Below are 56260 nucleotides of genomic sequence, written 5' to 3'. Positions count from 1 at the left end.
GATCACCGGCGGCGACCTGGAGCTGGTCGGCGTGTCGATCCCGGATATGGGCGCGACGATCGATGCCCTGGTGGAGGCGGGCGTGTCGGTGACGCCGACCAAGGAGGGCGTGCGCGTGGCCTCGGACGGCGGGCTGCAACCCCTGACCCTCTCGACCGCGCCGTACCCCGGGTTCGCGACCGACATGCAGGCCCAATTTATGGCAATGCTTTGTATGGCCGACGGCGCCAGCATGCTGACCGAGACGATCTTCGAGAACCGCTACATGCACGTACCCGAACTGGCACGAATGGGCGCGGACATTCAGGTCCATGGCCGTACCGCGATGGTCCGCGGCGTCGACAAGCTGGTCGGGGCGCAGGTTATGGCGACCGACCTGCGGGCTTCGATGAGCTTGATCTTGGCGGGGTTGGCGGCGGACGGCGAGACGTCTGTGGGCCGGGTGTATCATCTCGATCGCGGGTATGAGCGGCTTGAGGAGAAGCTGAGCGCGGTGGGCGCTGATATCGAGCGCGCTAGCGACGGGTGAGGCGGGGTAGCCCTCTCCCCTCCGGGGAGAGGGTTGGGTGAGGGGCAGCCAAGGCAATGCTGCGCCTGGAACTGCCCCTCACCCCGACCTTCTCCCCGGAGGGGAGAGGGAGTAGGATGCTAGGCATTTTGCGGTGGCATCCTTGTACCTCGCGGACGCTGCGGGGTTGGGTCTGAGCAGCGCTACCTGCCCAGTTCCCCCGCGAAGGTGGGGGCCCAGGATCAAGCAAGACTGTCCTTGGCGATCCGGTAGACACCTTACTTAGCGCCGCCGGCAAAGCCGCCGTCGGACGGGTTCGGCTAGCCAACCCGCCGGCCGTGCCGGGCGCTGCCCGCTTCGCTTTGCTCGCGGTCAACGGCGCGAGCGTTGCCGCGCCTACGCCCGTCAGTACATGTGCTGCCCGCCATTGATGCTCAACGTCGAGCCGGTGACGAATCCGCCCTCCTCCGAACACAGGAACGCCACCCCACGCGCGATCTCGGTCGCCTGACCCAGCCGCCCGACCGGGATCTTCGCCACGATCTTCTCCAGCACGTCGGCCGGCACTGCCGCCACCATGTCCGTATCGATATACCCTGGCGCGATCGCGTTGACCGTCACGCCGGCGCGCGCGCCTTCTTGGGCGAGGGCTTTTGTGAACCCGTGGATGCCGGACTTGGCCGCAGCATAGTTCACCTGGCCGTACTGCCCGGCCTGGCCGTTGATCGAGCCGATGTTGACGATCCGCCCCCATTTGCGCGTGCGCATGCCGGGGAACACCGCCTTGGCCATGTTGAAACAACCGCCAAGATTGGTGTCCATCACCTCTTTCCAATCCTGGTACGTCATCTTCAGGATCGTGCCGTCGCGGGTGATGCCGGCGTTGTTCACGACGATGTCGACGTCGCCCAGATCGGCGGCGACCTGCGCACAACCGGCCTGGCACGCGTCGTAATCGGCGACGTCCCACTTGTACGCCTTGATCCCGGTGCGCTCGGTGAACTCGCGCGCGCGGTCATCGTTGCCGGCATAGGTGGCAGCGACGGTCAGGCCCATGTCCTGCAATGCGAGACTGATCGCTTCGCCGATTCCGCGCGTACCACCGGTTACAATTGCGACGCGTGCCATCAGTCTCTCTCCTCAGTGTTTTGCCGAAGGCTAGCCAGCCCGCACCCATCCTTCAAGCTCGCGCGACAAAATGCTGCGCAACATTTCCACGCCGACGGGGCTGTCGTTGAGGCAGGGGAGATAGGCGAAGTGCGTGCCGCCGGCTTCCTCGAAGCTCTCGCGACCGCGGATCGACAGTTCTTCCAGCGTCTCCAGGCAATCGGCGGAGAAGCCCGGCGCGAAGATCGCCACTTTGGTCTTGCCCGCCTTGGCGAGCGCGACGAGCGTCTCGTCGGTTGCCGGCCCCAGCCACTTCTGCGGCCCGAACCGCGACTGGAACGCGATCGTCAGCTCGCGCCCCATCCGCTCGCCGAGCAACCGCGCGGTCTTCTGGCAGTGGCAGTGATACGGATCGCCCTGCTGCAACGTCCGCTTCGGCATGCCGTGGAAGCTGGCGACGATCGCATCGGGCGTGAAATCGAGCGCGGAGAGCCCCTCTTCGAGCGAGTCCTTCAGCGCGTCGATATAGAGCGTGTCGTCATAGTAAGGCGGCAACGTGCGGATCGCCGGCTGCCACCGAAGCCCGGCGAGATGCTTGAACGCCTTGTCGTTCGCGGTCGCGGTCGTTGCTGCGCAATATTGCGGGTAGAGCGGCGCGAGCAGGATGCGCTCGCAACCCGCCGCCTTCATCGCCGTCAGCCGGTCCGAGATCGACGGATTGCCGTAGCGCATCGCCCAGTCGACCAGCATTTCCGGCCCGAACGAATCCTTCAGCGCGGCTGCCTGCAACCGCGTGATCGCGGCAAGCGGCGAGCCATCCTCGCGCCAGACCTGCGAATAGGCATGCGCGGACTTTTTGGGGCGGGTGTTGAGGATGATGCCGCGGAGGATCGGCTGCCACGCGATCTGCGGGATCTCGACGACACGCGAATCGGACAGGAACTCGCCAAGATAGCGCTTCACCGATTTCGCATCGGGGCCATCGGGCGTGCCGAGGTTCATCAGCAACACGCCGATCTTGGGTTTCGGAATCGGGGGATGATCGGGGGGCAGGGTCATGGCGCTGGTCTTAAAGGCAAATTGCGGATGCGGAAGCCCGTTGACGCATAGAGCGCGTTGGCGATCGCGGGCGCGACCGCGGGGACGCCGAGTTCGCCGACGCCGCCGGGGGCCTCGTCGCTGCGGATGACCTCGACAGTGATGTCGGGCGTGTCGGCGAGGCGGGGCAGGCCGATCGTGTCAAACCCGCGCGCGTCCGCGAGGCCGCGCGTAAAACCGGTCGACGCGCCGAGTGCGGCGGCCATGCCGAAGATCAGCCCGCCCTCGATCTGCTGACGGACGATGTCGGGATTGATCTGCGCACCGCAATCGACCGCGGCGACGAGCCGGTCGACCACCGGGCGCTGGTCTGCGCCGATGTGCGCCTCCGCCATGACGGCGATGTAGCTGCCGCGGAAGGCGTGGGCGGCGATGCCCTGGCCACTGCCGGCGACGCCGCCGTCCCAGCCGCCGAGCGCCGCCGCGGTCGAGAGACAGCGTGCGAGTCGCGGTTCGCCGCCGAGCATGGCGATGCGGAACGACATCGGTTCGGACTGAGCAGTGCGCGCGAGTTCGTCGAGGAAGCATTCGGTGAAGAACGCGGTGTAGCCGTGTGCGCCGCCGCGGAGGTGGCCGGTCGGGATGCCGATCTCGGCGGGATGATGCTCGATCGCATAGGCTGGAATGCGATAGACGGGCGCCGCGCCCGCGACGGCGTAGCGGTCGCCTTTGACGCCGATCAGCGCCGCTTCGGTTGCGAGGCCCGGCATCATCCGGCGTGCCATCTCGGCGCCGGTCGAGGGGGCTGCGATGTTGGCCGACCAGCCCATGATGGCGCCGTTGGGGGCGAGCCGCGCGGCCATCGTCGCGACGGCGGGTGGGCGGTAGTGATCGTGGAGCGAATCCTCGCCGCGCGACCAGACGAGGCTGACCGGGCGTCTCAGCTTTACCGCCAGCACCGCCGCTTGTTCGGCGACGTCGTGTTCGAGGGCTGCGCCGAACGATCCGCCGATCAGCATCGGATGGATGACGACGGCGTCTTCGCTGAGGTCCGCCGCACGTGCCGCTGCCGATCGTGCGAGCCCCGGCGCTTGCGTTGCGAGCCAGAGTTCGAGGCGGCCGTTGGAGAAGGAGGCTGTCGCGCTGCGGGTCTCGATCGCTGCGTGCAGGCCGAGGCCGGCGCGGTAGGTCGCGGTGACGAGCCTGGCACCCTGGAACGTCGTGGCGACATCTCCCGCGGAGGCCATCTGCGTGCCGGGACGGGCTAGCGCGACGTCGAGTGCTGCGTCGATCGACCTGGTATCGGGGAGGGGCGCGTCGTTCTCGAATCGCGGGGCGAGGGCGTCGAGCGCCTTTTGTGCGGCCCACCCTGTTGTCGCGATGGCTGCGACCCAGCGCGGGTTCTCGACCACCGACAGCACTCCGCGGATGCGGTCGGCGGCGGCACGGTCGACCTTTGTCAGGCGACCGCCGACCGGGCCTTGGCGGATTGCGGCGTGGACCATGTCGGCGAGGCGGACGTCGCCCGCGAAATTGGCCAAGCCGTCGACTTTCGAGGGTGTGTCGAGGCGGGGGGCCGACTTGCCGACCAGCTTGCCGGCACCCTGGATGCCGAGCGGGAGGGGATCGGGGAGGGTGAACTTGGCGGCCTCCTCGGCGAGTTCGGCGAAGCGGATGCGCTTGGTTTGGTAGGTGCAGAAGCCGGCGTCGACGTTGACTTGGGTCCAGTCGGCATCCCAGCGTTTGGCCGCCGCCATGCAGAGCAGCGCGCGGGCGCCTGCGCCGGCCTCGCGACAGGCTTGCTCGAACATCCGGATTGAACTCGATCCGCCGGTCAGCATCGGTGGTCGCGGGGTGCCGGCTGGGAGGCGGTCGAACAGGCCTTCGAACAGGTCGTGCACGCCGATTGGGTTGGCGTAGAGCGGGTTGAGGGGGGCGGGCTCGACGCCGACGGTGCGCCAGTCCGCGCCGAGTTCGTCCGCGACGATCTGGGGGAGGGTGGTGTAGACGCCCTGACCGTGCTCGACTTGCGGGACGGCGACGGTGACATGGCCGTCGGTGCCGATCTTGAGCCACGCGCCGAACGGGGTTTCGCCGGGGTTGGCGACGAGGTTGGGGGCGTAGGTTCGTGGCCAGAGGCTCCAGGCGACGGCGAGCCCGATCCCTGCGCCGCCGCCGACGAGTATGCTGCGCCTGTTGATCATGAGGTGGCTCTAATCCTTCTCCCCCACGGGGAGAAGGTGGCGCGAAGCGGCGGATGAGGGGGAGTGGGTCTTCGGGCCTGCGCCGGGAGTCCCACTCCCCCTCTCCCTTCCGTCGCCAAGTGGCTCCTCCCTCCCTCTCCCCGGAGGGGCGAGGGATATTAGGCCAGCGCTCTATACTTGGCCTTGAGCGTGACCTTGTCGATCTTCTCCGTCCCCAGTCTTGGCAGCGGCTCTTCCGAAATCCAGATCCGCTGCGGTATCTTGAACGCGGCGATGTGCTGGTGGAGGAACGCGGTCAGGTCGTCGGAGGTCAGCGTTTCGCCGTCCTGTGGGACGACCACTGCGCCGGGGACCTCGCCGAACCGCTCGTCCGCCAGCCCGAACACGGCGGCTTCCGCGACCGCTGAGTGTTCGTACAGCGCCGCCTCGACTTCCTGGCACGAGATGTTCTCGCCGCCACGGATGATGATGTCCTTCTTGCGATCGACGATGAACAGATAGCCGTCCTCGTCGAGGTAGCCGATGTCGCCGGTGCGGAAATAGCCGTCCGACGTGAACGCGGCGGCGGTCGCGTCGGGGCGGTTCCAGTATTCCTTGAAGTTGCAGATCGAGCGGATGCAGACCTCTCCGCGCTGGCCCTGGTCGACCGAGTGGCCGGCATCGTCGAGGATGGCGAGGTCGACCAAAGGTGCGCCGGGCCGGCCGGCGGAATTGGGCTTGGCGAGGTAATTGCCGCGCCAGTTGCCGGTGCCGACCGCGTTGGTCTCGGTCAGGCCGTAGCCGATCAGCGGCGCGCTGCCGCCCATCTCCTCGTCGATGCGGCGGACGTGATCGACCGGGCGGGGTGCGCCCCCCGCGGCGAAATCGGTGACGGTCGAGAGGTCGTAGTTCGCGCGGTCCGGATGGTTGAGGATCTCGAAGCTCATCAGCGGCACGCCGACGAAATAGGTGACGCCCTCCGCCTCGATCAGCCGCATCGCCTCGCCTGCATCCCATTTCGGCATCAGCACGAGTTTCCGGCCCATTGCGAAGCTCTGGAGGAACACCGGCACCTCCCCGGTGATGTGGAACAGCGGGATCGTCAGCAGCGTGACCGGCTGGCCGACCGGCGGATTGCCTTGCGCGGTGGCGATCCCGACCATCATCATCGCCTGGCCGAGATAGTTGAAGATGCCTTGGACGACCGCACGGTGTTCGGAGAGCGCGCCCTTCGACTGGCCGGTCGATCCGCTCGTGAACAGGATCGTCGCATGATCCTCTGGCCCGAGCAGCGGCAGGTCGGCGGTGTGATCGTCCTTTGCCAACACGGCGCCGAGCGCAGCGTCGAGCGGTCGCGAATCGTCGATCTCGACGTCTGGCGCGCGCAAAGCCGAAATCTGCGCGAGGCGCTTCACGCGCGGTGGATCGGCGAACACGAGGGCGCAATCGACCTCGCCGATCGCGGTCTCGAGTTCCTCCGACTGCCACCAGCCGTTGAGCAACGTCGCGACGCCGCCGGCCATGATGATGCCCATGTAGAGGACGATCCACGAGGGCGAATTGCGCATCGCGATCCCGACCCGGTCGCCCTTGGCGATGCCGTAGCCGCCGACAAGGGCGCGGGCGGTGCGCTCGGCGGCGGCGTAGACCTCGCCGAAGGTCAGCCGTTCGGCGCCCGAGACGAGGAAGACGGCGTCGCGGTGTTCGCTCGCGTAGTGCGCGAAATAGTAGCTGAGCGCGGGCGGGGCGGCGGCGATCGTCGGCAGCGTGACGCCGAACCGCTCGACCGATCCGAGCGCGAGCATCCCGTCGGGCGCGGTCAGCGCGGCCATCGTCGAATCCATAGCTAGGTCTAGCTCGGTCCGCATATCGCTCTCCTACTTGGTCTTATCGTTATCGGCCTTTATGCAGGGGCGAACGCGTGGGGAAAAGCCTTTGATCCTGTCGACCATCACCGCCGCTGCGGGCGCCGTAGCGCCTGCCGTCGGCAGTCACATCCGCTTCGAGGATCTGGGGCTGCACCCCGACGTCTTCTCGATCGGGTTCTTCACGCTGCGTTGGTACAGCCTTGCCTATATCGGCGGGATCCTGCTCGGCTGGTGGTATCTGCTGAAGCTGCTCGCCCAGCCCGGCGCACCGATGGCGCGGCGGCATGCCGACGACCTCGTATTCTACGCGACGCTCGGCATCATCCTCGGCGGGCGGCTCGGTTATGTGATCTTCTACGCACCCGAGATGTTCCTGCATCCGCTGCGTATCTTCCGGCTGTGGGACGGCGGCATGTCGTTCCACGGCGGGGTGATCGGCACGTCGATCGGGCTGATCCTGTTTGCGCGGAAGCACCAGCTCAACTGGTTGCGCGTGCACGATTATATCGCGTGCTGCGTACCGTTCGGACTGTTCTTCGGGCGGCTGGCGAACTTCGTCAACGGCGAGCTGTGGGGCAAGCCGACCGACGTCGCGTGGGGGATCATCTTCGAGCGCACCGTGCCGTTCGGCATGGTCGAGCCGGCGCGGCATCCGAGCCAGCTGTACGAGGCGGGGCTGGAGGGCGTCCTCCTGTTCGCGCTGCTCTGGTTCGCGTTCTGGAAGACCAAGGCGCGGTACGATCCGGGCAAGCTCGTCGGGTTGTTCGTGCTGGGGTACGGGGTCGCGCGGTTTACCGTCGAGTTCTTCCGCGAGCCGGATTCGCAGCTGCGGGCGTTTGCCGAACATACCGGGCTGCATATGGGGCAGTGGCTGTGCGTGCCGATGATCGTCGGTGGCGCGTATCTGGTGGCGACGTCGGCGAAGCGGCGCGTGCGGGTGGAGTCGATCGCGGGGACGGCGAGCGTCGCGTAACTCCTCTCCGGCTTGCGGGAGGGGTTGGGGGAGGGCATGGCCGCAAACGTCATGGCCAACGATAATCCAGCCCCTCCCCTAACCCCTCCCGCAAGCGGAAGGGGGATAGACACTGCCCTCCCAGAACGCCTCGCCCGCGCGATTGCGCTCGCGGGTCCTATCCCCGTCGCGCAGTATATGGCGGCGGCGAACGCACGCTATTATGCGACGCGCGACCCGTTGGGGGCGGGGGGCGACTTCACCACCGCGCCCGAGATCAGCCAGATGTTCGGCGAGCTTGTCGGGCTGTGGTGTGCGGATCTTTGGGACCGCGCTGGTCGCCCCGACGTGGCGTGGGTCGAGCTCGGGCCGGGTCGCGGGACGCTGGCCGCCGATGCCGCGCGGGCGATGGCGAAGGCCGGGCTCCAATCGCCGGTACATTTCGTCGAGACCAGCCCGGCGTTGAGAAAAGCTCAAGCCGAGCGTGTGCCCGCTGCGACGTGGCACGACGCGGTCGATACGCTGCCGACCGATCGGCCGCTGATCGTCGTCGCCAACGAGTTCTTCGATGCGCTGCCGATCCGGCAGTTGGTGAAGCGCGAGCAGTGGCACGAACGCCTGGTCGCGGCACAGGACCTGCTGTTCCTGCCGATCGCAGGGAAGCCGCTCCCGGATGCGGTGATCCCAGAGCCGTTTCGCGATGCGCCCGCAGGCTCGATCCTGGAAACCTCGCCTGCTGCCGTGAGCATCGTCCGCGGCCTCGCCGAGCGGATCGCCACGCAGGGCGGCGCGCTGATCGCGATCGACTATGGTTATGAGGGGCCGGCACTCGGCGATACGTTGCAGGCGGTGCGCGGGCATGCCTTCGCCAATCCGTTCGAGGCGCCCGGCGAACACGACCTGACCGCGCATGTCGACTTCACCACGCTTGCAGCCGCCGCGCAGGCCGAGGGCGCGGTCGCGTGGGGGCCGGTGACGCAGCGCGACCTGCTCGGTGCGCTCGGGATCGATTCGCGGACGTCGGCGCTCGCCAAGGCTTCGCCTGCGCGGGCGGAAGCATTGGCGGCGGATCGGAGGAGGTTGATGGACGACATGGGTACGCTTTTCAAAGCGCTGGCGATCACCGCGCCGACTTGGCCGACCCCGGCGGCGTTTGCATGATCGCCTATCGTGATGCCGTGCCCGCTGATGGCGCCGAGCTCGCCGCGATGGCGAAGCGGTCTTTCACCGATACGTTCGGTACGCTGTATCGGCCCGAAGATCTTGCGGCGTTTCTGGAGCAAACGTTCGGGGAGAAGGGGTTGCCGGCGCAGCTGTCCGACCCTGCCTTCACGGTGCGCGTCGCGGTGGACGGGGCGGGTGAGATCGTCGGATTTGCGAAGATCGGCCCGGTGGCGTTTCCTGGCGATTGGCCTGCGACGGCGATCGAACTTCACCAGCTTTATGTGCGCGGAGACCAGCATGGTGCGGGCGTCGGCCCGGCGTTGATGGACTGGGCGATCGATGTCGCGCGGGCTGAGGGACGGACGGAGATTATCCTTAGCGTGTATGTGGATAACCACCGGGCGCATCGGTTCTACCAGCGTTACGGCTTTGTCGAGATCGGTCGGTATGTGTTCATGGTTGGCGAGCAGCCGGACGATGACCGGATCATGCGGCTTGTGCTGTGATCGGCGGCGCTGCCAGCATCGCGCGGAACGGTACTACCCCGGCGGAGGCCGGGGCCCAATTGCAAAGGTCGCAGTAACGATGCGCAGTCCCCTGTCAGCAATGTCCCCCAATTGGGCCCCGGCCTTCGCCGGGGTGGAGCTATCGGAGGGGCGGTCGCTATGACCATCGACCTCATCCGCGCGAAGGCGCTTGGCGACATTCCGCATGGCTTTCTCGGCCGGCGTGGCGGCGTCTCGACCAATGCGTATGCGAGCCTCAATGTCGGCATCGGGTCCGACGACGACACCGCCGCCATCGTTGAGAACCGCCGTCGCGCTACCGAGGCGGTCCTGCCCGGCGCGAAGCTCGTCGGTTTGTACCAGGTCCATTCCGCCGACGTAGTCACCGTGATCGAGCCATTCGACGATGCGATCCGCCCGCATGCCGATGCGCTGGTCACCGACCGTCCCGGCCTCGCGCTCGGCATCCTTACCGCGGACTGCGCGCCCGTGCTGATCGCTGACCGCGAGGCTGGCGTCGTCGCGGCCGCGCATGCCGGGTGGAAGGGCGCGCTCGGCGGCGTCACCGACTCCACGATCCTCGCCATGGAGGCGATCGGCGCGCACCGCGACCGGATCGTCGCCGCGGTCGGGCCGTGCATCGCGCGCGCCAGCTACGAGGTCGATGACGGCTTCATCCGGCGGTTCTGCGAGGCGGATCCGGAGAACGAGCGCTTCTTCGCGGACGGCCGCGCCGTCGAGAACAGGGGCGATCATTACCAGTTCGACCTGGAGGCCTATGTCGTCAGCCGGCTGGCGGTCGCCGGGATCGGCCGGATCGAGGCGCTCGGGCTCGACACGTACACCGATGACGATCGCTTCTTCAGCTATCGGCGCGCGACCCATCGCGGCGAGCCCTCCTATGGGCGTCAGATCAGCATCATCGGCCTGTAACGGCTCCCAAAGCCCTCGCCGGTCGTTTAGGCTCCGCACATCGGCCCGCATAAGACGGGCCACGCAGGAGCATATTGATGTCCGATACCCCCGAAAACGCCGGCGCAGTCCCCGCCGAAACCGAAGCGGACTTGACCGGCGTAGCGGCACGCGTCGCGCCGAAGCCCGAGGTCGAGAAGATCGGCGGGCGCAAGCTGAAGCCGTCGACCTTGATGATGGGGCACGGTTACGACCCCGCGCTGTCGGAAGGCTCGCTGAAGCCGCCGATCTTCCTCACGTCGACCTTCGTGTTCCCCAATGCGGCGGCGGGCAAGCGCCACTTCGAAGGCGTCACCGGCAAGCGTCCGGGCGGGGCCGAGGGGCTCGTCTATTCGCGCTTCAACGGGCCGAACCAGGAGATTCTCGAAGATCGCCTCGGCGTCTGGGAAGAGGCGGAGGACGCGCTCGCCTTCTCGTCGGGCATGTCGGCGATCGCCACGCTGTTCCTCGCGATGGTCAAGCCGGGCGACACGATCGTCCATTCGGGGCCGTTGTACGCGGCGACCGAGACGCTGATCGGCCGCGTGCTCGGCAAGTTCGGCGTGAAGTGGCTCGACTTCCCGGCGGGTGCGACTCGTGAAGAGATCGATGCGGTGATGACCGAGGCGGCGACCGGTAACGTCGCGCTGATCTATCTCGAAAGCCCGGCGAACCCGACCAACGCGCTGGTCGACGTCGAGGCCGTGGCTGCGAGTCGCGACGCGATCTTCAAGGGTGAGAAGCCACCGATCGCGATCGACAACACGTTCCTCGGGCCGCTGTGGTTCCAGCCGCTCAAGCATGGCGCGGATATCGTGGTGTACTCGCTGACCAAATATGTCGGCGGGCATTCGGATCTCGTCGCGGGCGGCGTGCTCGGCACGAAGGAGCACATCAACACGATCCGCACAATGCGGAACACGATCGGGACGATCACCGATCCGAATACCGCGTGGATGTTGTTGCGATCACTAGAGACTCTCGAACTGCGAATGAGCCGTGCGGGCGAGAACGCGGCCAAGGTCTGCGCTTTTCTCCGTCACCATCCGAAGGTGGAGCGGGTCGCTTATCTGGGCTTCCTTGAGGACGAGCCGGGTATGGAGCGGCAGGCGGACATCTATCGTCGCCATTGCACCGGGGGCGGTTCGACCTTCTCGCTGTATCTCAAGGGCGGTGAGCGGGAGAGCTTTGCGTTCCTCGATGCGCTCAAGATTGCCAAGCTGGCGGTGTCGCTCGGCGGGACGGAGACGTTGGCCAGCCATCCAGCTGGGATGACGCATCTGTCGGTGCCCGATGCGCGCAAGCAGGCGCTGGGGATCACGGACAACCTCGTGCGGATCTCTATCGGGGTGGAGGACCCGGACGATCTGATCGCCGATTTCGAGCAGGCGCTGGATACGATCTGAGCCGCTAGGATAATGCCCGCTTCTTGTTCTCCCGCGAAGGCGGGAGCCCAGACTGGGTCCCCGCCTTCGCGGGGAAACAAGATGGTAATGTGGCGGGTTTTGGGTGAAGTCTTCGCCCTGACCCGCTAGCATCCTACCGATGCCGATCTTTACCCCTATCCGACAGCACGAGTTCGTCACTGCCGTGCACATCCTCGCCGCCAAGCTCGTCGAGGATACCGAGTGGAAACCCGATTATATCATCGGCATCGGCCGCGGCGGGCTCGTGCCGGCGGTATTCCTCAGCCACGCGATTGGACTGCCGACACTGTCGGTCGATTATTCGAGCCAGGTGAAGGACTTTGCCGACGAACCGCTGGTGAAGCTTGCCGCGCGGACGCGGGGGGGTGAGCGACTGTTGTTTGTCGACGACATCAATGATTCGGGGCGGACGATCACGCATCTGCGGCGCGCGCTGGCGGCGGCGGGTGCTGTCGAGGGCGCGGTGCGGTTTGCGATGTTGATCGATAACGTAAGTTCGGCGGAGCGGATCGAGTATTGTGCGCGGACGATCGACCGGGCTGTGACGAAGGACTGGTTCGTGTTTCCGTGGGAAGCGGTGGCGCCTGATGCGGCGATTGCGCAGGATGCGGCCGAGGTCCCGGACCGGATCGCGTAACTTCTTGTTCTCCTGCGGATGCAGGAGCTCAGGGTTGCGGTGGCTGGGCTGGGTCACCCTGGATTCCTGCGTTCGCAGGAAAACGATAGACGAACAAAGGGCCGGCTCCCGTACGGGAAGCCGGCCCTCGCCCTCGATACGCTACGCGAGGGAACTGGGAAACTGGTTGGGTAGCTCGAACGGGCGCGACGTCGGCGAAGCCGTCGTCGGTCGGGTCAGGCTTAGCCTGCCCGCCGTCCGTGCCGGCGGTTGCTCGACCGCTTTCGCGGCGAGCACCGGCCCGTTGCCGGGCTTACCGCCGGCAGTACCCGGGGTTATCCGACTTATCGATCGCGTTGCCGGCAAGGCCACCACCGGCCGCGCCTAGGACCGCGCCGAGCGTTCGGTCACCACGACCGGCGATGGTGTGACCGAGCAGGCCGCCGGCGAGTGCGCCGATGATCGTGCCGCCGGTGTTGTCGCAGCCGCGACGGCTGCGCGCGTTGTAACGGCGGTCGTTGCCGCGATATTCGCGGTAGTCGCCGCGATAGCCACGATCGTAGCCATTGTCGCGATAGCCGCCACCCTGGTAGCCATCGTAGCCACGCTCGTAGCGCGAGCCCCAGCGCTGCGCATCGGCGGCGGCGGGAACGAGGGCGGTCGCACCCAATGCGAGGGCACTGGCGGCGAGAGTAAAAGTCTTGAACATCGTGCGTCTCCCGTTGGGGATTTCGGCGGCGGCGGGGGCCGTGCTTCCATCCTCGATGAGACGCTTATGAGTGATTCGCATTGAGCCGAGCCTGAATGCCTCCGTTATCCGCTGTTCATGCTTCCGCGGATCGCCGGACACCCTATGAGGGACGCGATGCGGCGTCTGATCACTGTCCTGTTCGTCGCCGTGAGCGTCTGCGCGATCGTGCCGACTTGGTCGGGCGAAGCGCGGCTCGACCTGCTCGGCAGCCGTGCGCAGTTGACCGCGACTCGCGTGATGCTCGACCGGACCAACCCGCGGCATGTGCGCTTTGGCGGGCTTACCTATCTTGGCGGGGTGGCGCTCGACAGTCGCGATCCGGCGTTCGGGGGATTCTCGTCGCTCGATGTCGGGCCGGCGTCGACCGGCAACCGTTTCACGCTGCTGAGCGATGGCGGCAACATCGTCCAGTTCGACATGGGCGCCGACTGGCTCCCGCACCGGGTCGCGTTCGAGAACCTGCCTGCGGGTCCCGGCATTGGCTGGGAGAAACGCGACCGCGACAGCGAATCGATGGCGATCGATCCCGTCACGGGAAAGATCTGGGTCGGCTTCGAGGATGACAATTCGATCTGGCGCTATGCCGCGGGGTTCGCGCGGTACGAGGCGCGGGTGATGCCTGAGGCGATGCGGAAATGGCCGTCGAACGGCGGACCCGAATCGATGGCGCGGCTGCCCGACGGGCGTTTCGTGGTGATCAGCGAGGAGGCGCATGCGCGTCGGCCGGACTGGACCGGGTCGGAAGGCGAACGGTTGCACACGCGGCAGGCGCTGATCTTCGCGGGTGATCCGACCGGGACGGGGGTGCCTGAGCGATTCGCGTACGAACCGTTCGGGCGCTACGATCCGTCGGACGTCACCGCGCTGCCGAACGGCGACCTGCTGGTGCTCGATCGTGGTTTCCGACTGCCGTTTACGTTCTTGGCGCGGATATCGCGAGTCGTGGCGCGCGACGTGGCGGCGGGGCGAATCGCACGCGGCCGCCTGATCGCGACGATCGACGCGCCGCTGATCCACGATAATTTCGAGGGGATCGACACGACGGTCGAGAACGGCGCGACGATCGTGTGGATCGTGTCGGACGACAACCAGATGTTTCTCCAGCGGACGCTGTTGCTGAAGTTCAGGCTGGACCACTAACCCCACAAACGCCGACGGCCCGCCCTGCGAGGTGCAGGGCGGGCCGCGGTGATCGCATTACGACGTCGCTGTTAGGCGGCGACGGCCGATGCTGCGATCTTCTTGACGACTTCGCGCTTGAGGCGACGAACGCGGAGCGACAGCTTGTCGTCCGAGACCTTCACCAGCCAGTTGTCGAGGCCACCGTTATGCTCGACGGTGCGCAGGCCGTGCGTCGAGACGCGCAGCTTGACGCCCTTCTCGAGCGAATCGGAAAGCAGCGTGACGTTCTGCAGGTTCGGCAGGAACGTGCGCTTGGTCTTGTTGTTGGCGTGGGAGACGTTGTTCCCGACCATCCGGCCCTTGCCGGTCAGTTCGCAGATGCGCGACATGTGATTACCTATTCAAGTGTCGGGAGGAACCCCGGAAAGGCGCGCGGATAGCTGGCACGCCGGCTTTCGTCAACCGATTCACGTCAAACGTGTCCTCGGTCGTCCGCAATGAGCATTGTGCAACCCACGGCGATCGACGACGTTGTTACGCTATCGAACTGTTCAATAAAAGGGGATGTCCCATGCGTACGCTCTTGTCTCTCGTCGCGATCGTCGTGCTGGTCGTGGTCGGCCTGATGTATTTCGGGATCATCAACATCGACCAGACCCGCCAGGGCGTCGTTCAGGCGCCGAAGTTCCAGGCCGACGTCGCCAAGGTGACGCTCGGCACCGAGAACAAGACCGTGGCGGTGCCGACGATCAACGTCGAGAAGCCGGGCAACAGCCAGGCACCGAACTGATCTTTACGCGGGGCGGGCGGCGGGGCAGGGCCTGAAGCTATGTTCCCCGTCCCCGAACCCATGCGCCGCGCGCTCGACGCGGCGCGCGATGCGGCGCTGGCTGGGGAAGTCCCGGTCGGCGCCGTTGTCGTTAAGGACGGCGTTATTATTGCGACGGGGGCGAATGCGCCGCGGGCGTTGTGCGATCCGACTGCGCATGCCGAGATCCAGGCGATTCGCGCTGCTGCTCTGGTTCTGGGCAGCGATCGGCTCGAGGGATGCGATCTCTGGGTGACGCTGGAGCCTTGTGCGATGTGTGCCGGGGCGATCGCGCATGCCCGGATCGCGCGGCTCTATTATGGGGCGGCGGATGCGAAGGGCGGGGCGGTCGAGCATGGACCGCGGTTCTTGGGCCAGCCGACGTGTCATCATCGGCCTGAGGTTTATGCGGGGATTGCGGAGACCGAGGCGGCGGGGATCCTGCGGGAGTTCTTTGCGAGTCGCCGGTAGAGCATTCTCCATGATCCTCCCCTGCAAGGGGAGGTGGCGCGAAGCGACGGAGGGGTGACACTCTATCGACGGCGCGTCACCCCTCCGTCAGCGCAATGCGCTGCCGCCTCCCCTTGCAGGTGAGGATCAGGTTCACCCCTCTAGACTTTTCGAGGCCTGCTCGAACAAATCCTTGGACAACCCCGGCGTCCGCACGATCCGCTCCAGTTCCGCGCGCATCAGCCCAGCGCGCGCCGCGTCGAACCGGCGCCAGCGACCCAGCGGCGGGAGGAGTTTCGCCGCGGTCTGCGGGTTCAGGCGGTCAAGTGCGATCAGCTGGTCCGCGAGGAACCGATAGCCGCTCCCGTCGGCGTTGTTGAACGCCCGCTGGTTCGCCCCGAACGCGCCGATCAGCGAGCGGGCGCGGTTGGGATTGTTCAACGTGAAGTCGGCGTGCTCGACGAGCGCGACGACGACTGCGCCGGTATCGTCGCGCGACGACTGAGCCTGCGCCTGGAACCACTTGTCGAGCACCAGCGGGTTGTCGCAATATTGGCTGTAGAAGATGTCGAGCACGGTCGTGCGGATGTCCGACCCGCTGCTGACCAGCGTCGTCAGCGCACCCATCCGGTCGGTCATGTTGTCCGCCGAATCGAACTGCGCGAACGCGAGGTCGGGCGCATCCGCCGCGCCGCTGGCCGCTATATAGCTGAGTGCGACGGTTCGCAGGCGACGCAGGCCCTTGCCCTCCGGCGTATAGGCGTAGGGCTGACCCTCACCCCGCGCGTAAGCCTGCCGCCACTGCGTCTCCAGACGCGTGCCGAGATCGCGCCGCAGCGCCTCCCGCGCGCGGAAGATCGTCTCAGGGTCGACGACGGCCATCTGGTCGCCGATGAAGCTCTCCGACGGCAGCAACACCGCCTCTGCGACGAATGCGAGGTCGAGATCGGTGTTGGCGAGCGTGTTCGCGACCGCGGCGATGACGCCCTCGTGATCCGCATGACCGCCGGCCGACGCGACCAGCGTGTCGAGCATCAGCTGCTGCATCGCTTCGTAGCGCGCGAACGGATCGTCGTCGTGTGCGCTGAGGAAGGCGAGATCGGCGGCGGTGCGGTCGCTCTCGACCACCACGGGCGCGGAGAAACCGCGATTGATCGACAGCACCGGGCGTTCGGCGAGGCCTTCAAATTCGATCGTGTCGAGCGTGTCGTCGAACAAGACGAGGAGCTCATCGGTTAGCGCCGCACCCGATTCGGCACCGAACAGCTTCACCCGCAGCGGCAGCACCATCGGCGACTTCACCGGCTGGCCCGGCGTCGCCGGCACTTGCTGCGCGAGACGTAGCGTGGCGCGATCGCCGTCATGCGAAAGGCTTGCCGAGACGCGCGGCGTACCCGCCTGCGAATACCAGAGGCGAAACTGGGCAAGGTCAACCTTGCCGCCTTCCTCCATCGAGGTGACGAAATCCTCGCAGGTGGCGGCGGTGCCGTCGTAGCGGTCGAAATACAGGTCGGTGCCGGCGCGGAAGCCGTTCGGGCCAAGGATCGCGGCCATCATCCGGATCAGCTCGGCGCCCTTGTTGTAGATCGTCGCTGTGTAGAAGTTCGAGATCTCCTGGTAGGATTCAGGGCGCACGGGGTGCGCGAGCGGGCCCGAATCCTCGGGGAATTGCGAGGCTCGCAGGCCACGGACGTCCTCGATCCGCTTGACCGCGCGCGAACCCTGGTCGGCGGAGAAGCCCTGGTCGCGGTAGACCGTGAAGCCTTCCTTCAGCGACAGCTGGAACCAGTCGCGGCAGGTGATCCGGTTGCCCGACCAGTTGTGGAAATATTCGTGCGCGACGACCGCGGCGATCGCGTCATAGTCGTAGTCGGTCGCGGTATCCGGGTCAGCCAGGATGTAGCGCGAGTTGAAGATGTTGAGGCCCTTGTTCTCCATCGCGCCGAAATTGAAGTCGTCGACCGCGACGATGTTGAACACGTCCAGGTCGTATTCGCGGCCATAGGTCGTCTCGTCCCACGCCATCGCGAGCTCGAGCGCCTTCAACGCGTGGTCGGTTTTCGGCAGGTCGGCCTCGCGCACCCAGATGCCGAGCGACACTTCGCGGCCCGACATGGTCGTGAAGCTGCTGCGGTTCACCGCGAGATCGCCGGCGACCAGTGCGAACAGGTAGGAGGGTTTCGGGAAAGGGTCGTGCCACGTCGCCCAGTGGCGGCCGTCATCCGAGTCGCCTTGTTCGACCGGGTCGCCGTTCGCGAGCAGCACCGGGAAGTGCTTCTTGTCGGCGGTCATCCGGACCGAATAGACGCTGAGCACGTCGGGGCGGTCGGGGAAGTAGGTGATGCGGCGGAAGCCTTCCGCCTCGCACTGGGTGCAGAGATTGCCGCCCGATGCGTAGAGCCCCATCAACTGCGTGTTGCGATCGGGGGCGATCTCGACCTGAGTCTCGACGACATGCGCGGCGCCGGTGAGCGGGATGACGAGCTGTTCGCCGTCGATCCGCCAGTCGTTGATCGCGACGCCGTCGACCGTGACCGAGAGCGGCTTCTGGCCCGCGCCGTCGAGCCGCAGCGGTGCGGCGTGATCGCCGTTGCGCGTGACCGACAGCGCTGCCGTTACGCGGGTGGTGGAGGGATCGAGGTCGAGGTCCAGTTTCGTCTCGGGGACCAGCCACTCGGGCGGGGTATAGTCCTCGCGGCGAATGACGAGCGGGTGGGCGAGACTGTTCTGGATATCGAGCATATGTTTGCGAATATAGGGCAGTAGCCGCCTATCGCCAGCCAAAGCTTGCGCGGGTGACGGTGGATGCTACGCCGCTGCAACACGTTCCCTTTGCAAGGATTTCCGGATGTATCGTCCTATCGGCGCGCTCGCGGTGCTCGCGCTTTCTACCTCTGCCCTTGCTCAGACTGCGCCCCAAGCTGCCCCCGCGCCGGCTCCGGTGACTACCCCCAACATCGCCGAGTTGAACGCCAAGCTCGCCGCGCCGCTGCCGGCGGATCAGGCGGCGATGAAGGCGCATGTGCTGTTTCTCGCGTCGGATGCGATGAAGGGTCGCGAGGCCGGCAGCCCCGAGTTCGACATCGCCGCGCAATATGTCGCCGCGCAATTCTACGCCGCGGGGCTTCGTCCCGGTGGCGATCAGGGCGGCTATCTCCAGACCGTGCCGCTCGTGTCGTACAAGGCGGCGAGCAAGGGCGATTTCGTCTGGACCGGTCGCGGGCCTGTGCCGCCGCTCGTGTTCGGTGAGGATTACGTGCCCGCCGCGAATGGGGCGAAGGCGGAGACCAGCGTGTCGGCGCCCGTCGTGTTCGTCGGCTACGGCATCGACGCGCCGCAATATGGTCAGGACGATTACAAGGGCGTCGACGTGCGCGGCAAGATCGTCGCCTATTTCGGCGGCTCGCCCGCGCGGTTCGGTGGCGAGGAGCGTGCGTTCTTCGGCTCGGGCGGGACCAAGGCGGCGATCGCGCAGGCCAAGGGCGCGGTCGGCGTGATCACGCTGGAGAGCCCGCGCTCGGCCAAGGTGCGGACCTTCGGCAAGATGGCGGAGTTTTACGCGACGCCGCGGATGACGTGGGCGAACCCCGACGGCACGGGGAAGGTCGATGCGCCGCGCGCGCCGTCGCTCGGGACGGTCAGCATGGTCGGCGCGACTAAGCTGTTCGCTGGCTCGAAGACGCCTTGGAGCAAGGTCGTCAAGCAGGCGAACGGCGACAACGCGAAGTTCAAGGCGGTGCCGCTGGTCGGTACGCTGACCGTCGCGACCAAGACGAGCTTCGTGCCCGCCGCGAGCAGCAACGTCGTCGGCGTGATCACGGGCAGCGATCCGGTGGTCGGCAAGGAGGTCGTCGTGCTCTCCGCGCATCTCGATCACATCGGCATCACCAAGCCCGTGAAGGGCGACGCGCTCAACAACGGCGCGCTCGACAACGCGATCGGCATCGCCAGCCTGATCGAGGAGGCCAAGCGCTTCACGGCCAGCGGGCAGGCGCCCAAGCGTACGATCATGTTCCTGGCGGTCACCGGCGAGGAGAAGGGCTTGGTCGGCAGCGATTACTTCACCAACCACCCGACCGTGCCGCTGACCTCGATCGTCGCGGACGTGAACCTCGACATGCCGATCCTGACCTACAAGTTCGAGGACATGGTCGTGTTCGGCGCCGAGCGCTCGACGATCGGCCCGATCGTGCAGAAGGCGGTGGCGGCGATCGGCGTCGGCCTGTCGCCCGATCCGATGCCGGAGGAGGGCATCTTCGTCCGCTCGGATCATTTCCGCTTCGTCCAGAAGGGGATTCCGTCGGTGTTCCTGTGGCCGGGTCAGAAGGGGCCGGGCAAGGCGGCGGTCGCGTATTTCATGGCGAACAATTATCACAAGCCGTCGGACGATCTGACGCAGCCGATCCTGTGGGATCAGGGCGTGCGGTTCGTCGATGCGAACTACCGGATCGCGCGCGAGATCGCCGATGGCGCGCAGCGGCCGGTGTGGAACGCGGGCGACTATTTCGGGACTTTGTACAAGGGGCCGATGGCCGGCGCGGCGGTGGCGCCATGAGCCGGTTGCTGGTCTTCGGTCTCGGCTACGCCGCGTCGCGGCTCGCCGAGCGGCTCGCGGCGGATGGCTGGCATGTCGTTGGCACGACGCGGGACGGGCGCAACGGTACGCTCCGGTTCGACGATACGGATGCGGTGACGGCGGAGATCGCGGCGGCGACGCACATCCTGTCGTCGGTGCCGCCCGAGCATGAGGCGGACCCGGTGCTCGGGCGCTACGGCTCGTTGTTGCTGCGGACGCGGGCCTGGCTCGGGTATCTGTCGTCGACGGGCGTTTACGGCGATGCGCAAGGCGCGTGGGTGGACGAGACGGCGCCGATCGGTGGCGGTCGCAGGAGCGCGCGGGCAGCGGCGGATGCGGACTGGCTAGCCATTGGTGCGCGGACGTTCCGCCTGCCGGGAATCTATGGTCCCGGCCGCTCGCCGCTCGATCGGGTGCGGCAGGGCAAGGCGCACCGGATCGAGCAACCCGGACAGGTATTCAGTCGCGCGCATGTCGACGATATCGTCTCGGGTGTGATCGCCGGGTTCGATGCGCCGGCGGGGGCGTATAATCTGGCGGACGACGTGCCCGCGTCGCAGAACGACGTCGTGGCGTTCGCGGCAGTGTTGCTCGGGATGCCTGCGCCGCCGTTCGTGACGCTCGAGGAGCTATCGGCGATGGGGCGCGGGTTTTATAACGAGAACCGGCGGGTTGCTAACGGCAAGGCCAAGCGCGTGCTTGGCTGGACGCCCGCCTGGCCCGACTACCGTGCCGGTCTGCGAGCGCTGAGTGCGATGATGAGGCCGATGCCCGACAGGATCGCGCCGGCGACGGCCAGGGTCGACCAGTGATAGCGCTCGAAGATCGTCGATAGCAGCATTGCGATCACCGGCACGATCACGCCCGAATAGGCCGCCTTTGCCGGGCCGATCGCGCGGATGACGTTGAAGTAGAGCGGGAAGGCGAGAGCGGAGGCGAACACGCCGAGATAGAGGATGCCCGCGACATAGCCGAAGCGCGGCTCGAACACCGGTGGCCCGGTGGTGATCCAGGCGAACGCCGCATCAAGGCTCGCGCCGATCAGCATCGCCATCGCGAGCGTCGGCGCCATCGGATAGCGCTTCGCGAACGCACTACCCTGGATGACGTTGGCGACCGACGCGGCCATCACGCCGCACAGCGTCAGGACGATGCCGATCGTCGCCGAGCGCGGCCCGTGCGGATCGACCCGCGCCTCGTTGACGAACAGCAGCGCGACCCCCGCCATCGCGACCGCGCACCCGAGCATCAGCTGGCGACCCAGGCGCTGCTTGAGGAAGATGCGGCCGAAGATCGCGTTGGGGACGAGCAGGAGCGCGAACACCACCGCGACGAGTCCCGAAGTAACGTAATGCTCGGCGCGGTAGACGAAGTTGAAGTTGAACGTGAACAGCGCGATGCCGATCACCGCCGCGAACGCGTAGCCGCGCGCGTCGAATTTGAAGCTTTCACGCTTGATGTTGGCGTAGATCGCCATCGCGATTCCGGCGACGAGGAAGCGGTAGCTGATCGACCAGCTCGGCGGCACCACCGCGATCTGGTCGCGGATGACGAGCCAGGTCGAGCCCCAGATCAGCGTGACGATGCCGAACGGGATCAGTACGGCCGCGCGGGTCGACTGTGGTGGGTCGGTGGGGCCGGGGGTCATAACTCCCGGATCGCATCGGCGAGCAGGGCGACCGCGTCCGCCGGGCTGTCCCATGCGGTGACGAGGCGGATCTCGCCGGCTGCCCAGTCGTAGAAGTCGAAGCCTTTTGCACGGAGGGCTGCGGCTTCTTCCGGCGTGGCGCGGAGGAAGACTTCGTTTGCCTCGACCGGGTGGACGACGCGGTCGCCGGCGGCGGTGGCGAGTCTGGCGGCGGCGTCGTTCGCAGCCCTGGCGTTGGCGAGCCAGAGGTCGTCGTCGAGCATCGCAAGTATCTGCGCGGCGAGATACCGGCCCTTCGACAGCAGCAGCCCGGCGCGTTTGCGGCGGTATTGCGTGACCGCGGCGAGGTCGGGCTTGAAGAAGATCAGAGCTTCCGCGCTCATCGCGCCGTTCTTGACGAAGCCGAAGCTCAGCGCGTCGACGCCCGCGCGCCACGTCATGTCGGCGGGCGAGCAGCCGACCCGCGCCATCGCGTTGGCGAACCGCGCGCCGTCCATGTGGAAGCCGAGCCCGCGCTCCTTCGCCAGCGCGCCGATCTCCGCGACCTCGTGCGGCTGGTAGACGCGGCCATATTCGGTGGCGTTGGTGATCGAGATCGCGTGCGGCTGAACGCGGTGGACGTCGTCGGGGATCGCGTCGAGGACGGTGCGGATGGTGTCGGGGGTGAGCTTGGCGCCGTCGCCGTCGGCGAGGAACAGCTTGGCGCCGTGCGTGTAGAATTCGGGCGCGCCGCCCTCGTCGTTCTGGATGTGCGCATCGCGGTGGCAAACGATGCCGCCGTGCGGGGGGCAGAGTGCTGCGAGCGCGAGGCAGTTGGCGGCGGTGCCGGTGGGGACCCAGAGGACGGCGACGTCGGTCTCGAACAGTTCCGACAGGCGGCCGTCGAGCTGCTGGCTCCACGCGTCGCCGGCATAGGCGGTGTCGAGCGTGTCGGCGGCGGCGATCGCGGCCATGACCTGCGGGTGGATCTTGGCGGCGTTGTCGGAGAAGAAGCGCATGGGGGAGACATGCTGCGATGCGGTGTTGGCGTCAACGGGGGTGCACTTGCTCGGGTGCAGATCCCCGCTTCTAGTCTTCCACCCCGGCGAAGGCCGGGGCCCAAGTGGGGGCGGTAGGTAACGACGGGCTGCGCATCGTTACTGCAACCTTTCCAATTGGGCCCCGGCCTTCGCCGGGGTGGTGCCCAATAGCCGGGGTGGTGCTGAGCGGGCGGGTGCAGCCGATCCGCGAACTATTGCCCTTCGTCAGGCCCCTGTTCTTCCTCCGGCGGCCGGCGATCGTCGCGGGGGGGCGGGCCTTCCTGGCGGTCGCGGCGGGAGGGGCCGACGGAGATGGTGCCGTCCTCGCCCATCTTCAGGTTGAAGCCCATCCCCTCGATCTCCCCGCCTAGCGGCAGGATCGAGTTGTCCTGCTCGTCCGCCGGCAGTGCGTCCGGATCGACTTCCTCGACCGCCGGAGGAGGCGCCGCGATCGGTGCGATCCCCAGCGCGCTCTGCATGAAGTCGCGCCAGATCCGTGCGGGAATACCGCCGCCCGACAGGCCGGGGTTCGACGAATTGTCGTCGTTGCCGACCCACACGCCGACCACCAGATCGCGCGCGAAGCCGACGAACAGCGCATCCTTGTTGTCCGACGTCGTACCGGTCTTGCCGAATGCGTCGACCGTCAGGTTCGCGCCGCGGCCGGTGCCGGTGCGGATCGAGGCGGCCAGCAGGTCGAGCATCTCGTCGTGGATCTTGCTCGGCATCTCGGTCGCGCCGCCGGTCAGCGACTGGTACCAGCCTTTCTCCCGCACGTCGGCGAGGCCCCGCGGCTGGACCGGATATTGCTCGCGCGCGATCGCGGCATAGGCGGCGGTGAGTTCGAGCAGCGACACGGTCGAGGTGCCGAGGCCGATCGTCGCCTCGCTGGGGATCGGCGTCGAGATGCCGAGATCGCGCGCCGCCTTGATCACCGCCTTGACGCCGACCTGCTGCGTCAGCCGGGCCGCAGCGACGTTGGACGAGCGGGCGAATGCCTGACGCAGCGTGATCGTGCCCTGATAGCGGCCGTCGCTGTTCTTCGGCGTCCAGTCGCCAATCGTCACCGGGCGGTCCTCGATCGTCGAATCGGGCGTCAGCCCCTGCCGCATCGCGGCCAGGTAGACGAACAGCTTGAAGGTCGAGCCGGGCTGGCGCCGCGCCTGCGTGGCGCGGTTGAACGGGCTTTTCGCGTAGTTCTTGCCGCCGATCATCGCGACGACGCGGCCATCGGGACGCATCGCCACCAGCGCGACCTGCGCCTGACGTAGACCCGCGCGCGCTACGGTGCGTTCTGCCGCGCGCTGTAACCGCGGGTCGAGTGTCGTCTGGACGGTCGCTTCCGTCTTTACCTCACCGGCCTGATCGCGTGCCTCGGGGAGGATCCAGTCGGCGAAATAGGTGCCGTTGGGGAGTTGCGACGGGCGGCTGCCGAGCACGCGCTGCGGCTGGACCGCCTCGCCCTCCGCCTTGGTGAGGAAGCCCGCGTCGACCATCGCGCCGACCACCACGGCCTCCCGCTTGCGCGCGCCTTCGAGGTTGGAGGTGGGGGCGAGGCGTGACGGCGCCTTGACCAGGCCGGCGAGCATCGCCGCCTGGCCGACGTTGAGCTTGTCGGGGGTGCGGCCGAAATAATGCTTGGCGGCCGCGCTGATCCCGTAGGTGTTGTCGCCGAAATAGACGTTCGAGAGATAGCGCGAGAGGATCTCGTTCTTCGACAGCCATGCCTCAAGCCAGAACGCGATCATCGCCTCGCGGATTTTCCGCGTCGCGGTGCGGTCCGAATCGAGGAAGGCGTTCTTCGCGAGCTGTTGCGTGATCGTCGAGCCGCCCTGGCGCACGCCCCCCGAGCCCATGTTGGCCCATGCCGCACGCGCGATGCCGCGCGGATCGACGCCCCAGTGCGAATAGAAGCGTCGGTCCTCGATCGCGAGGAACGCCTGCGTGACATGCGGCGGGAGCTTCGAGGCGTCGACCGACTTGCCGATGATCGCACCGCGCCGCGCGATCGGCGTGCCGTCGTCCGCAGTCAGCGTGATCGAGGGCGGCGTCGGCGGTTGCAGCGACTTCGACAGCGGCGCGGTGATCGCCAACCAGATGATCGCGATCACCAGCAGGACGATGCCGATGCCGAAGCCGCGCAGGATCCAGCGACCGATCGGACGCTCGCGCCGTGGCGCGCTGGGGGTGGTGTAGGCCACGCCGAAGTCGCGATCATACGGGGCCGGATCTTCGCCGTCCCGCTCGGCTTCGTATTTCTGGCGCAGGCGTTCGCGTTCGCTGATCAGCCGCTCGCGCTCATAGGCGTAGGGCTCGCGATCGCCGCTTGGGCCGGAACGGTTGGTGTCGAAGGGATCGGGGCGCATCGGTCGTTCCAGCGGGTCGGCCAAGCGGCGGACGTCAGGTGTATTATCGTTCTATGACAGCTCGGGCAAGTCTGCGCTTGCGCCGTCCGTTCCTGCGCATGCTTAACGTGTACAGGGGCTTAGCGACAGCGGCACGACGTCCGCGTGACGAGAACCGACCGAAGCTGTTGTCATCGCGCGACGAAACGGGAAAGAGCATCGCATGACGTTCGAACAGGATAAAACCGTGGCCGCTTCTGACACTCTTCCCGCCGTTCTGCCGCTGGTCGTCGGCATCGGCGGCACGATCGGCGGCGTCTCGTCGACCGAGCGCGCGTTGCGGATCGCGCTCGATGCGGTCGAGAAGCAGGGGTATCGCACGCAGATGTTCGGCGGTGCCGACATGGCGCGGCTGCCGCTGTACGATCCGAAGGCGACCACGCGGACAGCGGATGAGCAGGCGTTCGTGGAAGCCGTACGTGGTGCATCGGCGGTGATCATCGCAAGCCCGGGCTATCACGGCAGCATCTCGGGCGTGGTCAAGAACGCGCTCGACCTGCTGGAGGAGACGTCGCGCGACGAACGCCCGTATCTGGCGGACATGCCGGTCGGGCTGATCGCCACGGCGTATGGTTGGCAGGCGACGGGGAGCACGATCGCGGCGTTGCGCTCGATCGTCCATGCGTTGCGGGGGTGGCCGACGCCGTTTGCCGCCGCGATCAATACGCAGGTGACGAAGTTCGACGATGAGGGCGGGGCGAGCGATCCTGCGGTGCTCGAGCAGTTGCGGCTGGTCGGGCGACAGGTCGCGCGGTTCGCGCCGTTGTCCGAGCCGGCGAACTAGGACCTTCCGGCCCCTCCCTGAAAGGGAGGGGTTCGGGGTGGGTCGGTTTCGATCTGTCCAGACGTCGCGACACTAGCAGGCCTACCCACCCCCAGCCCCTCCCTTCCAGGGAGGGGGGCAGGTCATGTTGTTGGAAGCAGGCCTTACTTCAGGCCACCGCCGAGCGAGCGGTAGAGCTCGACCGCGTTGCTGTCGCGGACGAGGCGGGTGGCGAGCAGGCTTTGTTGCGCGGTGTAGAGCGCACGCTGCGAATCGAGCGTGTTGAGGAACGGGTCGATACCGGCGCGGAAGCGGAGCTGCGATAGGTTGTACGCGCCGGCCGCGTTGTCACGCAGCGACGTCTGTGCCTCGAGCTGGCTGTTGATCGTGCCGCGGCGTGCCAGCGCGTCTGCGACCTCGCGGAAGCCGGTCTGGATGCTCCGTTCATACGTGGCCAGCATCGCGTCGCGCGTTGCCTTGGCGTATTGCAGATTGCCCTTGTTGCGGCCGAAATCGAAGATCGGCTGCGTGATCGACGGCGCGACCGACCATTGCTGGCTGCCGCTGCCGAACAGGTTCGACAGGCCGAGGCTGAGCGTACCGAACGCCGCGGTCAGCGAAATGTTCGGGAAGAACGCTGCGCGCGCCGCGCCGATGTTCGCGTTGGCGGCGATCAAATTGTGCTCGGCCGCGGCCACGTCCGGACGGCGCAACAGCACCTCCGACGACAGGTTGGCAGGCAGATTCTCCAGCGTCGGCGTCTTGTCCGGCATCCGTGCAGGCAGCAGGTCCTGCGTCACGGTCGTCCCGGCGAGCAGGTTCAGCGCGTTCTGGTCCTGCGCGATCAGCGTGGTCGCGTCGGCAATGTCCGAGCGCGCCTGATCATAGGTGGTGCGCGCCTGACGCACTTCGAGTTCGGACGCGATGCCGATCCGGAAGCGATCCTGTGTGAGCTTCAGCGTCTGGCCGAACGCACGCTCGGTATCCTGCGCGATCTTCAGTCGGTCCTGGTCGGCGGCCATCGTCAGCCACGCGGTCGCGGTCTCCGAGATGAGCGACACCTGGGCTGCGTTGCGGTTTTCCTCCGCCGCGAAATACGCTTCCTGCTGCGCCTGGGTCAGGTTGCGGATGCGACCGAAGAGATCGATTTCCCATGCCGAGATACCGACATTGGCCGAATAGATGTCGGCGCGCCCGCTGCCGGTGACGGCAGTGCCCGCACCGCCGGTACCACCACCGGTGCCGCCACCCGTTCCGGTACCGCCACCGACGCCGCCCGTGCCACCACCAGTGCCGCCGCCCGTGCCGCCGCCGACACCGCCTACGCCGCCACCAACCGCACCGAACGGCGACTTCTGGTAGGTCGCGCTGCCGGTCGCGCCGATCGTCGGGAACAGGTCCGCGCGCTGGACGCGGTATTGCGCGCGCGCCTGTGCGACGTTGGCGACCGCGATGCGGACGTCGCGGTTATTGTCGAGCGCGAGGCGGATCACGCCGCGCAGACGGTCGTCGGTAAAGAACGCCTCCCATGCGGTGTCCGCCGGCACGATCGCGTTCGCGGCGTTGCCGGCTGAATAGGCTGGCCCGGTCGGTCCGCTCGGTGCCACGGGAAGCTCCGGGCGGACGTATTTGGGGGCGAGGTTGCACCCGGCGAGCGTGAGCCCGGCGGCGAACGTGAGCGCGGTGCGGCTGGAGATCTTGGTCGAGAACATCTGGATCAGGCCTCCTGCGGCCGCTGGTCGTGGGGCGGATGGCCGCCGTCACGGTTGTCGTCACGGTTGCCGTCGTGGTCAGGCACCTGGTCGCGGTCCTGCCCCGAGCCGGCCTTGTCCTGCTTGAAGACGCGCTTCACGAGCAGGAAGAACAGCGGCACGAAGAAGATCGCTAGGACGGTCGCGGACAGCATGCCGCCGACCACCGCCCAGCCGATCGCGTTCTGGCCACCGGCGCCGGCACCGCTCGACAATGCGAGCGGCAACACGCCGAAGATGAACGCGAACGACGTCATCAGGATCGGGCGCAGGCGAAGCTTGGCCGCCTCGACCGCGGCATCGGCCGCGTTCATCCCGTCGCCCATCTTCTCCTCGGCGAACTCGACGATCAGGATCGCGTTCTTCGCCGCCACGCCGATCGTCGTGATCAGCCCGACCTGAAGGTAGATGTCGTTGTTCAGCCCGAAGATCATTGCCGCACCGACCGCGCCGAGGACGCCGAGCGGCACCACCAGCAGGACGGCGATCGGGATCGACCAGCTCTCGTACAGTGCGGCCAGGCATAGGAACACGATCAGCAGCGACAGCGCATAGACCGTGGTCGACTGGCCGCCCGACAGGTTTTCCTCGTAGCTGAGGCCGGTCCATTCATAGCCGATGCCGGGGGGCAGCTTGGCCGCCATCTCCTCCATCGCCTTGATCGCGGTGCCGCTGCTGACGCCCGGCGCCGGCGAACCCATGATCTCGAACGACGCTACGCCGTTGTACCGTTCGAGTCGCGATGGCCCGTAGTTCCAGCTCGTCGTCGAGAAGGACGAGAACGGCGCCATCGCGTTGCTGGTCGTGCCGCGGACGTAGAAGTTGCCGAGATCGGCGGGCGTCGTGCGGAACGGCGCGTCGGCCTGCACGAACACCTTCTTCACGCGACCGCGGTCGATGAAGTCGTTGATGTACGCGCCACCGAACGCGGTGCTGACGGTGGTGTTGATGTCCTGCTGGCTGAGGCCGAGTGCCCCTGCCTGCGCCTGGTCGACGTTCAGTTTCAGCTGTGGCGCATCCTCCAGGCCGTTCGGGCGGACCTGCATCAGCCGCTTGTCCTGGCTGGCCATGCCGAGCAGCATGTTGCGCGCCTCGAGCAGTTTCTCGTGACCGACGCCGGCATTGTCCTTCAGCATGAAGTCGAAGCCGTTGGCGTTGCCGAGTTCCTGCACGGCGGGCGGCACGAAGCCGATCACCATGCCGGCACGGATCCCCGCAAGTGCCTGGTTGGCACGGGCCGCGACCGCGGCGACGCTGTTTTCCTTGCCGCTACGATCTTCCCACGGCTTGAGCTGGATGAAGGCGATGCCGACATTCTGGCCCTGGCCGACGAAGCCGAAGCCGCTGATCGTGAAGATGCCCGCGGTGTTGGCCTTCTCGTCGATCATGAAGTGATCGCGGACCTTGTCCATCGTCCGGGCGGTCTCCTCCATCGGCGTACCGGACGGCATCGAGACCTGCGCGAACATCACGCCCTGATCTTCCTCGGGGAGGAAGCCCGACGGCAGGCGCACGAAGATGAAGGCCATCGCGACGACGATCACGGCATAGACCAGCATCGTGCGGACCCAGCCCTTCTCGACGCGGCGCAGGCCGTTGCCGTACTTGCCGACGCCCTTGTCGAAGGTGCGGTTGAACCAGCCGAAGAAGCCCTTCTTCTCGCCATGCCCTTCCTTCGCGGGCTTCAGGATCGTCGCGCAGAGCGCGGGCGTCAGGATCAACGCGACCAGCACCGAGAGCGCCATCGACGACACGATGGTGATCGAGAACTGGCGGAAGATCACGCCGGTCGAGCCGCTGAAGAACGCCATCGGCAGGAACACCGCCGACAGCACCAGGCCGATGCCGACCAGCGCGCCGCTGATCTCGTCCATCGACTTCTTGGCGGCTTCCTTCGGGCTGAGCCCTTCCTCCTGGATCAGTCGCTCGACGTTCTCGACGACGACGATCGCGTCATCCACGAGCAACCCGATCGCCAGCACCATGCCGAACAACGTCAGCGTGTTGATCGTGAACCCCGCGACCTGGAGCACGGCGAGCGAGCCGAGCAACACGACCGGGACCGCGATCGTCGGGATCAGCGTGGCGCGGAAATTCTGGAGGAACAGGAACATCACGAGGAAGACGAGGACGATCGCCTCGATCAGCGTGTGGATGACCTGCTCGACCGACAGCCGCACGAACGTCGAATTGTCGATCGGGAACGCGACCTTGACGTCGGGCGGGAACTGCTTGGCGATCCGGTTCACCTCGGCCTTGACCAGCTTGACGGTATCGAGCGCGTTCGCACCCGGTGCCAGCTTCACGCCGAAGCCTGCCGCCTGCTTGCCGTTATAGCGCGCCTGGAAGCTGTAGTTCTCCGAGCCCATCTCGACGCGGGCGACGTCCGACAGGCGCACGGTCGCGCCGCTGGTCGCCGAGCGGACGATGATTGCGCGGAACTGTTCCGGCGTCTGGAGGCGCGACTGTGCGGTCACGGTGGCGTTGAGCGACTGGCCTTTCACCGCGGGCAGACTGCCCACTTGCCCCGCCGAGACCTGTGCGTTCTGCGCGGTCAGTGCGGAGGTGATGTCGGTGACGGTGACGCCGAGGTTCGACATCTTGAAGGGGTCGACCCAGATCCGCATCGAATATTGCGCGCCGAACACCTGCGTGTCGCCGACGCCCTTGATGCGGCTGAGCGGATCCTGGAGCTTCGAGGCGATCATGTCGCCGAGATCGACCTGGTCGTGGTCGCCGTTTTCCGAATAGGCGGCGATGATGAGCAGGAAGTTGGCGGTCGCCTTGGTCACACGAAGGCCGGCCTGCTGCACTTCCTGCGGCAGGAGCGGCGTCGCCTGTTGCAGCTTGTTCTGCACCTGGACCTGCGCGATGTCGGGATCGGTGCCCTGCTCGAAGGTGAGCGTGATCGCGAGGTTGCCCGAGCCGTCCGAGGTCGAGGCGAAATAGCGAAGGTTGTCGATCCCCTTCATCTGCTGCTCGATGATCTGCGTCGTCGTGTTCTCGAGCGTCTGTGCGTCGGCGCCCGGATAGGACGTCGCGACCGTCACCTTGGGGGCGGCGATCTCAGGGAACTGGGCGATCGGCAGCGACCGGATCGCGAGGATACCGGCCAGCATCAGGATGATGGCGATGACCCACGCGAAGATGGGTCGATCGATGAAATAGCGTGACATGGGCGGTTACTTCCCGGCCTGCGCGGAACTGTTGCTGGTCGCACCGGAAGCGTCGCCGCCTCCAGGTGCAGCGCCGGGCCCGCCAGCGGGCTTGGCGACCTGCTGCGGAGCCGCTGGCTTGACGGTCGAACCTGGGCGCAGGTTGAGCAGGCCCTCGACGATCAGCTTGTCGCCGGGCTTCAGGCCGCTGGTGACGATCCACTTGTCGCCGATCACGCGGTCGGTGGTGACATTACGCTGCTCGACCTTGTTCTGCGCGTTGACGACCAGAGCGGTCGCGCCGCCGCGCGGATCGCGCGTGATGCCGGCGGTCGGCGCCATGATCGCCTGGCGACGCGTGCCCTCGACGAGCTTCGCACGGACGTACATGCCGGGCAGCAACAGGCCGTTGGGGTTCGGGAAGCTCGCGCGCAGCGTCACCGCGCCGGTGGTCTGGTCGACCGTGACTTCGGAGAATTGCAGGCGACCCTCGATCGGATAAGTGCTGCCGTTCGGGAGGATCAGTTGGACGCGCGCGCTGCCGTCGCCGCGAGTCACGCCGCCGCCCGCCATCGCCTGCTTGAGATCGAGCAGCTGCGCCGCCGACTGGACGACGTCGACATACACGGTGTTGGTGCGCTGGATCGTCGCGAGCGGATCGGTCTGGCCGGTCTGGACCAGCGCGCCGACGGTCACGAGCGACCGGCCGATGCGACCGGAGATCGGTGCCTTGATCCGCGTGAAGCCCAGGTTGACGCGCGCCGACTGGACCGCTGCCTGCTGCGCTGCAACATTGGCGCGAGCCTGTTGTGCGGAGGCATTTGCGTTGTCCGCTTCCTGCTTGCTGACTGCGTTCAGCTGCACGAGCTGGCCGTAGCGCTGCGCTTGGAGGCGGGTCGCGTTGATCTGCGACTGGGCCGCGCCGAGCTGGCCCTGCGCGCTGGCGAGCGCCGCGCGATAGGGGGCGTCCTCGATCGCGTAGAGGACCTGCCCCTTGCTGACCATCGCACCCTCGGTGAACAGGCGATCGCGGACCACGCCGCTGACCTGCGGACGGACCTCCGAGGTCTCTACCGCGGCGATACGGCCGGGAAGTTCGGAGGTGAGGACGACCGCTTCCTCGCCGACCGTGACGACGCCGACGGTCGGTGTGGGCGGAGGCGGCGGAGCCTGCTCCTTGCCGCAAGCCGACAGCAGGGCGAGCGCGAAGAGCGCCACCGATCCCTTGAGGTTCAATTGCTGCATGTTAAGCATCCCGACGTCCGTGCAGATTAGGTTCACCGGAATGAACGTTCATTCCGCTTGCTTGCCCGCTAGGATTGTGCGAGCGGCCGGTCAACCTAAAAACGCGTCGGGAACATGGTTTTGAGTGCAGTGCAGCATGAAATGGGAAGTCGGGAGCGTATCGTCTCGTCGGCCCGTCATCTGTTTGCGACACAAGGGTTTCATCAAACCCCGATGTCCGAACTGGCCGTGGCGGCGGGCGTTTCCGTCGGCCAGATCTATCGCCTGTTCACCGGCAAGAACGCGGTGATCCAGGCGATCGTGATGGAGGATGCAGCGGCCAAGATGGGCGAGCTGCAGACGATGAACGACTCGGTCAAATCGGAACGGTTCTCGATCGAGGAAGGGTTCGTCGAACTGGCGCGGCGTGCCTTGTCGAAGGGTGACGAGGCACTGTCGTTCGAGATCATGGCGGAGGCGCATCGCAACGCGGACGTCGCCGACACGATCGCCGACCTGTGCCGCGATTTTCGCCGGATGATCCGCGAACTCGCCTGCGTCGCCAATCCGGACTTGCAGGAGAACGAACTGGAAGGCGCGGAGGAACTGATCCTCGCGTTCATGTTCGGGCTGGGCCACCGTACCCTGTCGCGGCCGCGGTTGTCGGAGGATGAGACGGCGCGGTTGACCGGGCGGATGATCCTGGCGGCGGTGCGCGCGATCTAGAACTTCGTCATCCTGACGAAAGTCAGGATCCAGGGTAAAGAGCGACAACCTTCCTGGCTCTGGATCCTGACTTTCGTCAGGATGACGGACGATGGGTCAGCGCACCGCGGCGCGCAGGGTGGCGCGGACGCCGGTGTGGGTCGGGTCGTATTCGACGATCGACTGCAGGCTCTGCGCCATCGCGCGGATGAGCTTCGTGCCGAGGCCCGTGCCGCGCGGGACGGCGTCCTCGGGGATGCCGCAGCCATCGTCTTCGACCGCGAGCAGGAAGACGTCGTCGTCGATCCGGCGCAGCGCCACGCGAACTTCGCCGCCGCTGTTGGGGTAGGCGTATTTGCAGGCGTTGGTGACGAGTTCGGTGACGATCACGCCCAGCGAAACCGCGCGGTCGGTGGGCAGGCGGATCGGTTCGGCGGCGAGGCTGAGCGCGCGGGGGAGCGCCTCGGTCGACCAGGTCTCGGCGAGTTCGTCGACCAGTGCGCCGAGATATTCCTGCATGTCGACGCTCTCGACGTCGTTGCTGGTGTAGAGCCGGCGGTGGACCTGCGCGATCGCCTGGATGCGGCGCTGCGTATCTTCCAATGCCTCTCGCGCGGAAGGGTCGGTCAGCGCGGTCGCCTGGAGGCGGACCATCGCCGAGACGAGTTGCAGCGAGTTGGCGACGCGGTGGTTAACCTCGCCGAGCAGCGCCTCGAGCCGCGCGTTGCTGGCGCGGAGATCGGCCTCGGCGGACGCCTTCTCCTGTTCGAGCAGGGCGCGCGCGCGCACCTGTTCGAACGAGGCGGCGAGCAGGTCGAAGAAGTCCTCGCCGACGGTCTTCACGACGTAATCGGCGGCACCGGCCTTCAGCGCGGCGACCGCGATGCGGCCTTCCTCGGAACCGGTGACGTACACGACGGGGGGCGGATCGGGCAGGCGGCGGAGCGCTTCCAATGTTTCGAGACCGTCCATGCCAGGCATGTAATGATCGACCGCAATTAGGTCGAAGCGTTCCGCGGCGGCTTTGACGACGCCCTCGGCCCCCGTCTCGGCAACGGTCATCCGGTAGCCGCGGCGTTCGAGCGCACGCGCCGCCAGCCGCCGGATCCCGGCGTCGTCGTCGATGTAGAGGACGCGCGTTTCGCTCACTCGGCTTCGGGGACCTGGATCACCGACAGGAACAGCCCGAGCTGGCGGATCGCCTGTGCGAAACTCTCATAGTTCACCGGCTTGGTGATGTAGACGTTGCAGCCGAGATCGTAGCAGCGCTCGATCTCGACCTTGTCGTCGGTGGTGGTGAGCACGACGACCGGCGTGCGCTTGAGCGGGCTGCCCTCCGCCTTGATCCGCGCGAGGATGTCCGTCCCGCTCATGTCGGGCAGGTTCAAGTCGAGCAGGATCATCGCCGGGCCGCTCTTTGCTGGGCCGTCGGCGGCGTTGAACAGGAAGTCGAGCGCGGTGGTGCCGTCGGTGAAGTGGCGGATATCGTTCAGGATACCCGCGCGGCGGATGTTCTTTTCGATGAGGCGGGCATGGCCCTCGTCATCCTCGATCATCACGATACCGACGGTCTTGTGATCGTTCATGCTGCGTCCTGGATGGTCATGTGGGTCGGCAGGTTGAGCCGGAAGGTCGCGCCGTCGCCGAGCGTCGACTGTACGTCGATCGTGCCGCTCAGACGATAGGCGAGCGCGCGGACATGCGCGAGTCCGATGCCTTCGCCCGGCTGGTCCTGCGCGCCCGAGCGGCGGAACAGGTCGAACACGCGCTGGTGATCGCGCGGATCAATGCCGCGGCCGTTGTCGACCACCGACAGGATGACGCGGCCGCGTTCGGTATGGCCCTTGACCGTGATCTCGCCGGGGCGGCCGGGCTTCAGGTATTTGGTCGCGTTCTCGATCAGGTTCGACAGGATCTGCTCGAGCGCGAGGCGATCGGTGACGATTCCCGGCATCGGCCGCTCGATGCGCACCACGGCGCCGCGATCGTCGACGATGTGCTGCATCGCGCCGACGATCGTGTCGACCAGTTGCGCAGGGTCGATATGCTCGGGCGCGATCGTCCGGCGGCCTTCGCGCGCGAGCTTGAGGATGGCGTTGATCAGCCGGTCCATCTTCTGCGTCGAAGTGCGGATGAAGCCGATCGCCTCGGGCAGGTCCTCGCGCGCCGCCAGTCGCGCGTCTTCTATGAGGATGTGCGGTGCCTCGGCTTCGGCACGGTCGACCAGCTCGGCAAGCGGCACCGCGGCGGCGGCGAGTTCGGCGGTGAAGCCCATCACGTTGACGAGCGGCGAGCGCAGATCGTGGCTGACGATATAGGCGAAGCGCTGGATCTCCTCGTTCGCGCGGCTGAGGTCTGCGGTGCGTTCGGCGACCTGTTCCTCGAGCGTCTCGTTGAGGGTGCGCAGGCTGTCGCGCGACGCGGCGAGGTCGGCGGTGTAGCGGCGGATCAGTAGGACCGCGAGGATCGCGACGACCAGCAGCAGCGCCGCGGCGAGCCCGGCGACCGAGAGGAACAGCGCGCTGGTGCGTTCCTGCCGCTCGGTGCGGATCGCGAGCAGGCGGACTTCGTCGGCGGCCATCGCCTGGGTGCGGTAGCGGATGCCACGCATCAACGGCACGCTGGCATCGACCGCGAACCGGCGCTGAGCCTCGGCGATCCGGCCCGACGCGACCAGGGTCATCGATTGCGTCCGGAGCGCGCGCAACTGGACGAAGCGCGGCTCGATCAGGTCGAGGCGGGCACCCTGCCGAGGGTTGTCGCGGGTCAGGTGGCGCAGCTTGCGGATCGACGGGACGAGGTTGCCCGCGCTCCGGGCATAGGCGGTGGCGAACAGCGGTTTGCCGGCCAGGATATAGCCGCGCCGCGCCGTCTCGGATTGCTCCATCTGGATCTGGAGCGTGGCGATCGCCTGGCGGACGTCCTGCGTATGGAGGATCTCGGCGGTATAGGTGCGGTTGCGGACCGTGATCCAGCCGATCGCGATCGCCGCAGCGGCCAGCGCGATGAAGCCGAGCGTCATGAACGCGACCAGCCAACGTGCGACTCGCCCTTCCGAAGAGGGCAGTTTCAAGCGTACGCGCACCATAGGACGGGCGGTGTAGGCTGGCGGATGTCGTTACGCCAGCGATACTGCCGCGTCCGCAAGCGCAACGATATTGATTTAGAGCAGCAGGTCCTGCGCACTGGCCTTGCCGACGCGGCCGCCGCCGCTGCGCCGGTCCATCTCGTGGTTGGCGGTGAAGCGGATGTCGGGATCGCGATCGGTCATGAACGCCATCAGCGTCTCGTGATCGAGCTCGGACCATTCCTTGCCGCGATCCGGTCCATAGCGGACACGGGGGATGAGCCCCGGATCACGCGACCATTCGAGCAGCTGCGCAAGGCTCGCCTCGTTCAGCATGTCGCGCAAGTGGAACGCGGTGACGTATGCGTCGGGGAATGCGCGGTGGGCAGGCAGGCCGCGCTCGTGCTCCATGCCGTGCGGCTTGCGCCAGTAGCGCAGCACCTGATTGGAGAAACTCGGCGAGTCGGGCCAGAGTCGCAGCGCGCATTTCCACGTGCAGATCCACTCGGCATCGCGGGTCAGCGCGGGGGTGCAGAATTTCTGTTCGAAATCGGCGCGATGCGCGGCGAGCGCCAAGCGACGCGGCCACGGGTCGAGCACCTGGCGCGCACAGTCATGCCAGTACGGCGCGTCGGCGACATGCTCGTCGAGGATGTGGTGGATCGCCTGAGTCACCGGCGGGATCAGTCGGCCGGGATTGACGAGCAGGCTGCCGCCTTCGCCGTAGATCTCCCAGCGTCCGTCCTCGCCGAGCGCGACGTCCTGCCAGCCGATCTCGCACACGCCGTGCGCAGGCGGGGCCGAACCGGTGGTCTCGAGGTCGACGACCCGGATCATCTGGGGTTGCGGTTTGGGCTTGGGGTAGGGGGGCGCCATGCCCGCCATGTGGGGACAAAAGCGCGGTTAATCCAGCGCGTATGAGTCTTCCACGTCGAGTTCGCGGACGCCGCGGCGCTGGCGGGCGCGGTCGACCAGTTTCCGGAGACCTTCGCGACGGTCGCGTGCCATCGGGATATCGCGGAGCGTGAACTCGCCGCCGCTGGTGGTGCGGTCGCTGGAGGTGAGGATGATCGTGCCGATGTCGGTCATCTGGTTGAGCAGGGAGTAGCCGAGGCGGACGTCCTTGATCCGGTAGAGCTCGATCTCGTCGATCGTCTTGAACAGGATGCCGCGCTTGATGATCAGGCGCTGGTCGGTGATCTCGTAGCTGGCGCTGCGGTTTTTCAGCCAGCGGACGCCGATGATGACGAAGCCCACGCCGGCGAGGCAAGTGAGCAGGGTGCCCCAACCGGCAAAGCTGCCGAGCAGCCAGCGGCGCGTGCTGGAGCGGAATTCGTCGACTGGGCGCTCCACGTGGGGACTCCTTGGGGTGGTGGTGGGACGGTAGGCTGGGGTGATGGCGTGTCAATCATGTGTGGCTGCCGTCCAACCACCACCGTCATCCGCGAAGGCGGGGATCCATAGTCTCCGAACGGTTGCGATCCCTTGGAAGGCTAGCCAGTGTGGGTTCCCGCCTCCGCGGGAATGACGGGGAGTGGGGCACTGCACTGCTCGCCGCGAGGTGCTAGGCTAATTCTTGGAGCGCCCTCTCCATCAGCACCACCCCGGCGGAGGCCGGGGCCCAATTGGGGGACGTTGCTAACGGAGCGGAGCGCTTCATTACATCCACCTTTCCAACTGGGCCCCGGCCTTCGCCGGGGTGGTGGTCGTGTTACGCTACCGATCTCACAACACCGCTTGCCGCGAGTTGTGCATCGACCTCTGCCAGAAGCGTATCAAGCGCCGCCTGGTCCTTCGCTTCCGCGCGGACCGTCAGCATCGCCTGCGTGTTCGAGGCTCGCAGCAGCCACCACCCATCGGCGGTGGTCACCCGCGCGCCATCGGTCAGGTCCATCTCCGTGCCCTCCGACTTCAACCGCGCGATCACCTCGCCCACCACCGCGAACTTCCGCGCGTCCTCGACCGGGAAGCGCAGGTCGGGCGTCGCCACCAGCGCCGGCATCGCATTTCGCAACTCGGTCAGCGAACGCCCCGACAGATGCACCGCGCGGATCAGCCGCACTGCCGCGTAGTGCGCATCGTCGAACCCGTAATATTCGCCCGCGAAGAACAGGTGTCCGCTCAACTCGCCGCCGATCGGTGCGCCGGTGCGGGTCATCGCGGTCTTCATCAGGCTGTGGCCTGTGGCGGCCATCACCGGCTCGCCGCCCAGTTCCGCGATTCGGTCGAACAACGCCTGCGAAGACTTAACGTCGGCGACGATCGGCGCGCCGGGGTGTTCGCGCAGCGCAGGTTCGACCAGAATGGAGAGGATCTGATCGCCCCAGATCACTCGGCCTAACCCGTCGACCGCACCGATCCGGTCGCCGTCGCCATCGAAGGCCAGTCCGAAATCGAGCTTCTTCTCCGCGACCAGGCGTTTCAAATCGGCGAGGTTCGACTCTTCGGTAGGATCGGGATGATGGTTGGGGAAATTGCCGTCGACTTCGGCGAAGATCACATGATGCTCACCCGGCAGGAGCTTCACGAGCTTCTCGATCACCGGGCCGGCGGCGCCGTTTCCCGTGTCCCAACCGATCCGGTACGCTCCGCCCGCATAGCCCGCCATCAGCCGCCCGACATAGGCGTCGAGCACGTCCGCGGTCGTGACTTCGCCCGCGCCTTCGCTCCAGGCGCCCGACGCCGCGAGCGCGGCCAAGTCCTGGATGTCGTCGCCGAAAAATGGCGCGTGGGCGTGCACCATCTTGAAGCCGTTATACTCGGGGGGATTATGGCTGCCGGTTACCTGGATGCCGCCGTCCACCTCTAGCGTCGCTTCGGCGTAATAGAGCATCGGCGAGGTGCTGAGGCCGATGCGGACGACGTCGACGCCGCCCGCGACGAGGCCGGATACGAGCGCGGCTTCGAGGTCTGGCGAGGAGTTGCGGCCGTCATAGCCGACCGCGACGCGGTGGCCGCCGGCGGCGCGGATGCGGGTGGCGAAGCCTCGACCGATCGCGGTGGCATCGGCGGGGCCGAGCGCTTTGCCGACGATCCCGCGGATGTCGTATTCGCGGAGCGAGGTCGGGTCGAACTGGTGGGTCATGGGCCTCTCGCTGGTCTCGTTTCGATTTTTAGGCTGCGGTTCCCCCGCGAAAGCGGGGGGCCAGGAGCCAAGAGCGATAGCGTTCGTAACCCTGGACTCCTGCGTCCGCAGGAGAACGGTTTACCGAGGGCGCTTCAGCAGCAGGTCGCGTGCGGCGTTTACCCGGCGGGTCAGGTCGGTCGACCCGCCGCGGTCGGGGTGGACCGAGGCGATCAGGCGGCGGTGGGCGCTGCGGATCGTGTCGGCATCCGCGTTGCTGTCGATGCCGAGGATCGAGCGGGCCTCCGCTTCATCCGTGACCACGCGCTGTTTTGGTTTCGGGCGGAGGTAATGCCATGCCAGCCAGATGAAGATGGCGGCGACGATCCACTTCACGCAGCGACGCCCGGAACCTGCTCGACCACGTCGGGCAGCTGCAACGCGGCCATCATCTCGCGCAGTTCCTGGCGCGCGGCGACATGCGCCAGGCCCATGCTGCCGAACGCCTTCGAATCAATCATCGTCAGGCCGGCGGGGAACATCTCGCGGTAGATCACGCGCTCGCCGAGCCCCGGGATGATCCGGAAGCCGACGCGCTTGGCGAGTTGCGCGAGCGCGTCCGACACGCGGCGCATGTTGCGCGCCTCGATATGCTGGAGGCGGTTGCGCAGGACGACCCAGTCGATCGTCGTGCCATCGGCGCGCGCGCGCTGTTTCCGTGCGTCCCAGATCAGTTCGGAATAGAAGCTTGGGCGCGTCACCTGATAGGTTTCTGGATCGACCTGACCGATCAGGTCGAAGTCGACGAAGCTGTCGTTCATCGGCGTGACCAAGGTGTTCGCGAGCGCCGCGGCGGTGCGGGCGAACGGATCGTCGCGGCCGGGTGTGTCGACGACTAGGAAGTCCGAGCCTTGGCACAGCGAGTGCCAGAGGTCCTCGAACTGGTCTTCGCTCTGCTCCGACAGCGTCGCGTGGAGCGGCATCGGCAGCACCGAACCATTGCGCTTCATCGTCTCGGCGCGGTTGTCGAGATAGCGGCCGACGGTGCGCTGGCGGTGATCCAGATCGAGACACGCGACGCGCGCACCCTTCGCGGCGAGCGCGATCGCGACGTGCACCGCGGTCGTCGACTTGCCGGTGCCGCCCTTCTCGTTGGCGAACACGATCACGTGCGTCGAGGCCGACGGGGCGACGTGCGTAGAAGCGGGGGTCTGTTCGGGGCCCGTGGCCAACGCGCGTTTCCTTATTGATCGTAACAGTCACCCTTCATAGAAGCCGCGACCGCACTTATCGAGTAGGAGTTTCACGTGGACACCGTCCGGGACCTTAATGCGTTGCGCGAAAGCGTCGCCGCCTTCCGTGCGGGCGGCCAGCGCGTCGCGCTCGTCCCGACGATGGGCGCGCTCCACGCCGGCCATGTCGCGCTGATCGAGGCGGCGAAGCGGCCGGGGACCAAGGTGGTCGCGTCGATCTTCGTCAACCCGACGCAGTTCGGTCCGAACGAGGATCTATCCCGCTATCCGCGGCGCGAGATGGCCGATATCCGGATGCTGAACGAGGCCGGGTGCGACCTGCTTTGGCTGCCCTCTGTCGAGACGATGTATCCCGACGGGTTCGCGACGTCGGTGCGCGTCTCGGGCGTCAGCGACGGCTTCGACGGCGCCTCGCGGCCTGGCCATTTCGATGGCGTCGCTACGGTCGTGTCGAAGCTGTTCAACCAGGTCGGGCCCGATGCGGCCTATTTCGGCGAGAAGGATTACCAGCAGCTCGCCGTTGTCCGGCGGTTCGTCGCCGATCTCGACTTCGCGATCGATATCGTCGGGGTGCCGACGCAGCGCGACGACGACGGTTTGGCGATGTCGTCGCGCAACATCTATCTCGACGACGAGCAGCGCAAGCAGGCGGTGGCCCTCCCGCGTGCTCTCGGCGTGGCGGCGCGGGCGATTGCGAAGGGTGAGGACGTCGAGTCTGTGCTGGACGATGCGCGGACGACGTTGGTCGGGGCGGGGTTCACGATCGATTACGTCGCGCTGGCGGACGCCGAGACGCTGGCGGAGAACCCGGCGGCGGATCGTCCACGGCGGTTGCTGGCGGCGGCACGGATGGGCGCGACGCGGCTGATCGATAACATCGCCATCGATGCGCCAGGCGCGTTGTAAAAAATGGGCGTTAACCCATTAACCATTTCGTAGCCCGAATCACGGCACTCTGTCCTCACGAACATTGGGGGCAAGACCATGGGCAGCAGTTTCAAGAACGCGAATATCGGAATCGAACGCCGTCTGGCGGATGCCGCGCGCGGCGACGACCGGGCGTGTTACGAACTCGGGATGGTGTATTCGACGGGGACGTCGGGTGTCGTCCTTGACCTGATCGAGGCGCATAAGTGGTTCAATCTGGCTGCGGTGTCGGGGAACATCGCGGCGCAGGAATGTCGGGCTGAGATCGCCGAGGACATGACTGCGCGGGAAATTTCTGTGGCGCAGCGTGCGGCGCGGGATTGGATGCAGTTGACGCAGCGGCGGGCGGCGTAAGCTAAAAAACTCCCCTTCCGCTTGCGGGAGGGGGCGGGGGAGGGGACCACCGCGAACGTCGCGTTCGTGGGGTATTTCGCTCCCTCCCCTAGCCCCTCCCGCGAGCGGGAGGGGAATTAGGCTTCCGCTTTTTTCTTTGGGGCGGATTTCTTGGCGGGGGCCTTTTTAACCGCCGCCTTCTTCGCTGGAGCTTTCGCCTCGGCTGCGTCCTTGGCCGGCGCCTTCTTCGCCGCCGGCTTCTTGGCGGGCGCTGTCTTCTTCTTCGTTGCCGGCGCCGCGGCGGCGCGTGCGTCGATCAGCGACGCTGCTTCCTCCAGCGTCAGCTGGTCCTTTTCGATCGACTTGGGCAGCGTCGCGTTGGTCGTGCCGTCGGTGACGTACGCGCCGTAGCGGCCTTCCATCAGCTTGATCTCGGCCTCGGTGCGCGGATGGTTGCCGAGTATCTTCAGCGGTGCCTGAGCGCCGCGCGCGGTACGTCCGCCGCCGGCCGCGGCTTCCGCAAGCTTCACGACTGCCGCGTTCATGCCCGTCTCGAACACGTCCGCCGTCGTCGTGAGACGGGCGTATTTGCCCTCGTGCTTCAGATAGGGCCCGAACTTGCCGATCGTCGCGATGATCGGTTCACCGGTCTCGGGGTGGTTGCCGACCGTCCGCGGGAGCGACAGCAGCTTGACCGCCCATTCGAGGTTCAGCTCCCCAATGTCCTTCGGGATCGACGCCATCTTGCGGTCTTCGCCTTCGCCGATCTGCAGATACGGGCCGAAGCGTCCCGACTTGCGCTCGATCGGCTGACCCGTGTCGGGATGCGTGCCGAGAGTCGACGGGCCGGCATCCGCCTCGGCGTCGCCGCCGGGCTGCGCGAAACGACGCGTGTATTTGCACTCGGGATAGTTCGAGCAGGCGATGAACGCTCCGAACTTGCCGCCACGCAGCGCCAGCTGGCCCTCGCCGCAGTTCGGGCAGAGACGCGGATCGCCGCCGTCTGCCTTGGCCGGGAACAGATACGGCGCGAGGAAGGTGTCGAGTTCGGCGGTGATCGCGGATGGCTGCTGCTCCATCACCTCGTTGGTGCGCGGCTTGAAATCGCGCCAGAACGCGTCGAGCACCGACTGCCATTGCGCGCGGCCGCCGGAGACGTCGTCGAGCTCCTCCTCCAGCTCGGCGGTGTAGTCGTAGCCGACATATTTCTCGAAGAAGCGTTCGAGGAACGCCGTCACCAAGCGCCCGCTCTCCTCGGCGAAGAAGCGGTTCTTCTCGATCCGGACGTAGGCGCGGTCCTTCAGCGTCTTGATGATCGAGGCGTAGGTGGACGGGCGGCCGATGCCGAGTTCTTCCATCCGCTTGACCAGCGAGGCTTCGGAGAAGCGCGGTGGCGGCTGGGTGAAGTGCTGCTCGGCGTCGACCTTCTTCTTCGCCGGCGCATCGCCTTCGCGCATCCGTGGCAGACGGCGCGCGTCCTCGTCGGCGGAATCGTCCGAGCCTTCCTCGTACAGCGCGAGGTAGCCGGGGAAGAGCACGACCTGGCCGGTGGCGCGGAGGATGTTGCGGCCGGTGCCGTCGGCCATCTCGACGGTCGTGCGCTCCATACGGGCGGACGCCATCTGGCTCGCCAGCGCGCGCTTGAAGATCAGGTCGTAGAGGCGGGCATGATCGCCGCCGCCGGCCTTGTCCTTGCCGAAATCCGTGGGGCGGATCGCTTCGTGCGCTTCCTGCGCGTTCTTCGCCTTTGACTGATATTGGCGGGGCTTATCGGGGACATAGCTCGCGTCGAAGCGGTTCGCGACGGCGAGACGCGCGGCGCTGATCGCGCTCGAATCCATCTGCACGCCGTCGGTACGCATGTAGGTGATCGTGCCGTCCTCGTAGAGGCCCTGCGCGATCCGCATCGTGTGATCGGCCGAGAAGCCGAGTTTCCGCGACGCCTCCTGCTGCAAGGTCGAGGTGGTGAACGGCGGCGGCGGGTTGCGACCGGCCGGCTTGGTCTCGACCGACTGGACCGAGAAATTGCCGTCGAGCACCGCCTGCTTGGCACGCAGGGCATCGCCTTCGTTGCCGATCGAGAGGCGGTCGAGCTTGTTGCCCTCGAACTGCGTCAGGCGCGACGTGAACGCGGTGCCGTCATGCTCCATTTCGGCGGTGACGGACCAGTATTCCTGCGGCTTGAAGATGTCGATCTCGCGCTCGCGCTGGACGATCAGGCGGAGCGACACGGACTGGACGCGGCCGGCGGACTTGGCGCCGGGCAGCTTGCGCCACAGCACCGGCGAGAGCGTGAAGCCGACGAGATAATCGAGCGCACGGCGGGCGCGATAGGCGTCGATCAGGTCGTCGTCCAACTCGCGCGGGTTCTTCATCGCCTCGGTCACCGTCGCCTTGGTGATCGCGTTGAAGGTGACGCGCTCGACCTCCTTCGGCAGTGCCTTCCGCGCGCGCAGCACCTCGCGGACGTGCCACGAGATCGCTTCACCCTCGCGATCCGGATCGGTCGCGAGGATCAGGCGGTCGGCGACCTTGGCGAGATCGGTGATCGCCTTCAGCTGCTTCGACTTGTCCGCGTAATTCTCCCACGTCATCGCGAACGCGTCGTCGGGATCGACCGAGCCGTCCTTGGGCGGCAGGTCGCGGACATGGCCGTAGCTGGCCAGGACGCGGTAATCGCTGCCCAGATACTTCTCGATGGTTTTGGCCTTGGCAGGCGATTCGACGATGACAAGCTGCATGGGGAAACCGGGGTCCTTACGTGTACGCGTACGAGGGTGGGGACGAAGGGGCGGTGCCGTCAACCCGGGGTGGGTATGAGCGAAGTACGCAGATGAGGACGCAGGCGCTGCTTTTCGAGAGGGGTTTCTGGGGGGCTTTTCGAGAGGGGTTCCTGGGGGCGGGGTATTTCCCGGATTATGCCGGCGCTGCTGGCACAATATCCGTGTCGGTATGATGACAGTAGACCAATCCCTTTCGTTGCGCCCGACCAGATCAGGCGCAGAGATCGTTACAATTGACGGTCCTCAGTCATCCCTTTCACCGACCGCTTTATCTGGTCGCGCGCACAATTTTCGTCCGGCTTCCTGGCTACCGCAACCAGATACCTCGTTTCGCCAAGGACTTGCAGTTCGGCGTAATCATGATGGAACGTTGCTGGAAGGCGCGAGCCAATGTTTCGCACTGGACCGGGAGGATAGAGCGTGACCCGACATGACCTTGCGATAGCGAAATGGAAGTGTTCGTTCCTTGCCAAAAACATCGTCATCCTTCGCCAGTCGGATCCGGAGCCTCATGTCCTCAACCTAATCGCCTCGCATCAGCACGAACTGGACCTGCTGCTGGCGGCTATCGCGAAGACGCATGAAGCAAAGGATTGGGCTGCGGCCTGGGTGGCGAAATCGCAGACTGAGGGTAGCGTGGCCTTGGCGGCGTCCTGAAACCAGGACGATCAGCGCAGGCTGGCTCGACCGCCCGCATGACGTTCCAGATGGCCGCCGAGTTCGAGTTCGAGCAGCACGGTTTGGACGACCGCCGGGCTCAGGTGCGACTGGCGGATGAGTTCGTCGATCGTCACCGGTACGGGGCCGAGCAGGTCGGTGATCCTGCGGCGCTCGGTATCGGTCGCGTCTTCCGGGGGCGAGGCGGCGTAGGCATCGATCGGCGAGCGAACCGAGCGCGGGTCGAACGGGCGGATCTGTTCGAGAATATCGGCGGCGGATTGGACGAGCGTGGCGCCTTCGCGGATGAGCAGGTTGCAGCCTTGCGCGCGCGGATCGAGCGGGCTGCCGGGGACAGCCATGACTTCGCGGCCGGATTCGTTGGCAAGGCGCGCGGTGATGAGCGAGCCGGATTTGGGGACGGCTTCGACCACCACGGTGCCGATCGCGAGGCCTGCGATGATGCGGTTGCGCGAGGGGAAGTTGCGCGCCTTGGGATCGGTGCCGGGGGGCTGTTCGGCGAGTAGGAGACCTTCGGTGGCGATTCGCTCTTGCAACGCGGTGTTGTCGGGCGGGTAGGCGATGTCGATGCCGCTGGCGATCACGCCGATCGTGGCGCCGCTGGAACCTGCGCCGAGGGCGCCGATATGCGCGGCGGTGTCGATGCCGCGGGCTAGGCCGGAGACGATCGTCGTGCCTTCTTCGGCGAGTTGCAGAGCAAGCTGGCGGGCGAAGCGGCAGGCGGCGGCGGAGGCGTTGCGCGCGCCTACCATCGCGATGCAGGGGCGGCTGGCATGGGCGATGTCGCCGCGGAGGATGAGCGCCGGGGGTGCCGTCTCGATCTCGGCGAGCAAGCGGGGATAGTCCGGGTCGTCGACGAAGAGGTAGCGTGCGCCGAGCCTTGCGGTGGCGGCCATTTCGCGTTCGGCTAGCGCTACGTCTGCTATTTTCGGCACGCGTCCGCCGCCGCGTTGGGCGAGCATGGGGAGCGCCTCGATGGCGGCGTCGGCGCTGCCGAAGCGGGCGATGAGCTGGCGATAGGTGACCGGTCCGATCCCGGTCGTGCGGATGAGCCGAAGTCTTGAGACGGTGGCGTCAGTCACCCGGTGGTCGTTTGGAGCGGCCGATGCGTGGCTCAGTGCCCGAGAACAGGCGATCGACGTTCTCGCGGTGCTTCCACAAGACGATCAGCGCGAGTGCGAGGAGCAGCAAAACGAGATCGAAGCGACCGAACAGGGCCGCGGCAAATGGCGCGCTGAGGGCTGCGGCCATGCCGGCGACCGAGGAGATGCGCAGGCCAGCGAGCAGGCCGAGCCAGACGACCGCGTAGACCAGCCCGAGCGGCCAGTGGAGCGCGACGACGATGCCCATGAGCGTGGCGACGCCCTTGCCGCCCTTGAACTTCAGCCAGACGGGGTAGCAATGACCGATGAACGCGCCGGCCGCCGCGAGCAGCGCATTGCCGGGGAACAGGTGCGCCACCAGCAGCACGGCGACCGCACCCTTGGCCATGTCGAGCAGCAGCGTGGCGGCGGCGAGTCCCTTCCGTCCGGTGCGCAGGACGTTGGTCGCGCCGATATTGCCTGAGCCGATCGTCCGCAGATCACCCGCGCCGCCGAGCCGAGTCAGGATGACGCCGAACGGGATCGAGCCGAGCAGATAGCTCAGCACGAGCGATAGCGTGGGCGCGACCCAGAGAATTTCCGTCTGCAACTATGTCCCCCGTTCTGGACGGGCTTATAGGCTACGCGGGGCTGACGGCAAATGGCGCCGTTGGGCATCGATCTCCAAACCATCCGTCATTCTGACGAAAGTCAGGACCGAGAGCCACGAAGGACGACGCTCGCTACCCTGGGTCCTGACTTTCGTCAGGATGACGAGGCGGGGCGGGGGCGACGGGGACTGGTTTGCACGGGCCGATCCGGCCTAAGGACCGCGCATGGACACGCGCCCCATCCTGTTTTTCGATTCCGGTGTCGGCGGGTTGTCGATCGTTGGGCCGGCGCGTGCCGCGCTACCCGACGCGCCGTTCGTCTACGCCGCCGACTCGGCCGGGTTTCCCTACGGGACCAAGAGCGAGGCGGAGATCGCGGCGCGGGTGCCGGTGTTGCTCGGGCGGTTGGCGGAGCGGTATCGGCCGCGGCTGATCGTGATCGCGTGCAATACGGCCTCGACGATCGCGCTGCCGGTGGTGCGCGCGGCGCTCGACCTGCCGGTAGTGGGGACGGTGCCGGCGATCAAGCCGGCCGCGCTGCTTTCGAAGACGCGGACGATCGGCGTGCTGGGGACCGAGGCAACGGTGCGGCAGGCGTATGTCGATGATCTGGCGGCGAAGTTTGCGGGCGATTGTACGGTGCTGCGTTACGGCTCGGCGGCTCTGGTCGAGATGGCCGAGGCGAAATTGCACGGCCGAGTCGTCGCGCCGGAACGTTATGCAGCGGTGCTAGACGGCTTGTTTTCGCAACCCGGTGGCCATTCGATCGACGTGATCGTCAATGCCTGCACGCATTTTCCACTGGTGGAGGCGGAGCTTGCAGCCGCTGCTCCGGGTGTGCGCTTCGTCGATGGTGGACCGGGGATCGCGCGGCGGATCGTGCATCTCATGCAGGGCGAATCATGGTCGGGAGCTGGGGAGGGTGTTGCCGTCTTCACCCGGTTGGGCGACGAGGAGCGCGCGCTCGGACCGGCGTTGGCGGCGCGCGGGTTTGGCAGGATCGAGCAGCTTTAAGCGCTGACCTGGGACAATGTGCCACCTTGCGTCGCGGCCGCATCGTGGCAATGTGCAGCCAGGATGAGGAAAGCGATCACCGTAAGAGCGGTATTGCGCTGGAAACGAGTGAAAGCGAGGCGTAGTGCCCAAGGCCATGATTAGCGACGGCATTCCGGCAACGGATTCGATCAAGGGTCCGCGAGTCGATTATTCGCGCGTTTTCACGCAGGCGATCGACCGATTGCATGCCGAAGGGCGCTACCGCGTGTTCATCGACATCCTCCGCAACAAGGGCGCGTTTCCGAACGCACGCTGCTTTGCCGGGCATAACGGTCCGAAGCCGATCACGGTGTGGTGCTCGAACGATTATCTCGCGATGGGCCAGCACCCCAAGGTGATCGCGGCGATGGAAGAGGCGTTGCACGACGTCGGCGCGGGCTCGGGCGGCACGCGCAACATCGGCGGCAACACGCATTACCATGTCGATCTGGAAGGCGAACTCGCCGACCTGCACGGCAAGGAAGCGGCTTTGCTGTTCACGAGTGGCTACGTTTCGAACGAGGCTACGCTGGCAACGTTGGCGAAGGTGCTGCCGGGCTGCATCATCTTTTCCGACGAACTGAACCACGCGTCGATGATCGCGGGCATACGCAATTCGGGCTGCGAGAAGCGGGTATTCCGCCACAACGACCTCGCGCATCTCGAAGAGCTGCTCGCGGCCGAAGATCCGGCGGCGCCGAAGCTGATCGCGTTCGAGAGCGTGTATTCGATGGAGGGCGATATCGCGCCGATCTCGGCGGTGTGCGACCTTGCCGACCGTTACAACGCGCTGACCTATTGCGACGAAGTCCACGCGGTCGGGATGTATGGCGCGCGCGGCGGCGGCATTTCGGAGCGGGACGAGGTCGCGCACCGGATCACGATCCTTGAGGGGACGCTGGGCAAGGCGTTTGGCGTGATGGGGGGCTATATCGCTGCCGATCGCACGATCGTCGACGTGATCCGTTCGTATGCGCCTGGGTTCATTTTTACGACGTCGTTGTCGCCGGTACTGGTCGCGGGCGTGCTCGCGAGCGTGCGGCATCTGAAGAGCTCGAGCGTGGAGCGCGAGGGGCAGCAGGCTTCGGCGGCGATGCTGAAGGCGATGCTGAAGGACGCCGGGCTGCCGGTGATGATCGGCGACACGCATATCGTGCCGCTGATGGTCGGCGATCCGGTCAAGGCGAAGAAGATCAGCGACGTGCTGCTCGCCGAATACGGCGTGTACGTGCAGCCGATCAACTATCCGACAGTGCCGCGCGGTACCGAGCGCCTGCGATTCACGCCGGGACCTGCGCATACCGAGGCGATGATGCGTGAGCTGACCGATGCGCTGGTGGAAATCTGGAGCCGGCTGGACCTGCGCAAGGCGGCTTGAGGCTGGCCCCGCTCATTGCGGGGCGGCACTGGTTAGTCGATCGTGATCGGGCCATCAGTACCGGGCACGTCTAGCGTTTCGCCGAAACCTACCGAATGGAACCGCGTGTAATCGCCTTCCAAAGGGTTGGCGTAGACATGGACAACGCGCCGAATGCCATCGACTACCCAGTAGTGCGGAATGCGGCCGCGCGCGTAGGCGAAGCGCTTCATCGTGGTGTCGCGAGCTACCGACGTTTCTGCGACCTCGATCACGAGCAGAAGGTCGTCGGCGATGAGCAGGCGATTGCCTTCCACGGGTTCGCGCAACACGGCCACGTCGCAGCCTATTACGGTGGCGTCGTCGAGATCGATGCCAACCCCACCCGTTATCCGCGTCTCCGGTAGCAACCGCGAAAGACGGATGCCGATCTTGGCTTGTCGCGCGGCGTGCCCCGCCAGCGGCAAGTCCATCCGTTCGAGTTTCCCACCGACCAGTTCGATCTTCATGCCGTCGAATGCGCCGGACTCACCCATGCGCAAGAACTCGGCGGTCGTAAAACGCGCCTTGGCTTGTCGGTCGGGACAGAGACTTCTGGCCGATGAGTTCATGCCCAATTCGTACCACGAACCAGCTGCCCATACGACTCGCGAGCGGGATTAAAGCGCCGCGGCCAGCATCGTCAGAACGCCCAGGCCGAGCGACAAGGGCATGCGCAATTTCATCCAGCCGGGCGGCGCGATGCCGGCTTTGACGAGCGCACGGTCGACGAGCAGCGCGGCGATCAGGCTGATGCCGAGCACGACCAGCGAGGGACCGGGCCAGCGCAGGCCGACCATCCAGGGCCAGGCGGTGGCCAAGGCGATGAGCGACGGCGCGACGCTCGCGAACCAGAGCCAGCGCGGTGGCGAGTCGGTGCGCGCGGCGAGACCCCACCAGAGGCCTCCGAGGAAGCTCAGGATGATCGCGGCATAGGCGTAAGCGATCGCCAGCGCGGAGAACCGGCTTTGCGGATCGCCGCTCAGCAGCAGCGCGACCGCCGCGAGTTGCGGTAGGAGTCCGCTCAGCCCGAGCAGGCGCGCGATTGGCGGAATGCCGCCAGTCGCGGCGGGTCGCTTGGTCATCAGACGCGCGCGACCACGCCGGTGGCGACGACCGGGCCGGTCGGCAGGCCGGTCGGCGAGCCGCCGAGCGGCTCGACCGAGATCGCCAGCGTCGCGCCGGGGGTTATGCGACCGCGGTCGACGCCCTTGAGTGCGAGCGAGGTCGGACGGCCGGAGAGCAGGCCAAGCGAATGCGGCACGCCGTCTCCGCCGATCACCCAGAGCTGCGCGACGCGGGCGTCCGGAACGCCGGGGCCGGCCGCGACGCGGAGCGCGCCGTTTGCGGGATCGTACACTGCTGCAACCGGCGATTTCGTATCGCCGAGCATCGCGACGAGTACGCTGGTCGGCCGCGCGACGGGGATCGGTTGCGAGACGGGCACGGTCGGCTCCGGGCGGATCATGACGAACAGCAACAGCGAAGCGGCGATCGCGCTGGTGACGGCGGCGAGCGCGGGCCATGCGAAGCGGCTCGTTTGCGCGGGGGCTGGCGTTCCGTCGAGGCTGGCTTCGATCCGGGCGGCAAGATGCGGCGGCGCGGCGTGTTCGGGCCAAAGGTCGAACAGGACGGCCAAGCGCGATCGCCACCATTCGACCTGCGCGGCGAAACCGGGCTCGGCGAGCACGCGGCGCAGGGCTGCCCCGCGCTCTTCGCCTTCGAGCAGGCCGAGTGCGAGTTCGGCGGCGGCAACGTCCTCAGGCACCCCGGTATCGGTGGTCGGATCAACCATCGAGGCAATCCTTCAGGCGGGCGAGTCCGCGGCGGACCCAGCTCTTCATAGTCCCCAGCGGCACCGTGCGCTTGATCGCGAGTTCGGCGTAGGTAATGCCCTCGAAGAATGCGGTCCGGATCGCGTCGCGCTGCTGCGGCTCGAGACCGTCGAGGCACTCGATCAGTTCGCGCGAGGATTCGCTCGCCAGCATCCCCGCCTCGGCACCCTCGCCGGGATCGGCGACGTCGGGCGCATCGTCGAGCGGGCTTGTGCGGCGGACGCCCTGTGCGCGCTGCCAGTCGATGGCGCGGTTGCGCGCGATCGTCGCCAACCAGGTTATCGGGCTCGCGCGGCCGGGTTCCCAGGCACCGGCGCGTTTCCAGATCGTGAGATAGACCTCGTGCAGCACATCCTCCGCGGCTTGGGCGTTGCCACAGATACGGTGGGTGATCCCGAAAAGCTTCGCGCTGGTCAGCGTATAGAGTTCGCGAAACGCTTCGCGGTCCTCTTGCCCGGTGCGCAGGAGCACTTCTGAGAGGTGCGCGCGGGCGGCGTCGGCGTTGGCATGGGCGATAGTCACGGGCGGGAACCTAGCGGCTAAGTCCGTCGCGGCAATAGCCTTCGCCGGGCTTTACGGTGAGGCAGTCGGTTTTGCCGGCGAGGTATTTGAGCCCGGTCGCGTCGCCGTTGGTCGGGCGCAGCGTTTCGCGGACGCCACCACGATCGAACGCTATGGTGTCGCCGGTCGCGATGCCGTCGAACTTGCCCTTGTTGTCGAGGTCCCACTGCATGGTCAGTGCGTAGTGGCCGGCGGTGGCGGTCGGGGCGACGTCGAGGACCATGCCTTCGACGCCCATCCAGCGACCGGTGTAGTCGGGCGCCGGTTTAGGCTTGGGAGCGGCAACCTTGCGTTCGACCGATCCGGCGGACGTCATGTTGCCGTCGCTGCTGGTATCGGGGGCCGGGCCGGAACACGCGGTCAGCGCGGCGGCGGCAAGCAGGGTGAGGGCCTTCATGAATGTCTCCTTCACGGTCTCGTTCGACGTAATTCCCGACCTTAACGCGCCATCCTGACGAAAGCGCCCGCGAACAGGTGTGGCAAATTCCGGCTCGGGGGGGTAGGGGGCTGGGCACCCGATCTCCCGTCACAGGAATACGCCAGGTGCGCATCGCCATCGCGTCCGATCACGCCGCCGTTTCGTTGAAAGCGGTGCTCGCCACGTGGCTGCGCGAGGCGGGCCATGACGTGCTCGACCTTGGTCCCGAAGGCACTGCCAGCGTCGATTATCCCGATTACGGGTTCAAGCTCGCGTCGGCGATCGCCGATGGCAGCGCAGATCGCGGTATCGCGCTGTGCGGCTCCGGGATCGGCATTTCGATTGCCGCCAACCGCAATCCCGCCTGCCGCTGTGCGCTCGTGTCCGAACCGCTGTCGGCTAGCCTTGCGCGCATGCACAACGACGCCAACGCCATCGCGATGGGCGCCCGCCTGATCGGCGAGGAAATGGCAAAGGCGTGCGTCGAAGCTTTCCTGTCCGCCGATTTCGCCGGCGGCCGTCATCAACTCCGTGTCGACAAACTTTCCACAAAGGTCCCCGCATGAGCACTCAGCCCCGCGAACTCCACGACGTCCAGCCCGACGGCTTTTTCACGCGCACTCTCGCCGATGCGGACGCTGCCGTATTCGCTGGTGTTGCTGCCGAACTGGAACGCGAGCAGACGCAGATCGAACTGATCGCGAGCGAGAACATCGTCTCGAAGGCTGTGCTTGAGGCGCAGGGCTCGGTGTTCACGAACAAATACGCCGAGGGCTACCCGGGCAAGCGCTATTACCAGGGCTGTGCGCCGTCTGACACGGTCGAGACGCTGGCGATAGAGCGCGCCAAGCAGATCTTCGGCTGCGGGTTCGTCAATGTGCAGCCGCATTCGGGCGCGCAGGCGAACGGCGCGGTGATGCTGGCGCTGGTCAAGCCGGGCGACACGATCCTCGGCATGAGCCTCGATGCGGGCGGCCACCTCACGCATGGCGCAAAGCCGGCGATGTCGGGCAAGTGGTTCAACGCCATTCAGTACGGCGTCGATGCGACCACACACCTGATCGACTATGATCAGGTCGAGGCGCTGGCGGTCGAGCATCAGCCGAAACTGATCATCGCGGGCGGCTCGGCCTACCCACGCGTCATCGACTTCGCCAAGTTCCGCGCGATCGCGGACAAGGTCGGCGCGTATTTCATGGTCGACATGGCGCATTTCGCCGGCATCGTCGCAGCGGGCCTGCACCCGACGCCGTTCGGCCACGCGCACGTCGTGACGACCACCACGCACAAGACGCTACGGGGCCCGCGCGGTGGCATGATCATGACCAATGACGAGGCGATCGCGAAGAAGATCAACTCGGCGGTGTTCCCCGGGCTCCAGGGTGGGCCGCTGATGCACGTGATCGCAGCGAAGGCGGTCGCGTTCAGCGAGGCGCTCCAGCCCGACTTCAAGAGCTACATCGCGGCGGTCGTCGAGAACGCCAAGGTGCTGGCGGCAACGCTCAAGGAGCGCGGCTCGGACGTCGTCTCGGGCGGCACCGACACGCATCTCGCGCTGATCGACCTCACCCCGCTGGGCATCACGGGTCGCGATGCGGACGAGGCGCTGGAGCGCGCAGGGATCACCTGCAACAAGAACGGCATCCCCAACGATCCGCTGCCTCCGGTGAAGACCAGCGGCATCCGTGTCGGTTCGCCCGCGGGTACGACGCGTGGGTTCGGCCCGGCGGAGTTCCGCGAGATCGGCAACATGGTCGCCGACGTGCTGGACGGCCTCGCGAAAAAGGGCGAGCATGGGGACCCGGAAGTCGAGGCGGACGTTCGGACGCGTGTGCGGGCCCTGTGTGCACGCTTCCCGATCTATCAAGGATAAACAGCATGTCGAAGTTCGACGACGTCCAGAACGACATCAAGGCGACCCCCGGCCTCGGCAAGAGCATGGCCAAGTGGAGCGCACTCGGCGCGGTCGTGGCGATCCCGGTGCCGATCGTCGGCCCGATCTTCGGCGCACTCGCGGGCGCGGGCTACGCGTACTACAAGGGCAAGAAGAAGGTCTGAATGCGCTGCCCCTTCTGCGGACATGAAGACAGCCAGGTAAAGGACAGCCGCCCCACCGAAGACGGGGCGGCGATCCGACGTCGGCGCCAATGCGAGGGGTGCGCGGCGCGTTTCACGACGTTCGAGCGCATCCAGTTGCGCGAGCTGTTCGTGTTGAAGAGCGAGGGGCGCAGGGAGCCGTTCGATCGCGAGAAGCTGCTGCGGTCGTTGTCGATCGCGACGCGGAAGCGGGCGATCGAGGCGGGACGGATCGAGAAGCTGGTGAGCGGGATCCAGCGGCGGCTGGAGACGCTGGGCGAGAACGACGTCACGTCGAAACGGATCGGCGAGATGGTGATGGACGGGCTCAAGGGGCTCGATTCCGTGGCGTATATCCGGTTTGCGAGCGTGTATCGGGACTTTAGCGAGGCGAAGGACTTCGAGGCCTTTGCTGGGAGTGTGGAGGAGGTTGGGCGAGCGGAGTGATGCGCTCCCTTATTTGTCCTTCGATACGGACCGATGGCAGCATCGTAAACTTTACCTTATCGACGGTTCCTCATCCCTCTTCCGTTCGTCCTGAGTAGGGACTGAGCACGGCGAAGGCCCGTATCGAAGGACAGGTTGCATGAGCTTTTACGCCTACATGCTCCGCTGTTCCGACGGCAGTTACTATATCGGCCACACCGACTCGCTCGAGCGCCGGATCGCGCAACATCAGCACGGCGAGCTTCCTGGATACACGCACAAACGGCGCCCGGTGACGCTGATGTGGTCGCAGGATTTTCCAAGCCGCATCGAGGCATTGGAGGCCGAGCGTCAGTTGAAAGGCTGGACGCGGGTGAAGAAGGAAGCGCTGGCAGCGGGGGATTGGGACGCGGTACGCTTACTCTCGCGCAAATCCTTCGATACGGGTCTTCGGCTTCGCTCAGCCCCTACTCAGGACGAACGGGGTTGGGTGGATGAGCGGGATGGTTTGGATGAGCACGATGGATTGGCCGAGCCGGACGACTTTGGTGAGCTTGGCGAGATTGGTGGATTTGGCGACGTGATTGACGAAAACATGATTGGTACGGACCCGGCTGGCGACAGCGATGTACTCGCGGATGGCGATGGGGCGGTTGGAGCTCCACCCCCCGTCATCGTCCTCGTCCGCCCCCAACTCGGCGAGAACATCGGCAAGGCCGCGCGCGCCATGCTGAACTTCGGCCTCTCCGAAATGCGCTTAGTCTCCCCCAGAGACGGCTGGCCCAACCCCTCCGCCGGCCCCGCCGCGAGCGGCGCTGACATCGTCCTCCAGAACGCGAAGGTCTACGAGAGCGTCGCCGCCGCCACCGCCGACTGCGCGCAAGTGTTCGCCACCACGGTGCGGAAACGCGGCGTGACCAAGCCGGTCGTAACCCCCGAGCAGGCGTCGACCGAGATCCACGCCGCCCCCGGCCGTTCCGCGATCCTGTTCGGCCCCGAGCGATCCGGCCTCGAAACCGACGACGTCGCGGTAGCGCGGACGATCATCACGGTGCCGATCAACCCGGAGTTCGGCTCGCTCAACCTTGCCCAGGCGGTGATCCTGGTCGCCTATGAATGGTCGAAGGGCCTCACCGCCGAGCGCGAGCTGTTGCAGCCGTCGATCAACCCGATCATGCCGCCTGCGCCGCAGGAGGAGCTCGACGGGATGATCGGGCAGCTCGATGCGATGCTGATGGGGGCTGGGTTCTTCCACCTGCCCGACAAGATGCAGTCGACGCGGCGGACTCTCCGCACGCTGCTGACGAAGCCGGGCTGGTCGAGCCAGGAGATCCGGACTTTGCGCGGGGTGTTGTCATCGCTGGCGGGGAAGAAGCCGCGGAGCTGATTTTTTCCCAAGGGGGCATATCTCTTCCCCCCTCCCTGGAAGGGAGGGGCCGGGGGTGGGTCGGCTGTTTGGCGGGCGGGGCGGCAGTTATTGGGCCAACCCACCCCCAACCCCTCCCTTCTAGGCAGGGGAGTGCGTTGCGCTTTAGCGGCGGTCGAACGCCGCCAGTTCGTATGCGATCGAGGCTTCGACCAAGCCCTCCCATAGGTCTGCGATCGCGGCGTCGGGCAGTCCCAGCTTCACCGCCTCGGCGCGCGCATTCTCGATCACCTGCGTCTTCCGCGCCTCATCCCGCACATGCCCCCGCTCCGGCTTGATGCGCGCGGCGGCGTCCATATAGGCGAAGCGCTTGGCGAGCAGCGCGACCAGGTCGCGGTCGAGCGCGTCGACGCCGGCGCGGACCTCGGTCATGGTGGTGCAGTCGGGTCCGGATAGAATGGTCATGCGCCGCCTCTTGCCCAGCCGTCCGCAGCCTGTCCAGCTTGACTCGCGACCCCTCTCCGTCTAGGCGCCCGCCTTCGCAATGGCCCTGCACCCCGGTGAAGCGGTGGCCCTGCCTTGTCTTAACGACGACCAGCAGAGCGATACCGGGACCAACGTTGTTTGCATTTGCAAAGGTTATACTATGTCG

At 66.5% G+C, this 56260-nt stretch carries 55 protein-coding genes (2 of these 55 running past the window's edge); 25 read left to right on the top strand and 30 right to left on the bottom strand.

Going from position 1 to position 56260, the window contains the following annotated elements:
- Positions 1–529, top strand: the final stretch of a protein-coding gene (gene murA, locus C8J42_RS10775; protein WP_133020076.1) for a UDP-N-acetylglucosamine 1-carboxyvinyltransferase. It extends 755 nt beyond the left edge of the window; 529 of the gene's 1284 nt are visible here — the last part of the coding sequence; the start codon falls outside the window, past its left edge; its stop codon occupies positions 527–529.
- A 384-nt stretch (positions 530–913) separates the two neighbouring features.
- Here the strand turns inward: murA and phbB are convergent, their stop codons facing one another.
- The 4 genes from phbB to C8J42_RS10755 form a co-directional block, all read right to left on the bottom strand.
- A complete protein-coding gene (gene phbB, locus C8J42_RS10770) occupies positions 914–1636 on the bottom strand; it encodes an acetoacetyl-CoA reductase (protein ID WP_056066403.1) in 723 nt (240 codons plus the stop codon).
- Between the two features lie 30 nt (positions 1637–1666).
- Positions 1667–2674, bottom strand: a complete 1008-nt coding sequence (hemH, locus tag C8J42_RS10765) for a ferrochelatase (protein WP_133020075.1) — start codon at positions 2672–2674, stop codon at positions 1667–1669.
- Positions 2671–4857, bottom strand: a complete 2187-nt coding sequence (locus C8J42_RS10760; protein ID WP_133020074.1) for a molybdopterin cofactor-binding domain-containing protein — start codon at positions 4855–4857, stop codon at positions 2671–2673. The genes hemH and C8J42_RS10760 overlap by 4 nt, the downstream gene beginning before the upstream one ends.
- A gap of 158 nt (positions 4858–5015) precedes the next feature.
- On the bottom strand, positions 5016–6704 hold the full coding sequence (locus tag C8J42_RS10755; RefSeq protein WP_165895475.1) for a class I adenylate-forming enzyme family protein: 1689 nt from the start codon (positions 6702–6704) through the stop codon (positions 5016–5018).
- A gap of 67 nt (positions 6705–6771) precedes the next feature.
- Between C8J42_RS10755 and lgt the strand changes: the two genes are divergently transcribed.
- From lgt to C8J42_RS10725, 6 genes are all read left to right on the top strand, one after another.
- The gene (lgt, locus tag C8J42_RS10750; protein ID WP_243644313.1) at positions 6772–7677 is read left to right on the top strand and encodes a prolipoprotein diacylglyceryl transferase; all 906 of its coding nucleotides are present in this window, start codon (positions 6772–6774) and stop codon (positions 7675–7677) included.
- A gap of 177 nt (positions 7678–7854) precedes the next feature.
- Positions 7855–8817: an SAM-dependent methyltransferase gene (locus C8J42_RS10745; RefSeq protein ID WP_243644311.1), complete on the top strand. Its 963-nt coding sequence runs from the start codon at positions 7855–7857 to the stop codon at positions 8815–8817.
- On the top strand, positions 8790–9326 hold the full coding sequence (locus tag C8J42_RS10740; protein ID WP_347812410.1) for a GNAT family N-acetyltransferase: 537 nt from the start codon (positions 8790–8792) through the stop codon (positions 9324–9326). Before C8J42_RS10745 ends, C8J42_RS10740 begins: the two co-directional genes overlap by 28 nt.
- A gap of 159 nt (positions 9327–9485) precedes the next feature.
- The gene (gene pgeF, locus C8J42_RS10735; RefSeq protein WP_133020072.1) at positions 9486–10259 is read left to right on the top strand and encodes a peptidoglycan editing factor PgeF; all 774 of its coding nucleotides are present in this window, start codon (positions 9486–9488) and stop codon (positions 10257–10259) included.
- Between the two features lie 77 nt (positions 10260–10336).
- Complete coding sequence (locus C8J42_RS10730; RefSeq protein WP_107954100.1) at positions 10337–11683, top strand: cystathionine gamma-synthase family protein; 1347 nt, start codon at positions 10337–10339, stop codon at positions 11681–11683.
- A 139-nt stretch (positions 11684–11822) separates the two neighbouring features.
- Complete coding sequence (locus C8J42_RS10725) at positions 11823–12341, top strand: phosphoribosyltransferase family protein (protein ID WP_133020071.1); 519 nt, start codon at positions 11823–11825, stop codon at positions 12339–12341.
- Between the two features lie 292 nt (positions 12342–12633).
- Here C8J42_RS10725 and C8J42_RS10720 read toward each other — a convergent pair whose 3' ends face one another.
- Positions 12634–13029 (bottom strand): glycine zipper 2TM domain-containing protein, encoded by a 396-nt coding sequence (locus C8J42_RS10720; protein WP_056066597.1) that lies wholly within the window; start codon positions 13027–13029, stop codon positions 12634–12636.
- Between the two features lie 156 nt (positions 13030–13185).
- On the opposite strand from C8J42_RS10720, the gene C8J42_RS10715 reads away from it, so the two are divergent.
- Entirely contained in the window at positions 13186–14211 is a 1026-nt protein-coding gene (locus tag C8J42_RS10715; RefSeq protein WP_243644310.1) for an esterase-like activity of phytase family protein, read from the top strand.
- A 71-nt stretch (positions 14212–14282) separates the two neighbouring features.
- On the opposite strand, the gene rpmB is transcribed toward C8J42_RS10715, so the two are convergent.
- Positions 14283–14582, bottom strand: coding sequence for a 50S ribosomal protein L28 (gene rpmB, locus C8J42_RS10710; RefSeq protein ID WP_056053386.1), 300 nt, complete (start codon positions 14580–14582; stop codon positions 14283–14285).
- A gap of 182 nt (positions 14583–14764) precedes the next feature.
- Between rpmB and C8J42_RS10705 the strand changes: the two genes are divergently transcribed.
- Together C8J42_RS10705 and C8J42_RS10700 are read left to right on the top strand one after the other, a co-directional pair.
- On the top strand, positions 14765–14983 hold the full coding sequence (locus C8J42_RS10705) for a hypothetical protein (protein ID WP_056487387.1): 219 nt from the start codon (positions 14765–14767) through the stop codon (positions 14981–14983).
- A gap of 39 nt (positions 14984–15022) precedes the next feature.
- Positions 15023–15472 (top strand): nucleoside deaminase, encoded by a 450-nt coding sequence (locus tag C8J42_RS10700; protein ID WP_243644308.1) that lies wholly within the window; start codon positions 15023–15025, stop codon positions 15470–15472.
- 132 nt (positions 15473–15604) lie between these two features.
- On the opposite strand, the gene pepN is transcribed toward C8J42_RS10700, so the two are convergent.
- Positions 15605–18193 carry an aminopeptidase N gene (gene pepN, locus C8J42_RS10695; RefSeq protein WP_133020070.1) on the bottom strand — a complete coding sequence of 863 codons (2589 nt, stop codon included), beginning with the start codon at positions 18191–18193 and terminating at the stop codon, positions 15605–15607.
- Between the two features lie 106 nt (positions 18194–18299).
- On the opposite strand from pepN, the gene C8J42_RS10690 reads away from it, so the two are divergent.
- Both C8J42_RS10690 and C8J42_RS10685 read left to right on the top strand, forming a co-directional pair.
- Positions 18300–20006: a M28 family metallopeptidase gene (locus C8J42_RS10690; RefSeq protein WP_133020069.1), complete on the top strand. Its 1707-nt coding sequence runs from the start codon at positions 18300–18302 to the stop codon at positions 20004–20006.
- Positions 20003–20839 carry an NAD(P)-dependent oxidoreductase gene (locus tag C8J42_RS10685; RefSeq protein WP_133020068.1) on the top strand — a complete coding sequence of 279 codons (837 nt, stop codon included), beginning with the start codon at positions 20003–20005 and terminating at the stop codon, positions 20837–20839. The genes C8J42_RS10690 and C8J42_RS10685 overlap by 4 nt, the downstream gene beginning before the upstream one ends.
- Here C8J42_RS10685 and C8J42_RS10680 read toward each other — a convergent pair.
- From C8J42_RS10680 to C8J42_RS10670, 3 genes are all read right to left on the bottom strand, one after another.
- On the bottom strand, positions 20752–21675 hold the full coding sequence (locus C8J42_RS10680) for an EamA family transporter (RefSeq protein ID WP_133020067.1): 924 nt from the start codon (positions 21673–21675) through the stop codon (positions 20752–20754). The two genes, C8J42_RS10685 and C8J42_RS10680, sit on opposite strands and share 88 nt — an antisense overlap.
- Positions 21672–22673 carry a beta-eliminating lyase-related protein gene (locus tag C8J42_RS10675; RefSeq protein WP_133020066.1) on the bottom strand — a complete coding sequence of 334 codons (1002 nt, stop codon included), beginning with the start codon at positions 22671–22673 and terminating at the stop codon, positions 21672–21674. The genes C8J42_RS10680 and C8J42_RS10675 overlap by 4 nt, the downstream gene beginning before the upstream one ends.
- Before the next feature lie 233 nt (positions 22674–22906).
- Positions 22907–25060, bottom strand: coding sequence for a transglycosylase domain-containing protein (locus C8J42_RS10670; protein WP_133020065.1), 2154 nt, complete (start codon positions 25058–25060; stop codon positions 22907–22909).
- A 226-nt stretch (positions 25061–25286) separates the two neighbouring features.
- Between C8J42_RS10670 and C8J42_RS10665 the strand changes: the two genes are divergently transcribed.
- Positions 25287–25883, top strand: a complete 597-nt coding sequence (locus tag C8J42_RS10665; RefSeq protein WP_243644306.1) for an NADPH-dependent FMN reductase — start codon at positions 25287–25289, stop codon at positions 25881–25883.
- 143 nt (positions 25884–26026) lie between these two features.
- On the opposite strand, the gene C8J42_RS10660 is transcribed toward C8J42_RS10665, so the two are convergent.
- From C8J42_RS10660 to C8J42_RS10650, 3 genes are read right to left on the bottom strand one after another with little or no spacing between them, the layout of a single operon-like run.
- On the bottom strand, positions 26027–27574 hold the full coding sequence (locus C8J42_RS10660; protein ID WP_133020063.1) for an efflux transporter outer membrane subunit: 1548 nt from the start codon (positions 27572–27574) through the stop codon (positions 26027–26029).
- 5 nt (positions 27575–27579) lie between these two features.
- Entirely contained in the window at positions 27580–30789 is a 3210-nt protein-coding gene (locus C8J42_RS10655; protein WP_133020062.1) for an efflux RND transporter permease subunit, read from the bottom strand.
- 6 nt (positions 30790–30795) lie between these two features.
- Entirely contained in the window at positions 30796–32013 is a 1218-nt protein-coding gene (locus tag C8J42_RS10650) for an efflux RND transporter periplasmic adaptor subunit (RefSeq protein WP_133020061.1), read from the bottom strand.
- 114 nt (positions 32014–32127) lie between these two features.
- Between C8J42_RS10650 and C8J42_RS10645 the strand changes: the two genes are divergently transcribed.
- Positions 32128–32718: a TetR/AcrR family transcriptional regulator gene (locus C8J42_RS10645; RefSeq protein ID WP_268795502.1), complete on the top strand. Its 591-nt coding sequence runs from the start codon at positions 32128–32130 to the stop codon at positions 32716–32718.
- 96 nt (positions 32719–32814) lie between these two features.
- Here the strand turns inward: C8J42_RS10645 and C8J42_RS10640 are convergent, their stop codons facing one another.
- From C8J42_RS10640 to C8J42_RS10605, 8 genes are all read right to left on the bottom strand, one after another.
- Positions 32815–33846, bottom strand: coding sequence for a histidine kinase dimerization/phosphoacceptor domain -containing protein (locus C8J42_RS10640; RefSeq protein WP_133020060.1), 1032 nt, complete (start codon positions 33844–33846; stop codon positions 32815–32817).
- Entirely contained in the window at positions 33843–34283 is a 441-nt protein-coding gene (locus C8J42_RS10635) for a response regulator (protein ID WP_056053360.1), read from the bottom strand. Before C8J42_RS10635 ends, C8J42_RS10640 begins: the two co-directional genes overlap by 4 nt.
- Positions 34280–35785 carry a sensor histidine kinase gene (locus tag C8J42_RS10630; RefSeq protein ID WP_133020059.1) on the bottom strand — a complete coding sequence of 502 codons (1506 nt, stop codon included), beginning with the start codon at positions 35783–35785 and terminating at the stop codon, positions 34280–34282. The genes C8J42_RS10635 and C8J42_RS10630 overlap by 4 nt, the downstream gene beginning before the upstream one ends.
- 75 nt (positions 35786–35860) lie before the next feature.
- Positions 35861–36640, bottom strand: coding sequence for an exonuclease domain-containing protein (locus tag C8J42_RS10625; RefSeq protein ID WP_056066586.1), 780 nt, complete (start codon positions 36638–36640; stop codon positions 35861–35863).
- Between the two features lie 27 nt (positions 36641–36667).
- Entirely contained in the window at positions 36668–37117 is a 450-nt protein-coding gene (locus C8J42_RS10620) for a PH domain-containing protein (protein WP_133020058.1), read from the bottom strand.
- 358 nt (positions 37118–37475) lie between these two features.
- A complete protein-coding gene (locus C8J42_RS10615; RefSeq protein WP_133020057.1) occupies positions 37476–38849 on the bottom strand; it encodes a phosphomannomutase/phosphoglucomutase in 1374 nt (457 codons plus the stop codon).
- A gap of 120 nt (positions 38850–38969) precedes the next feature.
- Positions 38970–39224: a DnaJ domain-containing protein gene (locus tag C8J42_RS10610; RefSeq protein ID WP_133020056.1), complete on the bottom strand. Its 255-nt coding sequence runs from the start codon at positions 39222–39224 to the stop codon at positions 38970–38972.
- Entirely contained in the window at positions 39221–40060 is an 840-nt protein-coding gene (locus C8J42_RS10605) for a division plane positioning ATPase MipZ (protein ID WP_133020055.1), read from the bottom strand. The genes C8J42_RS10610 and C8J42_RS10605 overlap by 4 nt, the downstream gene beginning before the upstream one ends.
- Before the next feature lie 75 nt (positions 40061–40135).
- On the opposite strand from C8J42_RS10605, the gene panC reads away from it, so the two are divergent.
- The gene (gene panC, locus C8J42_RS10600; RefSeq protein WP_132833652.1) at positions 40136–40987 is read left to right on the top strand and encodes a pantoate--beta-alanine ligase; all 852 of its coding nucleotides are present in this window, start codon (positions 40136–40138) and stop codon (positions 40985–40987) included.
- Positions 40988–41065: 78 nt separating this feature from the next.
- Positions 41066–41362, top strand: a complete 297-nt coding sequence (locus C8J42_RS10595) for a sel1 repeat family protein (protein ID WP_056053341.1) — start codon at positions 41066–41068, stop codon at positions 41360–41362.
- Positions 41363–41478: 116 nt separating this feature from the next.
- Here the strand turns inward: C8J42_RS10595 and topA are convergent, their stop codons facing one another.
- A complete protein-coding gene (gene topA / locus C8J42_RS10590; protein ID WP_133020054.1) occupies positions 41479–44082 on the bottom strand; it encodes a type I DNA topoisomerase in 2604 nt (867 codons plus the stop codon).
- Positions 44083–44544: 462 nt separating this feature from the next.
- On the opposite strand from topA, the gene C8J42_RS10585 reads away from it, so the two are divergent.
- Positions 44545–44781, top strand: a complete 237-nt coding sequence (locus C8J42_RS10585; RefSeq protein WP_120301523.1) for a hypothetical protein — start codon at positions 44545–44547, stop codon at positions 44779–44781.
- An 11-nt stretch (positions 44782–44792) separates the two neighbouring features.
- On the opposite strand, the gene dprA is transcribed toward C8J42_RS10585, so the two are convergent.
- Entirely contained in the window at positions 44793–45884 is a 1092-nt protein-coding gene (gene dprA, locus C8J42_RS10580) for a DNA-processing protein DprA (RefSeq protein WP_133020053.1), read from the bottom strand.
- The gene (gene plsY, locus C8J42_RS10575; RefSeq protein ID WP_056066307.1) at positions 45877–46494 is read right to left on the bottom strand and encodes a glycerol-3-phosphate 1-O-acyltransferase PlsY; all 618 of its coding nucleotides are present in this window, start codon (positions 46492–46494) and stop codon (positions 45877–45879) included. Before plsY ends, dprA begins: the two co-directional genes overlap by 8 nt.
- A gap of 226 nt (positions 46495–46720) precedes the next feature.
- On the opposite strand from plsY, the gene murI reads away from it, so the two are divergent.
- Both murI and hemA read left to right on the top strand, forming a co-directional pair.
- Positions 46721–47509, top strand: coding sequence for a glutamate racemase (gene murI / locus C8J42_RS10570; protein ID WP_056066304.1), 789 nt, complete (start codon positions 46721–46723; stop codon positions 47507–47509).
- Positions 47510–47645: 136 nt separating this feature from the next.
- Complete coding sequence (gene hemA / locus C8J42_RS10565; RefSeq protein WP_056066301.1) at positions 47646–48908, top strand: 5-aminolevulinate synthase; 1263 nt, start codon at positions 47646–47648, stop codon at positions 48906–48908.
- Positions 48909–48940: 32 nt separating this feature from the next.
- Here the strand turns inward: hemA and C8J42_RS10560 are convergent, their stop codons facing one another.
- From C8J42_RS10560 to C8J42_RS10540, 5 genes are all read right to left on the bottom strand, one after another.
- Positions 48941–49423, bottom strand: a complete 483-nt coding sequence (locus tag C8J42_RS10560; protein WP_165895474.1) for a Uma2 family endonuclease — start codon at positions 49421–49423, stop codon at positions 48941–48943.
- Between the two features lie 123 nt (positions 49424–49546).
- Entirely contained in the window at positions 49547–50011 is a 465-nt protein-coding gene (locus tag C8J42_RS10555; RefSeq protein ID WP_056066297.1) for a DUF3429 domain-containing protein, read from the bottom strand.
- Positions 50011–50721 (bottom strand): anti-sigma factor, encoded by a 711-nt coding sequence (locus tag C8J42_RS10550; RefSeq protein ID WP_133020051.1) that lies wholly within the window; start codon positions 50719–50721, stop codon positions 50011–50013. The genes C8J42_RS10555 and C8J42_RS10550 overlap by 1 nt, the downstream gene beginning before the upstream one ends.
- Positions 50714–51283: a sigma-70 family RNA polymerase sigma factor gene (locus C8J42_RS10545; RefSeq protein WP_133020050.1), complete on the bottom strand. Its 570-nt coding sequence runs from the start codon at positions 51281–51283 to the stop codon at positions 50714–50716. The genes C8J42_RS10550 and C8J42_RS10545 overlap by 8 nt, the downstream gene beginning before the upstream one ends.
- A gap of 10 nt (positions 51284–51293) precedes the next feature.
- Positions 51294–51719 (bottom strand): hypothetical protein, encoded by a 426-nt coding sequence (locus C8J42_RS10540; RefSeq protein ID WP_133020049.1) that lies wholly within the window; start codon positions 51717–51719, stop codon positions 51294–51296.
- 146 nt (positions 51720–51865) lie between these two features.
- On the opposite strand from C8J42_RS10540, the gene rpiB reads away from it, so the two are divergent.
- The 5 genes from rpiB (at position 51866) to C8J42_RS10515 (ending at position 55629) form a co-directional block, all read left to right on the top strand.
- Positions 51866–52306, top strand: a complete 441-nt coding sequence (gene rpiB / locus C8J42_RS10535) for a ribose 5-phosphate isomerase B (RefSeq protein WP_133020048.1) — start codon at positions 51866–51868, stop codon at positions 52304–52306.
- The gene (locus C8J42_RS10530) at positions 52303–53613 is read left to right on the top strand and encodes a serine hydroxymethyltransferase (RefSeq protein ID WP_133020047.1); all 1311 of its coding nucleotides are present in this window, start codon (positions 52303–52305) and stop codon (positions 53611–53613) included. The genes rpiB and C8J42_RS10530 overlap by 4 nt, the downstream gene beginning before the upstream one ends.
- 5 nt (positions 53614–53618) lie before the next feature.
- Positions 53619–53798, top strand: a complete 180-nt coding sequence (locus C8J42_RS10525; RefSeq protein ID WP_056066278.1) for a hypothetical protein — start codon at positions 53619–53621, stop codon at positions 53796–53798.
- Entirely contained in the window at positions 53799–54263 is a 465-nt protein-coding gene (nrdR, locus tag C8J42_RS10520) for a transcriptional regulator NrdR (RefSeq protein ID WP_056487307.1), read from the top strand.
- Between the two features lie 139 nt (positions 54264–54402).
- Entirely contained in the window at positions 54403–55629 is a 1227-nt protein-coding gene (locus C8J42_RS10515) for a TrmH family RNA methyltransferase (protein ID WP_133020046.1), read from the top strand.
- Between the two features lie 144 nt (positions 55630–55773).
- Here C8J42_RS10515 and C8J42_RS10510 read toward each other — a convergent pair whose 3' ends face one another.
- Positions 55774–56073, bottom strand: a complete 300-nt coding sequence (locus C8J42_RS10510) for a chorismate mutase (protein WP_133020045.1) — start codon at positions 56071–56073, stop codon at positions 55774–55776.
- Between the two features lie 181 nt (positions 56074–56254).
- Between C8J42_RS10510 and rpsD the strand changes: the two genes are divergently transcribed.
- Positions 56255–56260, top strand: the 5' end (the start) of a protein-coding gene (gene rpsD / locus C8J42_RS10505) for a 30S ribosomal protein S4 (RefSeq protein WP_056487297.1). Its footprint extends 609 nt past the window's final position; only the first 6 of its 615 coding nucleotides appear in the window; its start codon is at positions 56255–56257; its stop codon lies beyond the right edge, outside the window.

It is taken from the genome of Sphingomonas sp. PP-CE-1A-559, assembly GCF_004340965.1.
Taxonomy (GTDB): Bacteria; Pseudomonadota; Alphaproteobacteria; order Sphingomonadales; family Sphingomonadaceae; genus Sphingomonas.
This window is presented reverse-complemented; position numbering and strand designations above follow the sequence as displayed.

Bases quoted from the DNA above. Each gene is read 5' to 3' on its own strand.
- hemA (WP_056066301.1), top strand. From the start codon at position 47,646: ATGATTAGCGACGGCATTCCGGCAACGGATTCGATCAAGGGTCCGCGA.
- C8J42_RS10540 (WP_133020049.1), bottom strand. From the start codon at position 51,719: ATGAAGGCCCTCACCCTGCTTGCCGCCGCCGCGCTGACCGCGTGTTCC.
- C8J42_RS10725 (WP_133020071.1), top strand. From the start codon at position 11,823: ATGCCGATCTTTACCCCTATCCGACAGCACGAGTTCGTCACTGCCGTG.
- C8J42_RS10555 (WP_056066297.1), bottom strand. From the start codon at position 50,011: ATGACCAAGCGACCCGCCGCGACTGGCGGCATTCCGCCAATCGCGCGC.
- pgeF (WP_133020072.1), top strand. From the start codon at position 9,486: ATGACCATCGACCTCATCCGCGCGAAGGCGCTTGGCGACATTCCGCAT.
- hemH (WP_133020075.1), bottom strand. From the start codon at position 2,674: ATGACCCTGCCCCCCGATCATCCCCCGATTCCGAAACCCAAGATCGGC.
- C8J42_RS10550 (WP_133020051.1), bottom strand. From the start codon at position 50,721: ATGGTTGATCCGACCACCGATACCGGGGTGCCTGAGGACGTTGCCGCC.
- C8J42_RS10510 (WP_133020045.1), bottom strand. From the start codon at position 56,073: ATGACCATTCTATCCGGACCCGACTGCACCACCATGACCGAGGTCCGC.
- C8J42_RS10760 (WP_133020074.1), bottom strand. From the start codon at position 4,857: ATGATCAACAGGCGCAGCATACTCGTCGGCGGCGGCGCAGGGATCGGG.
- C8J42_RS10595 (WP_056053341.1), top strand. From the start codon at position 41,066: ATGGGCAGCAGTTTCAAGAACGCGAATATCGGAATCGAACGCCGTCTG.
- rpmB (WP_056053386.1), bottom strand. From the start codon at position 14,582: ATGTCGCGCATCTGCGAACTGACCGGCAAGGGCCGGATGGTCGGGAAC.
- C8J42_RS10650 (WP_133020061.1), bottom strand. From the start codon at position 32,013: ATGCAGCAATTGAACCTCAAGGGATCGGTGGCGCTCTTCGCGCTCGCC.
- topA (WP_133020054.1), bottom strand. From the start codon at position 44,082: ATGCAGCTTGTCATCGTCGAATCGCCTGCCAAGGCCAAAACCATCGAG.
- C8J42_RS10625 (WP_056066586.1), bottom strand. From the start codon at position 36,640: ATGGCGCCCCCCTACCCCAAGCCCAAACCGCAACCCCAGATGATCCGG.
- C8J42_RS10515 (WP_133020046.1), top strand. From the start codon at position 54,403: ATGAGCTTTTACGCCTACATGCTCCGCTGTTCCGACGGCAGTTACTAT.
- C8J42_RS10525 (WP_056066278.1), top strand. From the start codon at position 53,619: ATGTCGAAGTTCGACGACGTCCAGAACGACATCAAGGCGACCCCCGGC.
- C8J42_RS10670 (WP_133020065.1), bottom strand. From the start codon at position 25,060: ATGCGCCCCGATCCCTTCGACACCAACCGTTCCGGCCCAAGCGGCGAT.
- C8J42_RS10730 (WP_107954100.1), top strand. From the start codon at position 10,337: ATGTCCGATACCCCCGAAAACGCCGGCGCAGTCCCCGCCGAAACCGAA.
- C8J42_RS10685 (WP_133020068.1), top strand. From the start codon at position 20,003: ATGAGCCGGTTGCTGGTCTTCGGTCTCGGCTACGCCGCGTCGCGGCTC.
- C8J42_RS10700 (WP_243644308.1), top strand. From the start codon at position 15,023: ATGTTCCCCGTCCCCGAACCCATGCGCCGCGCGCTCGACGCGGCGCGC.
- C8J42_RS10705 (WP_056487387.1), top strand. From the start codon at position 14,765: ATGCGTACGCTCTTGTCTCTCGTCGCGATCGTCGTGCTGGTCGTGGTC.
- C8J42_RS10530 (WP_133020047.1), top strand. From the start codon at position 52,303: ATGAGCACTCAGCCCCGCGAACTCCACGACGTCCAGCCCGACGGCTTT.
- C8J42_RS10755 (WP_165895475.1), bottom strand. From the start codon at position 6,704: ATGCGGACCGAGCTAGACCTAGCTATGGATTCGACGATGGCCGCGCTG.
- C8J42_RS10680 (WP_133020067.1), bottom strand. From the start codon at position 21,675: ATGACCCCCGGCCCCACCGACCCACCACAGTCGACCCGCGCGGCCGTA.
- C8J42_RS10690 (WP_133020069.1), top strand. From the start codon at position 18,300: ATGTATCGTCCTATCGGCGCGCTCGCGGTGCTCGCGCTTTCTACCTCT.
- C8J42_RS10560 (WP_165895474.1), bottom strand. From the start codon at position 49,423: ATGGGTGAGTCCGGCGCATTCGACGGCATGAAGATCGAACTGGTCGGT.
- C8J42_RS10635 (WP_056053360.1), bottom strand. From the start codon at position 34,283: ATGAACGATCACAAGACCGTCGGTATCGTGATGATCGAGGATGACGAG.
- C8J42_RS10745 (WP_243644311.1), top strand. From the start codon at position 7,855: ATGGCGGCGGCGAACGCACGCTATTATGCGACGCGCGACCCGTTGGGG.
- C8J42_RS10660 (WP_133020063.1), bottom strand. From the start codon at position 27,574: ATGTTCTCGACCAAGATCTCCAGCCGCACCGCGCTCACGTTCGCCGCC.
- C8J42_RS10645 (WP_268795502.1), top strand. From the start codon at position 32,128: ATGGTTTTGAGTGCAGTGCAGCATGAAATGGGAAGTCGGGAGCGTATC.
- murI (WP_056066304.1), top strand. From the start codon at position 46,721: ATGGACACGCGCCCCATCCTGTTTTTCGATTCCGGTGTCGGCGGGTTG.
- pepN (WP_133020070.1), bottom strand. From the start codon at position 18,193: ATGCTCGATATCCAGAACAGTCTCGCCCACCCGCTCGTCATTCGCCGC.
- nrdR (WP_056487307.1), top strand. From the start codon at position 53,799: ATGCGCTGCCCCTTCTGCGGACATGAAGACAGCCAGGTAAAGGACAGC.
- C8J42_RS10630 (WP_133020059.1), bottom strand. From the start codon at position 35,785: ATGGTGCGCGTACGCTTGAAACTGCCCTCTTCGGAAGGGCGAGTCGCA.
- phbB (WP_056066403.1), bottom strand. From the start codon at position 1,636: ATGGCACGCGTCGCAATTGTAACCGGTGGTACGCGCGGAATCGGCGAA.
- C8J42_RS10715 (WP_243644310.1), top strand. From the start codon at position 13,186: ATGCGGCGTCTGATCACTGTCCTGTTCGTCGCCGTGAGCGTCTGCGCG.
- C8J42_RS10675 (WP_133020066.1), bottom strand. From the start codon at position 22,673: ATGCGCTTCTTCTCCGACAACGCCGCCAAGATCCACCCGCAGGTCATG.
- C8J42_RS10720 (WP_056066597.1), bottom strand. From the start codon at position 13,029: ATGTTCAAGACTTTTACTCTCGCCGCCAGTGCCCTCGCATTGGGTGCG.
- C8J42_RS10615 (WP_133020057.1), bottom strand. From the start codon at position 38,849: ATGACCCACCAGTTCGACCCGACCTCGCTCCGCGAATACGACATCCGC.
- C8J42_RS10655 (WP_133020062.1), bottom strand. From the start codon at position 30,789: ATGTCACGCTATTTCATCGATCGACCCATCTTCGCGTGGGTCATCGCC.